The organism is Microcoleus sp. AT8-B5 (assembly GCF_036705565.1).
Lineage (GTDB): Bacteria > Cyanobacteriota > Cyanobacteriia > Cyanobacteriales > Microcoleaceae > Microcoleus.
The window spans coordinates 115,343-164,550 of record NZ_JAUBUY010000004.1 but is presented as its reverse complement, the minus strand read 5'-3'; the positions used below and the strand labels follow the sequence as shown (position 1 = coordinate 164,550).

Below are 49,208 nucleotides of genomic sequence, written 5' to 3'. Positions count from 1 at the left end.
ACAAGACATTAAGTTTTTTGTGGGGAGTAGGGGTTGGGCGTCCCGCCCGCCCTTGAAAAACTATTACACAGCACCGAATTCTCAAGAACAGGCTTTTCGGCCTGTTCCACAAGACATTAAGTTTTTTGTGGGGAGTAGGGGTTGGGCGTCCCGCCCGCCCTTGAAAAACTATTACACAGCACCGATTTATTTGCGCCAACCTCAAAATTCCACATCTTCGCGCTCATTTTCGTCGGTTCTGGGAGTATCCAAACCTTTCGCAGCCCAGCGCATTGTTTCAATGTATTTTGCCAGACTCGCCACAGTCGGAGCCTCAAACAAATTGCTGACCGATAACTCGACTTGCAAAGCGTCTCGGATGCGAGAAATCAACTGAGTTGCTAGCAGGGAATGCCCGCCTAGTTCAAAGAAATTATCGTAGATACTAACCTGCTGTTTTCCCAAAACTTTAGCCCAAATTTTCCCGATCGCCTTTTCGAGCTCAGTCCGAGGCCCTACATAATTTTCTGTTATATCCTCGCTGTCTGTATCTAGATCGGGCAAGGCGCGGCGGTCTACTTTGCCATTAGGCGTCAGTGGCATATTCTCCAACACTGCATAAGTTGCAGGAACCATATATCCTGGTAACTTTTCTTTCAGAAATTGGCGCAAGTCACTTGATTTTAGATTGTGATTTTCTGATTTTTTATCGATGCCGTCAGGAATAACATAAGCTACCAAATGTTTATCGCCTGGGATGTCTTCCCTCACAATTACTACTGCTTCGCGCACTTGTGGATGCTGGCACAAAGCCGCTTCAATTTCTCCCAACTCGATGCGGTAGCCGCGAATTTTTACTTGGTCGTCAACGCGGCCTAAAAACTCGATGTTGCCGTCAACCCAATAGCGGCCTAAATCACCGGTTTTATAAAGCCTAGAACCTGATTTATTGCTAAAAGGATTAGGAATGAATGCAGCAGCAGTTAACTCAGGCTGGTTGAGGTAGCCTTTCGCCAGTCCGTCACCGCCGACGTACAATTGACCAATAACACCGATCGCCACCGGCTGCAAATCCGCATCGAGGAGATAAATTTGCGTGTTGGCGATCGGGCGGCCGATGGGGATAGATGTTGCGGTTTCTGGTACGTCTTGCACGCAATAATAAGCCGAAAATGTGGTATTTTCTGTAGGCCCGTAAACGTGAATTAACTTAGTAGTTGGATTTTGTTTGAGAAGTTTTTTAACCCATCTCATATCGACCGCTTCTCCGCCAAACAGCAAGCAGCGCAGCGAATCAAAAGCTTGCGGTAAAACTCTAGCAATTTGTTGAAATAAGGCAGTTGTTAAAAACAAAACTGTGATGCCTTCTTGGCGCAGTTCTAAGGCTAAATCATGAGGCGAAAGGGTAATATTTGTGCTAATTCCCACGAGTTGAGCGCCGTTAAGCAAGGCTCCCCAAATCTCGAATGTGGCTGCATCGAATGAAGCGTTTGATGCTTGGGCAATTTTATCGCTAGGTTCTATTTTTATATAGTTGGTGTTGAGTACCAGCCGATTTACTGCTTTGTGGGTGACAGCAACTCCCTTCGGTTTTCCGGTTGAGCCAGATGTGTAAATAACGTAAGCTAGGTTGTCTGCTGTTGCGGTGTTGGCGGGATTTTCGGCGCTTTCTTTGGCTATGTCTTCCCAATCGCGATCGAAGTAAATCACTGAGTTTGAGAAGTCTCGGAAATTCTCAATCAATTTATCTTGAATTAGCAAGACTTTAACTTGAGCATCTTCCAGCATCAAGTTTAGCCGATCGCGCGGATAGCTCGGATCTAACGGTAGGTAAGCTCCTCCCGCTTTCAGTATAGCCAACATCCCGACAATTAGGTCGATCGATCGCTCTGCACAAAGCCCCACTAAAACCTCCGCCCCCACACCCCGTTTTTGTAGGTAACGCGCCAGTTGGTTGCTGCGACTGTTGAGTTCTCTGTAAGTCAGGTTTTGGCTGTCGAAAGTTAGGGCGACATCATCCAGATGCTGCTGGAGTTGCCCTTCAAATAACTGATGAATGCACTTATTTTGAGGATAATCTGTGCGAGTATCGTTCCATTCTTTGAATAATTGATTCACTTCATCCTCGCTCAATAAAGGTAAGTTAGCAATTCCTTGTTCTGGATTAGCCACAATGCTTTCCAGCAAAGTTTTAAAATGCCTCAGCATTCGGGCGATGGTAACTTCATCAAATAAATCTGTATTGTACACAGCCACGCCTCTGAGCCCTTCCGAATCTTCCCACTGTTCGCCGTATCTGTTCCTAAACTTATCGGAAGCTTCCCACAAATGCAGCTCTAAATCAAAGCGGGTTGTTTGAGTCTCTAAATGAAAAGAACTTAACTTTAATTCGGGCAATTCTAGCTCGTCCACAGGCCCATTTTGCAGCCCGAATACCACCTGAAACAGCGGGTGGCGATTCAACGATCGCTCTGGGTGCAATTCCTCAACTAGCTTCTCAAAAGGCAAATCTTGGTGAGCGTAAGCTCCCAGGGTTACTTCCCGCACCCGGCCCAAAAAATCTCGAAATGTCGGGTTTCCCGAACAGTCTGTTCGCAGCACTAAAGTATTGACAAAAAAACCGATTAGTGGTTCTATTTCGCTGCGGTTGCGATTGGCGATCGGCGAACCTACTACAATATCTTCTTGTTGCGAGTAGCGGTAAAGCAAAGTTTGAAATGCTGCGAGCACTGTCATAAATAAAGTCGCTCCTTCTCGCTGCGATAGCTCTACAAGTGCGTCCTTCAGCTTTTTAGGCAGTTCTAAATATTGAGTTTTCCCCCGATAATTTTGCCTAGCTGGTGCAGGGCGATCGGTAGGCAAATTTAACACAGAAATTCCGTGCAATTGCTGCCGCCAATAAGCTAGCTGAGTTTCTAATACTTCACCTTGCAGCCATTCGCGCTGCCACTCTGCAAAGTCGGCATATTGAAGGGATAATTCTGGTAGAGGAGATGGCTGTTGATTTATAAAGGCTGTATAGATAGCTTCTATTTCTCGAATTAGCACGCCGATCGACCAATCATCAGAGGCTATGTGGTGCATATTTACCAAGAGAATATGCTCGGTTTCTGTCAGCCGCAGGATGGTGACTCGCATCAGCGGCCCGGTGGATAAATTGAAAGGGCAAAGAGATTCTGCTGCAGAGAGTTTCTTTGCTTCTGTTGGCCGTTGTTCTGGCGGCAAATTTTGCAAGTCTAATACTTTTAAATTAGTTTGGAAAGCCGCTGAGATCATCTGCACTGGTTGGTCTGATACCGTTGCAAAAGTGGTTCGCAAAGTTTCGTGTCGCTGCACTATTTCGTTGAAGGTTTGCTCTAAGGCTGTTAAGTTGAGGGAACCAGTTAAGCGCAGTGCTGTTACTACATTATAGAAAGGGTTTTCCGGTGCGAATTGGTCGAGAAACCACAAGCGCTGCTGGGCAAATGATGCCGGAAAGACAAACACTTCGGCTTCTGAGGAAATATTCAGTTTTTCTATATCCTTTGTCAAGGAATTGTCATAAATTTCGGAGGCCATATCTGTTGCTCTTCGGGGATGGGATGTGTTAATTTTTTGATGGCGCGGGGGGGATTTTTGACCGACAGCATCCAGGATACAAGCTCGCGGATTCATTCCTTCGCAGACTCAGGACGGAGAAATAAAAAACCTGTATCCGAGAAACTGGCCCCCCGAATTTATCTCGCGCAAGTCAATGCTTCAATTCTTTAATCTAAAATCTAAAATCTAAAATCGATTGAGGGTGCGATCGCCTCTTAAAACTTTCGCGAGCAAAAGATCGGAACTGTTAAAATCATAAACCTGGGTGCAGGAGTGCGGGAGAGACGCGGGGAATAGAAACGGGGTTTCTGCCTGCAGGATCAAGTTATCCATTGAGGGGCTAGGAGTGCGACCCCCCAATCAAATTTAGTCACAGAACGGGATCTTAGGTTTGTGAGTCGGGTGCAATCGGGTGAGTTATATGCGAGAATTACCGGGAGCAATTCGTGGAGAGGTCAAGCTGTACAGCAATCCTCAATGATTTGTGTAATTCTTGTAGGGGCAAAACCCACGCCCGGTTGCCCCGATGCAGGCTGGGGTAGGCACTCTTAGCACTACCCCTACATATTTTTACTGATTTAGGATTGCTATAGTATGATTTCTAATTGCACAAAGTGTTCTTGGGGCGATTCCCGGCCGGATAGCTTTGCTTCACGCAATTTTCTCACATTTGTAGCTTAGCGACTACTATTGATTCAACAGTGTTCGCAATCTTTTAGATCAATTCACTAGAACTTGCGACCTAATTTGTCACAATACTTAAGAACACTGAACGTGCAGTTTAAATTAGAGGTTATAGGCTAATGGCGCAGCGGAACGTATACTCGTCAAAGGACGAGCCAGAGGATACACAATCAGCAGAAGAAGTCCTCCACTCAGTAATGCAAGAACTGGACGCTTTGCATCAAAATGTCAAAGGCCAGTTAAATCAAGACATTACTCGGCTGCAAACTGAAAAAAATCACCTGATTGAAGATATTGAAGACCTCCGGGAGCAATATCGCAAATTGCAGTCTCAGCAAATGGAATCTCTGTCTGGGCGATACATTCAGCAGCAGCAATTGTGGCTGAAGCAGTTGGCTCAAGTTTTGGCTCACAATTTGCAGGATTTGTTGGTGCAGCGGTTCAACGAACTCAGCGCTAATTCGGGAAATTCTCTCAGCAGCCCGATTCCCAGCGGCGAGTTTCCGATACCCTTGCCGCCGAGCAACTACGACGAACGGGCATCGCAGTTGCTGGCGGCGCTGGATGAAAGGATCGATCGCAGTTTCCAGATGCTGGAACAAGATTTAACCAGTTACGAAAGCGAGCTTTCTGTGCGGCTCAACAACATGAAAACCCTGGAACTGCAAGGGGAAGAGCTGCTACAAAATCTCGTAAACCGCATCAGGGAAGAACTCGAATCAGAAGAAGAATATCTTGAGAATCCTTTCGATGCTCAAGATTCCTATGTCGAGGAATCAACTAATTCTCTTAATTCTGTCCGCCCGCAATTTCTGCAGCCAACACCTGCGGCAACGCCGCGGGAACCCGCGCCCCAGCCTTCTTCAGCGCCTGCTGCAACTGTTAAAGCATCTTCTCAAGTACAGACAGGTTTGGTGCTGGCTTTGTCTTCGGCGGTGGTATTGTCGCTGTTTAATGTTTGTTTGAGAATTCTGATTAAAAGCAAAAATCCTCGGATGGTTTTTGGGTTGTTTGAATTTCCGGGGGTGGTGACTCCAGGTTTTGGAAATTCTTTGTTGATTTTGTTGATGCGGCTGATCGTGGTGATGGCTTTGATGCCGATATTGGCGACATTTCTGTATCCTTCTGTGTGGAAAGATATTAGGCGGTTGTTCCAGTCGGGCGATCGAGCTTTGTGGAGTAAGGTTTTAGGAAGCGCATTTTTTCTGTTTTTGTCTCAGGTTTTGATTTATTTGGCGATCGGCAATATTCCAGCGGGGATTGCGATTACGATTTTCTTTATTTACCCGATCGTCACCGTACTAGGTTCTTGGATCTTGTTTGGTTCTCGCCCTAGCAAAGTCGGCTTTTTCGCGATCGTCGGGATTACCGCAGGTCTGATTTTAGCTGGGTGGCCGAGTTTTGCGGCCCCAGCTCCGGGCGGCGGCAATGTGGGAGTGGGAGTCGCAGCAGCACTGGCTTCTGGCATTACCTTTGCAGGTTACGTATTGCTGACGCAAATGGCCGCGGGCAAGCTGCACCCAATTCCTTTTAGTTTAGTTAATTTCGCCGCGATTTTTGTATTTTCCTCCCTGAGTTTGTGGGTGCCGCTGTCGGACAATTTTGCTCCTAAAATCGACCCAAATGTTTGGCCGGGTTTGATTGTCGGAGGCGTTGTTTTAGGGGTGCTGACGCTGTTTAGCTATCTTTTGAATAATTTTGCCATCCGGTTCGCGGGGGCAGCCTTAGCATCAGTAATTGGCACTTTAGGGCCGGCAATGACCGCACTCTTCGGTTTTCTAATTATCAATGAGAAGTTGCAGCCTGTGGCAATTCTCGGCATGGCTGTGGTGACGTTGAGCGTGGCTGCTATGAGTGTGGAACGCATAATGGCTCCTCAGAAGAAGGCTAGTTAAGGCAAGAATTTGTCCTTCATAATAGATACCAGAACCCCGACTTTTAAACATTCGGGGTTCTGGTATCTATCCCATTTAAAATCTAAAATCTCAAATCTAAAATCGACTTAACCTATGACTGCAGTTATTAAAATATCGCCCAACTTAGAGGAGTTCCTAAAACTTCCAGAAACGGAGCCACCTTGCGAATATATCAACAAAGAAATCATTCAAAAAGCGATGCCTCAAGGTGAACATAGCAGATTGCAAGGTAAGCTTTGCAATGTCATCAATCAAATAGTCGAAACACCAAAGATTGCTTATGCTTTTCCCGAGTTGCGTTGCACTTTCGGCGGTGTATCACTCGTCCCAGATGTAGCAGTATTCCGGTGGGAAAGAATTCCCTTTCTACCATCGGGTAGAATTGCTAACCGCTTTGAAATTTATCCAGACTGGGCGATAGAAATTCTTTCTCCCGGACAAAGCCAAACAAAAGTGCTTGCTAAATTACTTGCTTGTTCGCAACAAGGCACTGAATTGGGCTGGTTAATGATTCCAGAAGAAGAAAGTATTTTAGCGGTATTTCCCGGGCAAAGGGTGGAGTTTTACGAAGGTGCAACTAATTTGCCAATACTTAATGGAATTGAGTTAGAATTGACTGTCGAAACAGTTTTTAGCTGGTTGAGTTTTAGTTAAGGATCGCGAATTAAATAACTTACAATTTTAATTGTTATTGTGGGATGGGCGTCCCGCCCGTCGCCCAATTTTAATTGTTATTGTGGGATGGGCGTCCCGCCCGTCGCCCAATTTTAATTGTTATTGTGGGATGGGCGTCCCGCCCGTCCACTCATGACGGGCTATAAGAGCCCATCCCACTTTCAAGAGTGGAAGTTATTTAATTCTCATTCCTAAGTTAAAAAGTGCGCGAAGCGGATGTATTCCGTAGGGAATCGCCATTCTTAAACAACAGAAACAACCACTCGAAAACCCACAATACTAGCCTTGCAATCCGGCTGATATCTGAGGCGACACGCGCTGCGACAATTCGGAGGATGATCGTTCCAAGAACCACCCCGCAACAACCTCAGCGAAGACTCCCCGTCAGACTCCCAAACGCTACCATCGGCAGGCGCACCGTTATAATTATTGTGCCAAGAATCCGCGCACCATTCCCAAACATTTCCGTGAAAATCGTACAATCCGAAAGCATTAGGTTTAAAACTGCCAACATCTGTCGTTTGAAAGCGATAAACTCCCTTGGGCGCGTCAGCGTAATTAGAATTTCCGTTGTAATTGGCTAACTCGCTGGTAATCGTTTCCCCAAAATGAAACGGCCCCGTAGTTTGCCCCCGGCAAGCATATTCCCATTGGGCTTCGCTAGGTAAGCGATAATTCTTACCTGTTTTGCGAGAAAGTCGATCGCAAAACTCCACAGCCTCGTACCAAGATACATTTTCTACAGGTCGATTTGCACCTTTAAAACGGGCAGCATCGGGATTGAGAAATATTTTAATTTCCGGCAGCGCCGCAACTGCTGTCCACTGGGCCTGAGTGACGGGAAATTTGCTAATATAGAAAGAGCCTAAAGTTACTGGGTGCTGAGGTTTTTCGTCGCTGTCACCCCGATCTTTTGGAGAACCCATGAGGAAAGTACCGCCAGGAACTGATACCATTTCCAGCGCTGTACTGCTACCAAGACGTTCTTCAAAAAAACGCGCTTGGCCGCTGTTAACATTAGTTGGCTTCCCGCGCTTGTCTACTGTCACCACCTGAAATTCAAAAGTGCTTTTGACAGCGGGAATTCTCTGTGCTGCTTTGTTCGGAGGCGGATTTGTGTTAGATTTTTCCCTCGGATTGACAGAGATATTGCTATTAATTTGCCCGCTTTGATTGAGCGGGGTATTGATGGCAAGTTGTCCTCCCTTTGTCCGAAAAGAATTTAGAGCAAGTTGTCCTCCATTGGCACAATGGGGTTGGGGAGGTAAAGAATAGAGATTTAAAGCTTTGATTACTTCATCAGCAGATTGATATCTATTTTTGAGATAATCTTGAATTAATTTGTCTAAAACATTTGCCAACTCGCTGCTAATTTTTGTGCCGGCTGGCAACCGTTCTCTCCAAATCCAGCCGCCGTTTATCGGGTCATAAAGGTCATCGGAACCGTCAATTTTTGGCAAACATTGAGTTAGTAGTCTCAGGCAAGTTATTCCCAAACTGTACAAATCGCTGCCGGGGAAAACTTGACCGCGCATTTGTTCTACAGGCGAATATCCGGGCGTTCCTACCGTCGTGCCTACTTTGCTCATCAGGGAGCCCGTCACTTGTTTGGAAATGCCGAAATCTATCAAAACTAACTCTCCCCGCCCTCCCCTTCGGAAAGCTGAATTCCGAAAATTTCCCGCCTTTGGTAGGGAGGAGTTAACAGAGGTGCGACGGCGCATGATATTCTCAAGTTTGATGTCTCTGTGAATGACATGGCGATCGTGCACAAATTTCAAAATCGGCAAAATATCTGCCAACAACTGCCAAATTTTTTCTTCGCTAAAAACACCCTGCTGAGTTAATTCTGCTAGTAAAGTTTGCCCCTCAATCAACTCTTGTACTAAATAAAGTCGCTTGTCTTGTTCAAAATAAGCAATTAATCGAGGAATTTGGGGATGTTCACCGAGTTCGTAAAGTCGTTTCGCTTCTTCCTTAAACAATTGTGAGGCTTTTTCAAGTGCTGAGGTTCCTTGAAATTGGGGTACAAACTGCTTAATTACGCAGGGATCGTCCATGCGATCCGTATCTACCGCTTCATAAGTTCTGCCAAATCCCCCTTCGCCCAACAGTCGAATCACGCGGTAGCGGTTTCTGAAGAGAGGGTTGAGGCCTTGAGCTCCGCAACTTTGACAAAATTTAGAGTTATCGGGATTGAAAGGATGAGAGCATTTTGGATTAGAACAGTAGAACATATCTGGGCAGAAATGATCCGGTTAAGGTTATCATATATCTTTTCGGGTTACTCAGGGAATACTAACAATTAGTAATTGGTTATTGACAATTGGCTGTAGGAAGGGCATTACCGCCGTTGGTGTACCCCAAGGCAGAAATTAGAAGGCAGAATTTAAAATCCGTATCAATCCAAAGAAAGAGATTTGAAGGCAAAAAATGGCAGCCCGATCGACCGATTTTAGCAACCCGCTTACCGCCGATATTCGTCTGGGGCTTGCGGGGAATTTTTTTACAGAGGGCAGTATGGTACAACTCGGCAGAATTTTACCAGATCGTCCTTAAAGGCGATCGGGGTAATTTCAACTTGAAATGTCATATTTATGCTGCATTTCACAAACTTTCCGCATCCTGTTAAATAAGTTTATTTCTAAATAATTTGACTGCTAAAATAACTGATAGAAACAGAACACAGCATGATACTGATACTATTGTTTCTTTGATATTTGGTGATATAAATACAATAAATCCCTCCTCTTTAATCAGGGCAGAGAAGCTTGAGACACAAAATGGCATGAGATATAACCTAAATGCCTGCCAACGATCTCTTTTGCCTTTACTAGAAGAAACACTTAGCATCAGACCCGTACCGATTACAGCACTTATACCAATTGAATTGATCCATATCTTAACCGAAGGGTCAAAATGAAAACAAACTACTATAACATACCAAATGAGATAGCACCAGAGAATAGCTTTATCTAATTGGATTTCGCAAAGATATTGAATCAACCATTTCATGGCTATAAAAATGCTTGGATTTTTTCAATCTAACTGATGAATACAACCCGGTGAATTGAAGAATTAGGGATGGAGAGCAAAAGAGTTTTCTAACGAGACAAGTTGATACCCCGCATCGGCTGGTGACACAACTGAGATAAAAACCAATGGCTCATCACCGTTGTTGAATACTCCATGTACACATCCGGTATGAGCGACTACAACATCCCCAGCAGCGATCGACTTCGTAGTGCCTGCTTTGTCCAAATAGTAGTCTCCCTTCCCGGTTAAAACAGTCCAAGTGTCTTGCCCGTTGGGATGGGTGTGCGCGGGGATTGCCTGACCTGGCTTGATATACCAGGCGACAACGACAGCCTCCTTAGATTCGGTAACGATCGAGCGAACAGGCTCTCCCTCAGTCGGTTGAAAGAATTTAGAACTGCTGAATATCCTAGTTGTACTCATCTTTGCATCACTCTTTGAAAGACTTCTAAGGTGATTGTCTCACCGATCGCCTACAAAGAACTGTCTCACCGATCACTTTACGGAAACTTAACTCAGAGCAATAAACCCGCTCAAATCACAACTTGTAAGGAGCGCGATCGTCTTTTCCCAAGAGCGCACCGAGTACAAGAATAACGCTAGAAACTAACGATCGCACGCTCATTGAAAAGCGATCGACAAATCAGGTAATTTTGAAGTATTGGGTATTGCGATCGCGACCTAACTCTTACCGTGACTTGTTCTGCCGCTGTCAACTACAAGCTCTGACAATCTTATTTCTGGGCGGATTTGTTAAACAGTTTGGACGCAGCACCTCTCAAAATGTGCGGTAGTAACTTTGGGCCCGGCAAGAAGACAATCCCTAACTGCTGCATTAATCCAAGTGCATCGCCCTGCCCCCAATGCTCCGCGATTTTGCCGTTCTCGACTCGATCGATGTGCATAATCGCCAAGCTGATTTGTTTGCCCGTTGGCGGCAGACCCTGAAATTCTCCGAGGTGTGTTGCTGTGAAGGTTCCCCACGTCACTACTTTATCGCCTGCAACCAGAACCTCATCAAAAACGTGTTTACCCTGACTGAAAGCTAGATAAAATGACATCCCGAACTGCTTGAACTCCTCCCCGTCCAATGGCTCCGGGATTCCCGCCATGCGAGCAATAAAATTCGGCGCTAGAAGTTCTAAGGCTTGTTCCATTTTGCGATCGTCGAAGGCTTTGTAGAACTGGAGAACGATTGCTTTGTTTTGGTCGCTCAGCATACAGAATTTTGTTTTGAACTAAATTGTAACGCAATGATTGCGAGAACCCGATCGAAATATCGAGCCGACTTCAACACGCTGCCTCGACACTCATCTTCAACATCAACTCACTTCACGCAATAATCGATCGCTTCATATCACGTCCGATCGACCAAATTCATCTTCAAAATAACCGATCGCTGGGAATTCTCTACAAACTGTTTGCCACATTCCTTACAGCGATAGCACTGCTTCCCCCGTCGATAACCGTTTTTGGACAACTGCTCCGATCGACAATGAGGACATTTCATTACTTTCATTACATGACTCGATCGACTTTCCCCCACATATGGCTCTAAATACGACACCAACAAATCCTCAATCTGCCCTACGAGTTGTTGGCGATACTGTCGATCGGGGTTCCGAAGTGCCGACAGAATGACAGCATTACTGCTGTGAACGCAAACCTCTGCTAACAGGCTGCATTGCGCCTCCCCCAAGCTGGGATTTCTCTGCTGCAAAAGACTTGCCATAAAGTCGATCGCTTCCTGAGTCATACTTTCATCGATCGACTGGAAAATCTCGCGCGCTATATAAAACTGCACGAACACCACCCGCGATACAGGCTGTTCAAACATCTCTGCAACAGCAGTGACCAGGGTATGGATCATTTCGCGCAGCGGTAACTGAACGATTTCCGACGTGTTCGCCTGCGCCCACATCGCCTTGACCCGATCGGCATGACGCAGTTCCATTGCATTAAAAATGGCAGCTTTATCAGGAAAAAACTGATACAGAGAACCGATGGCTGTCCCTGCTTTTGCTGCAATTAGATGGGTAGTCGCCTCCCAATAGCCCACCTCGTCAAACACTGCTGCTGCTGCATCCAAGATTTTTTCGACTCTTTCTTTACCCCGCTGCTGTTTCGGTTGACGGCGCAAACTGCTTGACGAATGCGAATCTTCTGTCATATTCTAGAAAAGCGACAAATCTCTCACAATTTTAGGTCTAAAGGAGAACACCATGCAGTCTATGCTTCCCGGTGCGCCTTGGTTGTTGGCACACAAATCGATGCTGACAGCGAACCAGCCTCGCAAAATTTCCTTGTACGGCACCGACTATGTGATGTGGAAAGATCCTGCCGGAACCATCCATGCCTTGCCCAATGCCTGTCCGCACATGGGAGCAATGCTGTCGGAAGGATGGTGCGAAACCGAAGGCGATCGCCCAAGCGGTGTTGTCTGCCCCTTCCATGCCCTGAAATTTGATGCGGGCGGCTGCACCGTATTGCCCGGATCGAATCAGAAAACTTTGCCCTTACTGAAACCGTTAGATTTGATTGTTCAAGATGACTTCATTTGGTCTTACGGGGAATACCAGCCGCAAGTCCCCATTCCCAACGTACTGAATGAAATCGCCGAAACTTACTACTTCATCGGGCATACCGCCGATCGCAGTATCGAGACAGATTTGCTGACAATGCTGCTGAATATGCACGACTACAACCATCAAAACGGCACCCACCGGGACTTGTTTAGAATTACCGATGTGGAATTTCATCAATTCATTGATGAGGGACATCAATCCCATGCGTTTTACGATATGCCGACGGCCCCTTACAGTTTGGCAGAAAAGCTCAGAAAGCCAGATTTGTGGTTGCTGCCGAGCACCATTAAAGCTCACTTAGAAAATCATTTCCCATCCCTAGTAATTTTTCATGGAGAAATGCCATTCGGCAAAGCTGCACAGTGTCATATATTCGTACCAGAAGCCGAGAATCGGACGCGGACTTATATTTTGCTGTTCGGTCAAGCAAAGCATCCTCTATTTAAGGTGTTGGGGGGAACGTATCTCAATTTTGGTAAAGTTGTCGTCGATCAAGATGCGGATATTTTAGGAAAAATTTATCCCGATACGCCTCAGAAAATTAAACTCAATAATGAAGTGGGGATGGATTGGGTGCGGCGCAATTTTGAAAGCTTCCCTAGTGTGAGGGAGCCTAATCTTTCCAGGTAGACAGTGAAGATGCCTTCAGCATCCTACTAGGTCGATACCTAAGAGCTCAATACGCAGGCTTATTTCCCCAGAGCGTTCAGAGCCTTGCGGAAAACGATCTTGTCCTCGCCCGCCTTGTAGAACTCGCGGATTCTTGCTTCCTCGTCGTAACCGCTCTTGCGATAGAACGATCGAACGTACTCGAAGCTCTCCAGTCCCGATGTTTCCACGAGCAGCACGCGCTCGCCCCGCTGGGCCAACATCTGTTCGACGTGGGTTAGCAGTGCCGTACCGCGTCCTTGCTGCTGACGATCTGGACAGACGGCAATTAGATATAGATTCCACGTCCCCTGGGTCATTCGTTCCGGCGCAACATACGCGACCCCCACCAGCCCGCCGTCATCGTCGGTGAGCCAGATGTCTTGGCTATTTTCGCCGTCGAAGTAGTCTGCCAGCATGAGGGCGAGTTCTTCGGTCTCGTGTGGCTCGAATCCAATTGCCTCAACTAAGGCGATTAATGCAGTCGTGTCATCGGGCGCGATCGGGCGAATCATAGCAAACTCCGTGGGTATGCAAAATAGGTCAGCCACTGAAGGTAATATTACAACAGTAGTCGATGGCATTGGCACTGGTGTGGTGATCTGTCCCGAGCAGTTCTGTGCAGAGCAACAACAATACCTCGTGCGGCGACATATAGCGGTTCGAGCGAAAGATGAGGTATGAATGACAGCTTATATAACCACTGAAACGTATAGGGCCGGGGCCCAACTACGTCCGCGAATCTTTCTGAGAAAGGCTATATCAATGCTTTACTAACATCATCTTGAATACCGAAGTCCTAGAAACTAAAAGGGCGATCCAATAGCTGCAAGCAACGATGGAGCACGCTCATTGAGCGCGCGATCGACCACAGTTAATTTTGAAGTATTGGGTATTGCGATCGAGTGTTGGAAACTACAATTCATCAAATGAATGATTAGATATTACTTTGTAGTTTGGGGCAACAATTGATTTAGTGCACCACACAAGTATCCCTTCACGGTGTCCCTACTTGCAGTCACGCCACTGGGAAGAGTAAAAATCATTTCGACATTTAATAGATTTCCGTCGGCTGAGGCAAAAACATCGATCGGCAAAGCCCGCTGAAATGCTGTTGCGGGATTTTCGGCTTTCATGACACCTAAGTTCAGATCCGTGCTGAGAGTCTTGATGCCCTCGCGCGCCAAAATTGGTCGTAATTGGGAAAATGCTCTCTCTATCGATAACCCCTCAACCTGAACACGTGCAGAAAAGGCGGAACCATTCAAAAAGTCCCCCTTTTTTTGAAAGCTTTCCTCGCAGGTTGTGGCAACAGCGGGGGTGGCTAAACATATGAGAGCTAGAGTTAGTACAAGCGATCGCATATTAGCTTAGTTATGAGAATGAAACGAAACAATCATCAAGATTATGATGAACCATCATAGGAGGGTTTGGCAAGCGATGCAAATACCTTCGATGGTTTTTAGCATGAGTTGCAGTCTGGTTAGTATTCGCTGCTATTATAGCAACTATAGAAACTAGAATAATTAAGGGTAAAGACTAAAAGAGCGATCGTACTTAGGATCGCGAATTAAATAAATTCCGCAAGGAAAGTGGGATGGGCGTCCCGCCCGTCCACTCATGACGGGCGGGACGCCCATCCCACAATAACAATTAAAATTGTAAGTTATTTAATTCGCGATCCTTAGTTATAATTTGTCCGCACCCAGCCCAACGCAGTGAAGGGAAGCAATCGCCACCATCTGAGATTGCGACACGAGCGTGAACAAAGACAAGTGATTAGCCGAACATGATAAAAAATGTCACTAAAATCATTGAGGAAACAGGGCTGGGGCAAGCCAATGTTTCCCAGCACCTCAAGATTTTGACCCCGGCAGGCATCGTTCAACAGCAACCGCAGGGAGTCAGTGTTTACTATCAAATCACTGACCCGATGATTTTGAATATATGCGAACTTGTGTGTCAGAAGCTCGAAACTCGATTGCAAGAACAGTCACAACAGTTAAAAAAGCTCGACAGATTGCGTCAACTCTAACCGCGCTCGCGTTGGCTGCAAGTGCTGTGTGCGATCGAGAGTCGTGCTAAAAATGTCACTATATCTAACTATCTGCACGCTTGTAATTCATCACCAAATCCAACCGCGATAAAGAACTTGTCGCTGATTCCCGCACATAAGAATCCACCGATTCATCATTCGCAAATGTGGTCAGAACTTCTACACAACGGCTATCGCCCACAGAAGCAAGAGCATTCACGATCGCCACTTGTACCGCCACATTATCCGTTGTATTCAGCGACTCCACCAAAATCTCAAAAGCAGACGAACCCATCTGCCCCAAGGCCATCACAGAAGCAATATTAACCACAGGATTCGGATCTTCGATCGCCTTTTTTAATCCCTGCAAGCCCGCTTCAGGAAACGGCAACTCTGGATAATTAATCGCAATTTGTGCCAATACCTTCGCCGCACTCCCTCGCACAGTCACATTATCACTGTTTAACAATGCGTCCACCACCGATGGCACGGCATCTTCACCAATCACGCCCAAGGCTTTTACCGCCGCCCGACGATAGGTGACATCTTCTTCATCTAAAATGCCCACCAGTCGAGAAATTGTATTTTCATCGCGGGAATCGGCAATTTCAAACATTGCCCGATCGCGCAGATGAGGGTTCGGGTGTTTTAGTTGTTCAAACAAAGCATCTGTTGTCATGGTTTTTGGGGTTTTAGGTGTTTTGATTAAGCTGAATTAACAATCCTGGGCGCATAAATATCAAAGAAACCGGGTTTTTTACCAGTATTAAAGGCAGGGATACAATATTGTCGTAAAAAAACCCGGTTTCTGCCTCCCGTCCTAAATTAAGATAGTTCGGATGTTACACAAGTATGAGCATCTACTTTAGCTCGAACCAACCAATCTTGGTCGGCCGCAGCAATTTCATAACCGCTGACATCACCAAGTTTTTCTAGTGCCATTAATGCAGCATACTTCAAATCCCAGATTTTAGTTTCCAGACAGATTTTCAATTCGGGAATAGCACGTTGTTCTCCCAGTTCCCCCAGGGCGATCGCCGCCGCTGCACGGGATTTCTGAAACTGGGGTTGGGAGTGATGCAAAGCTTCCAATAACAAATCGTAGGCGGGAGAATGTTTTAACCAACCAAACAATTTTACCACATGAAAATGCGCTCCATAGTCATTATTTGCTTCTTCAGCAAAGGTAGCAAACAGGGCGGCTGGTGCATCCTCTGAGTAATTTTCTAGTATAGTTTTAGCTGCTAGATAGCAACGTCCAAAATCTGTTTCGTATAATTGGCGAATCAAAAACGGTAAGTCGGGTAATTTTTCATAACTATGTATTAAATCTAAATCTGCTGGATAGTCTCTTAATGTTTGTTCCAAATGGGGTTTAATGTTAGCAAATGTCAGGATTTTCTCAGCAATTCCTGCTTCTGCTAACATCCTAATTCCTCTGAGTCTAAAGACTAAAGATACCGGACATCTGGCAATATTTGGAATTGCATCGTAGTAACGCGCATCTATCAAATCCTGAATAGATAATCTGCGCCCCAGGACATTTTTGTGTTGCAACATCGCGACAACTTTTCCCATTTGAGAAAAGTCTCTGGTTAAGCGACAAATTGCGGCGATCGCAGCACTAGCAGTCGGCGGGTCAATATCATCGACAAATCTGCGAATTCTGGCTACGGCTGGCTGATAATCTAATTTAGTTAGGGTGTGGATAATTACCCGGTAGGTTTGTCCCGGTTTGTCGAGCAATTGAGCAACTTCTGCTAAAATATCGGCATCTTGAGTGCCAATTTCGCCGATCGCCCAAACGGCATTTTCCACCGTGTAGCAGTCATCATCGGCCAGACAGGTGCGAATCACCGGCAATGCTTGCACAGCTTGCAATCTTCCTAATGTTTCCACCGATTTGCGGCGCACAATCCGGTTTTCCAGCACCGGATCGGTTTGTTGTACTGCTCGCATCAGTGCTGCGATCGATCGATCACTTGAGAAATTGATCAAGTGAGAAGCAGCTATGTAGCGGGAATCCTCTTCGCCGATTTCAGCTTGGGGCGTATCTAAAAGGGCGATCGCCTGGTCTTCCGTTAAATTAAAAAAACTAAAAAAGCGTTTATCCATAAAATTAGCAGTCTGCAATAACTATAATATGATATGCCTATTAAAACACAATAACAAGCCTAGGAATTCTTTACCCTTACCTCACCAAAATCGGTAAAGCAACGAGCCAAGAGTTCCTAGACTTGTCGGGTAAAAACTACCCAGTCACGACATTACAAACCTGTCAGTTAATTAGGACAGGGAGTTGATCGCGTAGTCAAGAAGAGCATTGTACTCAGTCAAAGCTTGAGCAGACAAATCGCGAGGAGCGCAACCGCGGTTGCGAGCAAAGCTCAATGCTTCAACGTAAGGAGCAGTAGGCAAGCCCAAAGCGCGATAAACTTCGCGTTGACCAGCAATACCCCATTCATCCAGAGGGCCTGTGCCGCCAACAACTAAGCAATATTGAACCAAGCGCAGGTAGTGCTTGATGTCGCGATGGCATTTTGCTTTGAAAGTATCGGTGGAGTTAGCTTGACCTGCTTCGTTCAAGTAAGGATACTTTTTGATGCAAGCATCATAAGCTTCTTTAGCAACTGCGTCGAGGTTGTTGCCTAGTTTTTCGGCAGCTTCTAAACGAGCAGCAGAGCGTTGGATAGAACCTTGAACTGATTCTAAATCTGAGGTGCTAGGGAAGCGGCCTGCTGCATCAGCAGAGGCAATAGCGGTGGTGAGAACTGATTTCATTTCCTAAAACTCCTAAAGTGATTTTGACGACAGTGAGCGTAGTTTCAATTTTGCTGAGCGACTTGCGATTAGCAACTGACTAGCTCAGTGCAGAAATGATGCGATCGAAGTAGCTGGAAGCTTCAGCAACGAGGCTAGCACAACGATCTTCTACTACAGGACTGCCCATTTTGCGGAGCTTAGCACCAGCAAATTTTTCGCTGGGATTGTCTTGGATGTGAGCGGCGGCTTGAGCCTTCATGATTTGAACGGCACGCACGGTGGAGGTAGTGGGCACGCCCAAAGCTGCGTAGGTTTCTTTCAAACCATTCAAGCAACGGTCATCAAGAACTGAAGCATCACCAGCCAACAAAGCATAGGTGACATAGCGCAAAATGATTTCTGCATCGCGCAAGCAAGCAGCCATGCGGCGGTTAGGATAGCAGTTACCACCAGCTTGAATCAAGCCTTGGTTTTCGCAGATCATACCGGCAACAGCATCAGAAACCATGCAGCTAGCGTTGCTGGCGATCGCGTTTACAGCATCCAAGCGTCTGTTGCCGCTGGCAACGAAAGCTCTCAGGGCACTGATATCACCGACGGTGGAGGTGCTGGCATCGGCTGAAACTACAGCTCTTGAAAAAGCGTCAAGCATTGAGTTCTCCTTAACTTAGAAAAATTATTTCTGATTTCAGTTGGTCAACTGGGTGACTAACTTAATGGTTTTGAATATATCTGTGGGGTGTTGCCTCTGTCTCATTCCTGAGAAACAAAGTAACAATTTGTTACTTTTGTGGCTAAAAGCACTTTTTTTCGTGGACAGGGGCGCCAAAAGCGGAGTTCTGAAGACAAGAATATTTTGGCTCTTGCCCCTGTACAATGTTTTCCATGAACAATATTAAGCAGTTTGTTGAAAATTCTCTAGGACGGTGGCGATCGCAGCGCAGCGCCCATCATTTGACTTTCAGACACTTTGAAGCTGTGCAGTCAGTCATTGATATCGTTGCTATCTCACCGGGCGATCGGGCAGTAATCGAACTCTGTCAATTGTATAGTGTTGACCCATCCCAAGCAGTCATGCCTTTTCAAATGAGTTGGGAGGGTGAGTCAGATTGGGATGAGAATTCTGAGGTTAAGGGAAGTTGTATTCTTGTACCAATCCCCGATCCAAATATACCTAATCGCGGTAAGTTATTACGAGATCAAGGTTATGCTGAAACTATTGCCGCAGCAGGTGACTATCATATCGCAGAGGATGGAACTTTTGTGCTTTTGACTAGCTACGAACACGCCGCAGCGGAAGAAAAAATCTGGTTTGCTAATCCTAATTTACGGTTTCGTGTTTCCCTAATTAAAACCAGTGGAGGAAGTGGAGTAGTAACGGCATCATTTTCCTCAGAGATTCGTTCGCTGTCAGGCAATTAGTGAATTGCTAATTGCTATTAATAAACTTTCTTCTACCTTCTCCTTAGCTTATGAATTCCGTTAAAAGCAATGATTTAATCACTTTAGCTCAGTGGATGGCTGGGGATTTTAGTAACTATCAGCAATCTTTTGATAACCCACAACAATTTGCCCATATTCGGATATTTTTTCGTCCCTTACCCTTTGAATTTTTCAATGCCATTGGCTTTTACTCTGAACAGGTTTACGACCACGATCTCTGGACTCCCTATCGTCAGGGAGTTCATCGCTTAATTGACCAGGGAGATCGGATTTATATTGAAAATTATAGCCTCCAAGACCCCATACAGTACGCCGGAGCCGCACGAGAATTAAGCATTCTCAAAACTATTAAACCAGATAGTCTGCAACGACGCTATAACTGTTCCATGATTTTTCAACGAGACGGCGAAATGTTTCGAGGCAGTGTGGAACCTGGAAACCTTTGTCTCATCGAAAAAAGAGGTTGTTCCACCTACCTAGTCAGTGATGTCGAAATTACAGAAAAAACTTGGAGTAGCCTCGATCGAGGTCTGGACGTGAATACCCATCAACAGGTTTGGGGGTCGGCTTTTGGTTCTCTACAGTTTGAAAAGCGTCAAAGTTTTGCCACTGAGTTACCTCACATCCCATAACTTATCGGCGTAATAATTTCAAGTCACATTCGGTATATATTACAACAATTAACGACGTATTACAGAAAAAACATTGTAGGAACAGAGTCAGAGCCAAAATATCAACCTCTTTGTGTAGTACAGATAAGCTCGCCCAGCGCAGTTTGTGTTAAGTTATGTAAAGTTTTCTAATAGAACGTCTAAGTATGGTAGTTTCTCATGTAATACAATTGTGGAGATTTTTTCAATGGTTTTTGGACCTGCATCTCGACTTGGAGTCAGTTTATTTGAAGAAACACCCCGTTTAGAACTAATTCCAGGACGTTCACAAGAAGAAGTAGAAACCATTATTCGTGCCGTTTACCGGCAAGTTTTGGGTAATGCTTACGTCATGGAAAGTGAACGGGCGACGATTCCTGAATCCCAATTCAAAAGTGGTGAATTCAGTGTGCGCGAATTTGTCCGCGCTCTGGCAAAATCAGACGCTTACCGCTCTCGCTTTTTCGATACTTGTCCTCGCTATCGGTTTATAGAACTCAATTTCAAACATCTTTTAGGTCGGGCTCCTGATGGCTTAGAAGAAATGAGAGGACATAGCACCATTCTAGATACTGAAGGCTTCGAGGCAGAAATTGATTCTTACCTCGACAGCGATGAATACCAAAATGCCTACGGGGAAAATATCGTTCCCTATTTCAGAGGCTACAAAACCCAGCCAGGACAAAATATGGTTGGGTTTACTCATATGTTTGCTCTCTTGCGGGGAGCTTCCAGTAGCGACCTCAAGGGCAGTCTTTCTGGAAAAACCCCTGTTCTGAATAAATTCGTGATTCAGCAAACCCCCCTACCCATAGTTCCCCCTTCAGGTGGTGCAGTTGGAGATGGTTGGGCATTCCAAGAATCTGGTATCAATTCCCGTACTCGTGCTGGATTAGGCGCCTCAGCAGAAGGCAAAGTTTATCGCATTACTGTGACTGGATATCGTTCTTCAGCAACGACTGTGATGAACCGAGTCTCTAAATTTCGCTCTAGCAATCAAGCCTATCTCGTACCATTTGATAGGCTCTCGCAAGAATATCAACGCATCCACAAACAAGGCGGCGTAATTTCCAGCATCACTGCTGTCAACTAACAACCGCTCAAACTTCTGCCTTAACGACTTGGGGAATTATCTCCCTGAGCGTGTCTTTCACAATCCCTAATTCTCTGTTTTGAAGCGTTATTTATTCTGAGGAGAAAGTCAATGAGTGTCGTTTTAGATGCGCCAGTAGAACTTTGGCCTACCAGCAGTTCCGATGATAAACAGGCGGTAATTCGCGCTGTTTACAAGCAAGTATTGGGCAATCCCCATGTCATGGAAAGTGAACGCCTGACCATTGCAGAATCCAAGTTGTGCGATGGCACGATAACGGTACGAGAATTTGTCCGCGCTGTGGCTAAATCTGACTTTTATCGCAGTCGGTATTTTGAATCCTGCGCTCCTTACCGCTTTGTCGAGCTAAACTTCAAACATTTGTTGGGTCGCGCTCCTTTAGCTCAAGAGGAACTTTCTGAGCATATTTGTCGGTGTACCCAAGAAGGCTACGAGGCAGAAATTGATTCTTATCTCGATAGTCCAGAATATCAGGAAAAATTTGGCGAGAATACCGTTCCTTATTATCAAGGAGCAAAAAGTCAAGTCGGACAAAAGCAAGTCGGCTACAATCGCACCCTTTCCCTGTATCAAGGTTATGCAGGAGTTGATAGTGCTTTTACCGCTTCTCGCTTAGTAGATTTTGTGGCTGGCAATAGCGGTAACAAGATTACTCTACCAACAACAGGCGGTCGGATCAGTGCTTACAAAGATGCCACCGAAAAGACATTCAAGATTTTAGCGAAGGGGTCTAAATTTGATAGTCCTCGCCGACTAAGTAACACTGAATATCTTGTATCCGGTGCGAATATGACTCCGCAAATTCAGCGCATTCATCGTGCAGGCGGCAAAATTGTCAGCATCACAGAAGTTGCTTGAAGCCTAAAGTGATTCGCGGGTAGAGAAGTAAAGATTTGCTTCTCTACCCTCTCGGAAACAATCGCAATTTTTATCTTATCAGCCTCGCAAATATGAAAGCGATAACGATAGGAACAGATAGTTTTTCTGTCCCTCAATAACAGATGTGTTCGCCTCATTCAAGTTATTTCAACCAACAGCAACTTTTTTTTACACTCTCAATCAAACTTTAATTAACGTTAGGAAAAAAAAATGTCCAGTTTAACAGCCTCTTTCGTCAGTGACCCCGTAGAACTTCGCTCCAATGCAACAGAAGACGATTTACAAGTCGTCATTCGTGCTGCTTACCGACAGGTGTTAGGAAATGCTCACATGATGGAAAGTCAGCGTCTCACCAGTGCTGAATCTTTGCTTCGCAATGGTGATATTACGGTGCGTGAATTTGTCAGACAAGTCGCAAAATCAGACCTTTATCAATCTCTCTTTTTTAACACCAATTCTGCCTATCGGTTCATCGAGTTAAACTGCAAGCATTTACTTGGTCGCGCTCCTTTAGAACAGAAGGAGATTTCGGAGCACGTCCAAATTTGTAACGGTCAAGGCTATGAAGCCGAAATCGATTCTTATATCGATAGTGACGATTACAGCCAGAACTTTGGCGAGAATATTGTGCCTTATCCTCGGAGCATTCGCAGCCAAGCTGGTATCAAGAATGTCGGGTTTAATCGGATGCTTTCTTTGCTGGGAGGAGCAGCTACTAGCGATAGCAGCAATCAAGCTCAATTAATTGCTACGGTTGCGAGCAATCTGCCTCAGAAAATCAAACTTTCTAGCGTTGGTAGCAGTGGAGCCTCTAGCACAACTGGTAAACGTTTTCGGATTACTGCTGCTAAGTCTGGTGGTGCTAAAGTCAGAGCGAGCAATCTCAGCTATGAAGTCAGCTATGCTCAAATGTCTAAGCAAATTAAAAATATTCAGAAAATGGGAGGCAAAATTCTCAGTATTACTGAAGTTGGCTAAATTTACCTAGACTTCACCTTTGTCTTCATTGAAGTTTGGTATCTCTTGCTTTCTATAGAGCGAGTTTATTATTCGCTCTTTTTCTTCTATTCAACACTTGAAAATAAAAATAAATCACTCAGTTTTCAAGCTGAGGATCTGAAAAATGCTACCCCCAATAGCTTGTAAAAAAATTCAGGCTTGGATCAGAAGTCGTCACCTAATTTTTTGCGGTCAATTGCTAGTTTTTGAAACTTTAGACTATCCAGCAGTTGAGCGATTTGAGGAATGTGTTAACAGCCTAGGAGGGTGCTTAATTTCTGTTGAACCAACCAAACGACTTTGGATGGGAAATCATCGACAAGTGATTCTCTATCAGGCTAAAGCCAGTTTGCATACACCTCATCATGAACTGCGGCAATATTGGTTCAAGTACGGCTGTTTTCAGACTCGATTCGATCAAAGAGCTTAGCTATAACAACCGCCCAGGTTAAGCTGTGGAGCATTTAAAATGGTATTGTATGGTGAGTCAGTTTTAAGGCGTTTTCCATGTAGAGTCAGTGTTATAGATGACGCACCCGGAGCGGCATCGTTAGTGATTTAAATGCTCCACAGCTTATTAATTATTAAAATATCTTTGATTATTTGCATAATTAGGAACTTTTTGGTTAAAATAAAGAAAAATTATACTTTGTTGTGGCTATGGATATTCACGAAATTGAAACGTCTCTGAACAATCCTGATTTTCAGTATCGACTCAAGGCCGTCGCGGCTCTCAAGGATTATCAACCAGAGATTGCTGTTCCCTTGCTCAAGGGCAAACTCGATGACCCGGAATTCTTAGTACGTTCCTTTGTCAGTCGGGCATTTGGGACACAACAAACCGCCGATTCCTTCGCCGCATTGCTCCAAATCATGAAATTTGATAATACGCCGAATGTGCGAGCTGAGGCTGCTAATTCTCTTTCGCTTTTTGGTCGATGTGCTGCATCTCATTTAGTCTCGACTTTTTTTCAGGATGACCACTGGTTAGTTCGTCGTAGTATTCTGGCTGTTTTGGTTGATATGAAGTGCGAAAGCGAACTCTTTGAGGTCTGTATGGAAGCCTTAGCTGGCGAAGATAGGAGCACCCAGGAAGCGGCTGTGGATGCACTTGGTACATTAGCCGGAACTAATCAGGAACAGGCTGCACTTTCTCAGTTATTAATGCTGGCTAATTCTGAGTATGAACGTATGCGTCAGCACGTCGCATCTGCTTTGCAGAATTTTGATGCTCCGCAGGCTAAGGAAATTTTAGGTCAACTTCGGCAAGACTCAAATCATCGAGTTGTTGCTGCTTTAGAAAATCTGCTTTAGACAATAAATAGTAAGGAAGTTGATTAAGCTGGACTAAAAGTTTTTAACCCACTGATTAAATGGTCAAAAGAGATACTTAATAAATCCCGGTCTTCAGAATTAAAATGCTGCAAGCTAACTTTTTTCAACTGTTCTAGTCCACAAAGCATCGCCGAAACAGGAACCCGCAATTCTTGATACAGTAGCTCCATATTTTTGAGTCCTTCTGGGCTAGTAAATTGAGGATTGTTACCTGCAATTCCATAGGTGATACACCGTAGGAACTGCCAAAAATCTCGCCAACAGGCTTCAGCACGTTCGGGAGGATAAAGGTCATTACCAGGCTCAGTGATATCGGGAAAGTCCGCTAATACCTTTTTCCTCGCATCAGCAACAATATCAGGAGCTCGATCTCGCAATAATCTGGCTTTTTCTAGCATTAAAGAGAGATGAGGGTGAATATTTTCAATGCGTTCTAAATCCTCATCTGTGAGATATCGACTTTGATTGTCAGCATCTTGAAAAATGGCAATTACTTCATCTGAATATAAATTTTTCCAAGTTGCAAAACTGACAATTCTCGCTTGAGGAATTAATTGTTTGGCTCTTTCACTTAATTGCATATTTATTAAATTACACTAACTTAATTTACTAGGATAGACTAAAATTATGAGCGAAGGAGTTAAGATTTATTACAAATGCAGCCGTTAAATGATGGTTGGTACAGGGCTTTTCTGGGAAATCCTGAGTGTACAACAGATTTTTGTAACGAAATATTACTTTGTTTGTCAAATACAGAGACAAGATTTAAGGTAATCCCTTATGATCTTGTTTTGAGGGAAAGATTGAAGGAGCTAGATTTTAATCTATGTTTAAGCCGTTTCAGGAATTCTTAGAAAAAGAACTGTTTGGACGTTTTGCTCTAGAGAGTCGTCCCATTCCCTCTGGGTTGGAATCGGTGGTGAGTGAAAGAGGCAAAAATCCTGCCACGATTCAAAGTTGGTGCTATCAATGTCCCGAATTGCGAAAGATTCGTTACACATACATTGATGCTGGAGAAACGGCACAAATTTTCAATAGTGTCATTTATCCGAATTATAATTACGATCTGCCTTTGCTGGGAATTGATTTTTTAGCCTTTGGACAGAAGAAAATCTTGGTTGTCTTGGATTTTCAACCTTTATTCCGCGATCGCGCCTACATAGACAAATATATCGGGCCAATGAGCGCAATTAAGGATAAATACAAAGATTTAACGCAAGACTTAGAAATGAAGTTTTACGATGCGAATCAGTATTTTTCTAATAACTTGCTATTTGCTAAAACAGATGCAGAAACAGTTGTAACTCGTTTGTTTCCAGCCTATCAAGAATATGTCCAGTTGTATTGGCAAATGCTAGAGCAAGCCTCCCCGCTTAACACTCCAGAAGAGATGCAGCAGATTGTGAAGGCACAGAAAGATTACGATCAGTATAGTGCGGAACGCGATCCAGCATCAGGGCTATTCGGCAGCTACTTTGGGCATGAATGGTCAGATAGATTTCTGTACGAGTTTTTGTTTGAAGATGCTGTTCCCTTAGCAGTTCCAGCGGGAGTAAGATAAGTTAAAAATGACTCTTTATCAGCCTTTCTTAGATTACGCTATCCCACTTCTAAAAGCACGACTTGACTTGGCTCCCTATCCCATTCCCGCAGGTTTTGAACGGAAGGAAGCTATAACTGGAAAGGGGAAAAAAGAGCAGTTGGTTGTGACGACAAGTCATGCTTTTAAATCCTCAAAATTACGGCAAATTCGGGCCGCCCATGTTGAGGGTGGTGATGCTCTCCAGGTACTTAATTTTGTGATTTTCCCCCAGTTAAATTATGATTTGCCTTTTTTTGGGGCGGACTTAGTAACTTTGCCGGGGGGACATTTAATTGCTTTAGATATGCAGCCTCTTTTTCACGATGCTGCTTATCAGAAGCAATACTCAGATCCAATTTTGCCGATTTTTAACAACTATCAAAAGGATTTGCCTTGGGGAGGAGATTTTCCTGACGAGGCAAAACCTTTCTTTTCACCTGCTTTTCTTTGGACTCGTCCGAAGGAAACAGAGGCTGTGCAAACTACGGTCTTTGAAGCTTTTAAGGATTATCTTCAAGCTTATCTCGATTTGGTTGAGCAAGCGCAACCTATAACTGATAGTGAAAGGTTGTCTGAGATTCTTCAGGCTCAACGGAATTATATCAATTATCGTGCTGCAAAAGATCCCGCTAGAGGAATGTTTATGCGGTTCTATGGTGAGGAGTGGACTGAGGAATATATTCACGGTTTTCTGTTCGATTTAGAACGCCAAATTCCCGACGTTCAACAATCAGTGTAAATTTATCCTAGCTGAGAGCGAAGACTCTGAGCCGTATTGTTACGAGTAAAAGCATTCCAAGTTCCTAATTCTTTGGGATCGCGAGTGCGAAGCATGGCTTTCATCTCTTGGGTGAGTCCTTGTGCTAGGGTAAAATCAGCGCCAGCAATACTCTTTAATTGCTCTAAATTTGCCCCGGTTAAGTCAGCCCCTCGTAAATCCGCTCCTTGTAATTCGACTCCAATTAAGATAGCATTTCGCAAATAAGCACCAGTCAGAAAGGCATTCTGAAGACTCGCCCCACTTAAGGCTGCTCCCTCTAAATTGGCCCCAGTTAAATCGGCTCCACTGAGATAAGCACCTCGCAGGTTACAACCGTGTAAATCTGCTCCTCTGAGGTAAGCTGTATTCAGAAAAGCTCCACTAAGATTGGCTTGGGGACCAATTGCTCCCGAATTTTTGTAATTAAAACCCTCTGGCCAAAGGGTATGAGCATCATATTGAGCTAGTTTTAATTTTGCCTCTTGTAGCTGGGCACCTACTAAATTACAGCCCTGTAAATCGGCACGAAAAAGATAGCTTTCTTGTAAATTCGCTCCACTCAAATTGGCATCTCTGAGATTGGCCCTTCGTAAATCAACCCCTTTGAGATTTGCCCCTTGCAGATTGGTTTGACTGAGGTTTGCCCCAATCAAGTTTGATCCGCTTAAATCAATACCAGATAAATCCATCTGGCTGAGGTTGATTCCCGCGATGTTGCTTTGAGCTAGACTTTTCCCTTGCTGAATGGTTGCCAAGATTTCAGTTGCAGAAAGGGGTTCGGAGAGGAAAGATGAGTGTTGACGAGGTGACATTATGTTTTTCTGAAAATTTATCGATCGAGTTGCTCAAAATTGTCCTGTGTCATTTATCCTAGAATTTGAAGGATTCCAGACTGACGTTTGTTTATTTTTCTTAACTAAAATCAGCTCTGATTCCCAGTTCGGCTAAGTTCAGGTCAAAGCCTAAATCCCCGTTTTTCATTGAGATTTGTCTCAATCCCTCTGATTACTCTCGCTAAGTTGACACAGAAATGCTGCTAACACCACCTATGACTATGATGGATTTCTTTCGCAAGAGTGAGGGCGTTTGGTTTACTCAGCGAACAGTCCATAATTTTGATACTGCTGCGGCTGATGAGTCGGGAGAGTCCAATGTCATCGTTGAAGTTTTGTCAATAGACGATCGCAGACTTTTAGATGTTTGTCAAGAGCAGAATGTCGATCCCGCTTTAGTTAGTGGGGGATGCAGTTTTATGTGGCAGGACAATTTAGATGATACAGTTCCGAACCAAAACTATGCTGCTATTCTTTTAGATGTGCCTAATCCTACTAATCCGAGAACGGGCAAGTTTCTGCGAAATCGAGGCTATGTTGAAGGTATTCCGGTCATCGGTGTTTACCATTTTGCGGATGATGGGGTGTTGACTATTGAGACGGAATATGAGACTAATCAAGGACAGGAACGCTGTTGGTTTATTAACGATCATTTTCGGGTACGGGTGATGACTGTGCAGATGGTAAATGGGGTTAAACAAATGGCATACTGTTCTGAGCGTCGTTGTATTTCTCACTCGGCTTTAGAAGAGATGATTGAACACAATCGCTTGAGATTTTCTGGGGTGGGTGTGCTGTCACCTTAAAGCACAAATATCCAGTCTATTGCAATCGCAGCTACACACACAGTCAAAATATACTGGTGAGTGAAATTGCGGTAACACAAACAAAAAATATCCCGACGACTGCAATCGCATCTACACACAAAGTTCGCAGACGCGGACTAATTATTGAACTATCAAAACTATGTCTGAAAACGAAGAATTGAATCCATCCGATAATGAGGAAACTGTTGCTACTTCACCAGAGACTAATGTTGAAGAATTGGCAGAAGTAATTGCTGAATTTGAGAAATATCGCGAACGTTTGGTTAATGAAACGATGACTGCGGCACAAAAGGCCAAATTACCTCCGAAGGCGGCGATGGCTAAAATTGAGCCGGAACTTGCTAAGATTGATGCTGGACTGGATAGTCTGCGCGCTCAATTGGCGGCTCTAACTACTAATAATTAGGTGATGGTGATGGTCAATTCTAATGCTCAAGCGGAGGCAGATCCAATTCTCTTGGCTCACGCTGAAACAGATGCTTTTCTTCAGGAAGTTACTGAACAAATAGATTTAGATAGTTTCGACGCTAACGATTCCAATCTGTTGAAGCGGTTGGTTGAATGTTTGGGAGATACGCGGGGGATGACTCGACTGCGTTTCGCGGAAACTTTGGCGGAAATTGGCGAAGCGGCGACTCCTTTTTTGTTGGATGGTTTGGCTAATCATGTTAATCCGGTTGTGCGGCGCGCTGCTGCGAAAACTCTGACTTTGATTGCCGATCCGACTGCGGTTCCTCATTTAATTCATGCTTTGTTGAACGATGAGGATACGGTGGTTAAGGGTTCGTCAATTGGGGCGTTGGCGAGGATTGGGGAACCGTCTGTGCAGGCTTTGTTGGATATTTTAGGGTCAACTGATTTGCCTGAGAGTACGATCGGTCATGCGGCTTGGGCGTTGGCTTTTATTGGGGCGGGGGCGAAGGAGTATTTGTATCGGGCGATCGCGTCTGATTCGCCTGTGGTGCGCGGTGCGGTGGTGGGTGCGATCGCCAAGGTTGCACAGGAAGAACCGAAGGATGAATTATTCGAGATTTTGGTTAAGTCTCTCACGGATGTTGATGTTGATGTGCGCTGTGAGGCGGCGGCGGCTTTAGGAAATCTGGCTTATAAACCGGCTATTCCTAATCTGATTGAGTTGCTGGATACTGGTGATGGGGAAACTCGCAGGGCGGCGGCTTTGTCTTTGATGAAAGTGGGCGATCGGGCTGCGATCGAACCGCTACAAGCTGCATTGGAAAAGGAATCAGAAGCGGCGATTCAAGGTGTGATTAAGTTGGCAATTTCTCAAATTAAGTAACTAAAAGTATGACTGAATCGGGAACGGGGCGGATGTTGCTTTCTCATAATTTTGATATGCCGGAGGGTATTTTTTCCACTTTAAGTAGGGAAGAATTAACTCTGGTATTTGCTGAGGGTTTAAGTCAACATCCTGAGATTAAGTGCCGTCAATTAAATCATGCTCATTGGATGGTAGAAGTTTTATTTTCTACTGATGCTTTTTCTCCGCCTCAAGTGGGAGAATTTTGTGCTCAAGCTTTGGTGGATAAGCGGATGAGTCAGGGGAAAGCCGATGATTCTTTTCCTGATATTTTGATTTTAGCGGGATTGAAGAAGACTCCTCCTTTGAGTAGCGATGCTGAGGCGTTGCAAACGGGAGAATGGGGGGTTGATGTGGTGGAAACTCCGTCTGCTGAGAGTTTTTTGATGGCGATGGGGTGGGAGGAGAAAACGGGGGGGAAAAGTATTGATGATGTTTTTAAGGTTGAAAGGAGAAAGGGGTAAAGGGTGAGTTAAGGTGCCAGGATATCTTTTTAATTGTTACTGTTTGTTATTCTTGAGACTCCGCCAATTTCTGGGGGGTGACAAAGAGGTCTACGAAATAGACTGTATAAGGGTTGCAGCCCGCATACCTTGTTGATAAAAGCGGCGTTGAGAAGGAGTTAACTTGCGTTTACTGTTCCACCTCCAAAGAATATTTTTCTAGATAATTAACCCACTTTTCTCCATCTAATCCAACACCAAATGTACTCCGTCTGCGATACTTTTTCTTGGGTTCTGTGTGACGAGATACATATTCTTGTACCTGCTTTTTTTCAGTTCATTATCTTGAAATATTGCCCAAGTGTACGCCAGTGTCATGAGCAGAATCATGTTAATAAGTCGGTTCCCTTTGAGGCTTGTTCCTTCAAGATCGTAGCCTCCTGTTTTACAGTATCGGAACATTTCTTCAATGCCCATCCGCTGCTTATAAGCATTGAGCGCTGCTCGCAATGAGCCTAAGTCCGTGAGAATAAACCAGGCTTCTTTAACTTGATATTTCCCATAGTTCCTTTTCCACTTACAAGCAAGCTCAAACCCGGTAGTAGGTAGAGTTTTCCTCAGTTTTTTTCCTTGAACATATAAAGACGTTCCTGGTACTATTCCTAATTCATCCAACCGTTGCCAAACTATATGTTGTGTTTCGATACAAAGATTCTTTTTCAGTCTTAAGCAAAAAGACACACCCTTTTCCTTAAGCCAGTTTGCCAAATCAACAGAACTTGCATTCACGGTATCCTAAAACGATGAGTTTATATTCTGAAAATAATGGTAAAACTTGCTGTAAATTGGTAGTCTGTGACTCGAAGCTACTGTTCCCCAATTTGGGCAACAGTGACCAGTATAATGGAATTGCTCTTCGCTCCCAGATCGGGCTAACCATAAAGAGATTTATGCACCCCCATTGACTGCGGTCGATGGCGATTGATAAACGAGTACCAATGGGGCAATAAGTGGTCAACCAATAAGTAATTAAGGGGAACCAAATTAATGAGATAGTTAAGTTTGGTAAATCCAGAAATATTTGTAGTTTTCTACGCCGACTTTCCGTTGTAATTGGGTAAGGAAATACCCGTGCCTGTCGTTATAATCTCACTTGTTTTTCTGATTGGATCGCCCTGGGCAAAGTTGTCATTACAAGAAACTGAGCTGATGTCAGTTGTTTTTTTAAATGAGTCTGGTAAAATGTTGGTATCATTATTTTTGGGATAGGCAAGCGTGTAACAATTATGCTGCCTATCTTTTTTGATCGGCGGATTGGCTCAATCCTCACCACCTCTGGGTTTCAGGCTGGTTGTCACCCCCCCAGGCGATCGCTAATAACCTCAACTGATTGCGCCTCAATCTTTCACCGCTACATTAGATCGATCGCACACTTTTTATCCCTAGAAGGAAACACTAGGTATTTGTTCTTTTTCTTGATTGTGGCAATTACACTTGGATCACAATAAGATTACTCCTATCTGTTTGTTATGGAAATAGATCGCGTTCCATTTCTGAATCGCCTCCGGCGCACCATGTCCTCTGCGGAAGCTTGGGGCTTTAGTGTGGTTGGATATCTGATGTGGTTTACCTTAGCGCCGTCGGTGCAAGCAGAAATTGGCTCCGCATCCCTGTTGGTCTGGATTCCTGGTGCGATGGTCGGAATTCTGTTTAACCTTCAAGTTCAGAGTTTGGGCGAGAAATATCCAGATGTATCTGGGGGAACACCCAATTACATCACGCGACTGCTGCATCGTTACCCTGCCCTTTCCCGTTACTTGGGGATTGCCTACTACTTGGGGTGGGTTTCTTTTCCGGCCATTAATGCGATCGTCATCACAGATTTGATCCAATTTCATTTAGAACCGATGGGGCTGAATGTTCCAGAAAAAGTGTTTGAGATCGGTTTTACTGCGATATCTTACTTTTTAGCATTCAGCGGCACCCGTGCCGTCGCCATTCTGCACCTCTTTTTTATCTTTCCTTCGATCGGCTTTTTACTCCTCTTCTGCGTTCAGGGTTTAGGCTGGCTTGCCTTGGATCCCCAAAGCCCCGGACTTTTGCCCAGCAGCATTGATGCCATCAGTGTCCATGACTGGCTGAAATGGTTCTTGTTTGCAGCTTATAGCTTCTATGGCTGTGACACAGCTTCATCCTTTGTAGCAGACAGTCTCCACCCAAAAGACACCCTCAAGGCCCTGTCTTGGGTTGCCTGGTTCATGCCTCTGGTGTTTGTGGGTGGCACTTTAGTGTTGGTGCAGTTGGCAACCGCTGCCGGTTTAGAAGGCAATTTGTACGGCAAATTCCTGGTTGCTGCCAAGCCTTTCTGGGGAGACGCTGCCCCTGTCATCGTCACATTGCTGGTTGCCGCTAGCTGTTTGTTGGGATCTGCGACTAGCGTTTGCAATACGCCCCGCATCCTTTTTCAACTCGCGCAGGATGGGCTGTTGTCTCCAGTGTTTGGCGCAGTATCCCGTCGGGGTGCCCTAGAACCCGCGCTGCTGCTAACCTTTATCTGTAGTTTAGGATTTTTAGTATGGGGCAACACCACTCGAATTGTCGTGGTGTCAGGGGTGAGTTTTTTCATTTCTATCATGGGGTTTCACTTGGGGCTGTGGATGCAGCGCAAGGATCCAGTCGTGCGTTGGGGGCGACTATCCTTAGCATTACTGGTGCTGGAGTTCATTTCCCTGGTGGTGGGTGGCGTTGCCTGGGGATGGATGGATTTTGGTATCGGGTTGCTGTTGCCGTTAGCACTGATAGCGCTCGACGCTGCAATTCGGCGGATTCCTTGGGAATCTTTGCATTTACCGTGGTGGAATCGACTCCATACCAAGCCAGTAACTCCTCCTAAAAATGAATACTTTGTGGTGCTTCAGGTCGCAATTTTGATTGCGCTGATTTGTGGTACAGCGACGATCAGTTGGCTGATTCGCTCCTGGCTGCGGGTAGAAGCCGGAACCAACAATCCCTATCTGCTAATTATTGTGTTGATGACGCTGGCATTTGTGGGAGTGGCAATTGCTTGCTGGACAAGTCTGCCCCAGGTTGCTGCGATCGAAGAACTAGCAATCTCCTCAACCGCGCAAGCTAAAGAACTGGAGACGACCCTAAACGAACTGAAAAAAGCTCAGATGCAAGTGATCCAAAGCGAAAAAATGTCTAGCTTGGGACAGTTGGTTGCGGGAATTGCCCATGAAATCAATAACCCGGTCAACTTCATCCACGGTAATCTTACTCACCTGGACGAATATACCCAAAATCTGCTGCAGATGATCGAACTCTATCAACAGCGCCATCCCAGCAACGATCCAGACGTGCAAGCAATGGCAGAGGAAATCGATTTGGAATTCCTCACTGAAGATATCCAAAAGATAATTTCATCTATCAGGGTAGGAACCGAGCGAATTCGCGGTATTGTCGTCTCGTTGCGAAACTTTTCTCGTATGGATGAAGCCGACTTCAAAGATGTTGATATTCACGAGGGAATTGAAAGTACATTGCTGATTTTGCAGCACCGGCTCAAAGATAAACCAGAGTGTCCAGGCGTGGTAACGATCAAAGACTATGGCACTTTGCCGAAGGTGGAATGTTACCCCGGACAACTCAATCAGGTATTCATGAATATATTGGTCAATGCCCTGGATGCCCTAGATGAGATGAATACTAAACGCTCCTATCAGGAGCTTAAAGACACCCCGAACCAGATTACGATTCGGACTTCTGCGATTGACAATCAATGGGTGGAGGTGGCGATCGCTGACAACGGAATCGGTATGCTAGACCCAGTGAAGCAGCGCATTTTTGATCCCTTTTTTACCACCAAAGCCATCGGTAAAGGTACTGGTTTGGGGATGTCGATTAGTTATCAAATCATTACTGAAAAACATCGCGGTAAAATCAAGTGTTTTTCTACACCTGGCTCAGGCACTAAGTTTGTGATTCAGATCCCCATTCGGCAACAGCCAATTTCACCATTCCCGATCGCTCCTCAATCTTAACCACTTCCCATTCAGTGCAGCCCTCAAACAAAGCATCGTACAGAATTGAAGAGCGATCGCTCTTCTGGTAATTTTAAATTAGGAATGAGAATTAAATAACTTCCACAAGATTGTGGGATGGGCGTCCCGCCCGTCCACTCATGACGGGCGGGACGCCCATCCCACAATAACAATTAAAATTGTAAGTTATTTAATTCGCGATCCTTATTGAGTATTGCGATCGCGACCTAACGACTCGGTTCAGTGGCAGACCGCCCCGCAAGACCCCAAACCTACACGCAGAAACAGGGTGGGCTTTCCGCTGCACCTTCATTGTTCGGCGACTGTTGATAACTTCTACCTCATTGGAACGAGGTTAATTAATTGTGCCAAAGTGCATAAGTGCTGCGCGGATCGCGATGAACCACACCGCGAGCGTGGCAAATAGATAGAGGTAGAACCGAAGTATGATGAGATTGAATGTGCAATGAACAGCACTATGCAATGTGCGAAACACGACGAATACCCACGCGGCGTTCACATACACTGTATCCACCTGCTTCGTGACGAACAGGTACAGGACAAGCGCATAAAAAAGTACCGGAATCTCGAACAGGTTTTTTAGGTTATCCGATGGATTGGATACGCTTGGTGGCGAAATTTGTGCCAGTGTTCCCGGTACAGCAAGTTCTTTCGGGCTGAGCTTTCTACTGGTGATAAAACTGATACGGCGGATGTACATATACACCCATACGATGAATGTGAGAAACACTGTTGCAAAGAAGGGACTGAAGATTGTATCTTGCGTCATTTCTACCTCTCAAATTTGATTGTTATGATAGTTTGTGGGCGATAAAGTGCGCCCTATGGAATGTACAAGGCTGGAAGAAACATAGAGTAACGTAAATCCAATTAGAGGATGGAGTATCTCTAGGTGAAGAGGACTTTTGAGATGAATGCTGGAAAATTGTAGTCCAAGCAGGATTGGCAAACTGGCGGCGAGATGTCGTATTCTGCGTGAGAATGGGGCGATTAACGACCATCCCAGTAATACTAATGACAGCCCACTGTACCCTCGCACGAACCAAAGATGAATATTCCACCATGCAGGATTATGGAAGTAGGCAACTCCAACCGTTAATAACTGAGCAATCAAGCAGACATTAAAGATGATTGAAGTCACATAAAAGCTGATGAGTATCCCACGTGTGGGAGTGCGATCGCGAGCGGTTTCCAAACTTGTTATCATGTCAAGTTGTTTTTGAGATTATAAGGGTAATATAAACTGAGTATTGCCATGCTTCCAGACCTCGATCGGGTACTCTTTTTGACACTCAAGCAATTTGGTTACAAGCCCCCAGATTCATCCGTGGAGAAATCAAAAACCTGTATCCGATAAAGGATCCCCCGAATTGATCCGTGGGGTCAATTCTAAAATCTAAAATCGATTGACACTCAAGCAATTTGGTTACAAGCCCCCAGATTCCTCCGTGGGGTCAATTCTAAAATCTAAAATCTAAAATCTAAAATCTAAAATCGGTTGACACCATGAGCATGACAAGTCCCTTGCAGCTTTTATTTGAAGCGATCGACCAGGTGAAGGATGAACAAGAGCTGCGATCGCAAATCCTGCCCAAAATCGGTGAGTATTTTGCAGCTAAAAGATCGGGAATCTTTTTCTTCGATGGACTTCCTTTAGCCGATAGCAATTTTCAGAAAACATTGAAAGTTGCGCTATCGATCGAACATAATCCTGTTGCACGTTATTTAGCGGAGCGCCATGCTCCTGTCCATGAAGCATTAGTGACATCATCTCCCAAGGTTTGGACAATGATTTGTCCCCGTCCCGATCATTGGCACGTGATGGCGGGGCCGATGGTCAGTCGCGGTCAATTAATGGGTGTAGTGGGTTGTACGCGCGATCGCTCCATGCCCGCTTTCGATACAGAGAATCTAGCCGATTTGAGTGCGATCTGTTTGCATTTGTCTGTTTGGGCTGCAACAGTACGCGCGGCGAAGCTATGCCGTAGGGAATCGCAGCACCAACCTTTCAAGACCTCACGCCTAACGCCTCGTGAATTGCAAATTGCCGAATTGGTTGCTTTGGGGCGAACCAACGCAGCAATCGGGAGGGAACTTTGGATTACTGAGAATTCAGTAAAGCAAGCTTTGAAGCGAATGTTCCGTAAGCTTGAGGTTTCGTCTCGTGCAGAAATGGTTGCACAGCTTTCGGCGACAAAATATAATTTGCCAACCGTAAAAATGTCTCCATCCAACTTGATGCAGAACACTCACCAATAAACTTAAGGCTAGAAACCCTAAGAGCGATCCTCTTCTGCAAGCTTCGCTAACGCATTGAATTGAAGGGCGATCGATCTAGTGGTAATTTTGAAGTATTGAATAGGGCGATCGCGATCTAAGGGCTAAGATGAGTGGTGGCAGATTACCTCGGCATCACAGCCGACATCTCCCGTCCGTTTGAAGAGAGTGCGTTGTGAGGTGGCTCGTCAGCAGATGACTTTTTGATTCCCTGTAAGCTATCACGATTTTGGACTAATACGAATGTGGCGACTACTAGCAGAAAGTAACCGAAGCCTTTTTGAAGTTGTTGCGCTGGAATAAACTGTGCAAGATAAGCCCCAATCACCGTTCCGCATCCAGCTAAAAAGGTGAATGAAACCGTGAGATTCCAGTCTAAGGAAATATGCCCTAAATAACCTAGCAAACCCGCGACCGAATTACACGCAATAATTAGCAGAGAAGTCCCTATCGCCTGTCGCATGGGTACGTTTCCCAATAAAACCAAGGCAGGGACGATCGCAAACCCGCCACCCACACCGACTAATCCTGTCAAAATCCCTACTGCAATCCCTTCAGTCATCAGCCATAGCCAGCAGTATTTGCAAACAGGTTTGACGTACTCGATAGCCTCTAGCTCATCCTTACTAGATACTACCGTCTTTGACAAGGTGGTGCGATAAATCATCAAGCCTGCGGCAATCAGCATCGACAATCCAAATAGGGTCATCTGGAATGCGCTGGTAATGAACGGCAGCGTCGCAATTCTTGCACCGAGGTAAGCCCCCAACATGGTTGCAGTTCCAAAAATTACTGCGGTTTTGAGATTAAGATTACCGCGCCGCCCATGGGGAATGCTGCCCAATAAGCTAACAGTCCCGACAATAATCAAAGTCATGGCGATCGCAGGTTTAGGCGCAACACCCATCACATAAACCAGCACAGGCAGTGCTAGCACAGAACCACCACCGCCCAATAAGCCTAAACTCACACCAATACCAACTGCCAGGAAATGTCCAATTATCCAGATCATCGTTTATTTCCGGCTTGTTGGTTGTAAGGTAACTTTGCCAGTAGCATTCCCATCGCACAGGTGTTAGTGATTCCAGCAAACACTAAGCCAGCACCCACAAATCCACTCAGAAGTAAAAAATTAGGTGAGACAAATACCCCTAAAACTGTTCCCACAAAAACCAATGAGCCTGCAACAATCTGCACTTGCCGAAACAAGCTAATCGGCGCATTTTGACTTTTTTCAATCGGATAGCCTGCATTTTTCCAAGTAGGAATTCCACCACGCAGATGAATCACAGAATTGAATCCTGCGTCTAAACATTGTCTGGCGGCTTTGGCAGAGCGATTTCCAGATTGACAGTAGAGAACGAGTTTTTGTCCCTCAGACGGTCGTACTTGAATTGGATCGAATTGTGACAGTGGATGCAATTTTGCGCCGGGAATACGTTCAGTTGCATATTCGGCAGATTCCCGAACATCCACTAAAGTTACGGCGTTTTCCTCAAGCAATTGTTTCAAGGTTTGAGCATCAATTTCTTGAAGTTGAGAATCGTTAGTCAGTGTCATAGTTGTACTCCAAATAAAATAGATCAAAGGTCTAGGCAGAAATTGAGGTGAGGTTGCCACACCGTTCATTAGCTGGCACGGCTTCCATCATTTTTTGAGGGTTGGGCAGATTCAGTGCATTCATAAATTGAATAAACTCATCCCGACTGCGCCCTGTAAACCTAGGGTTCCAGCGTTTTTCTTCCTCAATGGAAGAAACAGTTTGCCCGCGATAGTCGTGTCCTGGATAGATCGAGGTAGAATCAGGCAAGGTAAATAATCTTTGAGTAACTGAATCAAACAAGGTTCCGGCGTCCCCGCTTTGAAAATCCGTGCGTCCACAGCCACGGATCAATAACGCATCCCCGGTCAGCAAGTGACTTTCATTGACGAGGTATGCCATGTGGCTATCTGTGTGTCCTGGCGTGGCGATCGCCTGCACTTCCACAGTTCCAAGCTGTAGCGTTTCCCCTGGATGGATAAAACGGTCTGCACAGTTAACCTGTGCTTGGGCTGGAACCACACTCACACAGCCTGTTGCTTCCCGCAGTTGAGACGCACTGGTAATGTGATCGGCATGAACATGAGTTTCCAAGCAATAACGCAATGTCAAACCCAGTTCTTTCAGCAATTTGATATCTCGCTCCACCTGTTCCAACACTGAATCGACCAATAGGGCTTCTGCGGAAGCGCGATCGGCAATCAGATAAGTATAGGTACTGCTTTCCCGGTCAAAAAGTTGACGAAACAGCATAGGCATCAGCCTCTCATTACATCTTTAGTGATAATATTACTATATAGTAGTATTGTCTAAAAAACAAGTCTCGCTCAAAATCTATTCACTCCTGCTTATGTCTCAAATCCCAGTTTCCGCTCTCGCTCAGGTGGCTGACTACTTCAAAGTTTTATCAGAGCTTAGCCGCCTGCAATTGCTGTGCGCGCTTAAGAGTGGTGCTAAAAATGTCACTGAAATCATTGAAGAAACAGGGCTGGGGCAAGCCAATGTTTCCAAGCACCTCAAGATTTTGACCCAGGCAGGCATCGTTCAACGGCAGCAGCAGGGAGTCAGTGTTTACTATCAAATCACTGACCCAATGATTTTTGATTTATGCGAACTTGTGTGTCAGAAGCTCGAAACTCGATTGCAAGAACAGTCACAACAGTTAAAAAACCTCGACAGATTGCGTCAACTCTAACCGCCCCTGATTGCAGCGTCTAGACACGCTTAATTGTTTCTATCCCAGGAGCGATCGACCCACTGGTAATTTTGAAGTATTGGGTATTGAGTATTGCGATCGCTCTTTGCCGCGACTCGGTTCTGGGGCCTCCAGAAAACTTTGCAACCTCACACTTGGTTTTGGTCAGTCCACTTCACGAGATTTTTCAGCGGCTGTTGATAACTACACTTCTAGCGAGGTGGTGTTCGCCTAGCATACCAGGCATGAATCAGAAGGGTTTGTAAGAACAATACAGGTGTATCAAAGCCGCTGGATGCAATTATTAATCCGACTTCTTGTGGGGGTAGCACAGCAGTATTTCGACCATAAGAAGCACAAAACTTTTCAATCTCCTCAGCAGGCACTTCGGAATACCTCAGCATCCGCTGCCAAACCTCGGAAAGGCTTTGGTACGCTGAAGTAGACATATCGGAAGCCACATCCGCACTGACCAAATATCCGTTAGGGCAAAGTCGTGAAGCAATTTGACTAAAAAAGTTGCGCCGCTCATCTTGTTGCATAAAGAAGTGAGAAACTAGAAGGCAAGTCGCCGCATCGAAAGAGTCCGATGCGCGCAGTGAATCGAGATAGCCTTCGTGAAAAGTGCAACGTGACGCGATACCACACTCTTCGGCGCGTTGGCGACAGATGTCAAGCATCGGTGCCGCAGGCTCTACCGCAGTAAACTGCCACTGTGGAAACGCTTGAGCCAGATAAATCAATTCCAAGCCGGTTCCCGCACCGACACAGAGAATCCGTGCATCGGTAGGAAGTTCAGAAAGTACAAAGCGGATCAGTAAATGAAGTGCGTCGCGCATCGGAGCCAATTTAGCGAATCTTTTGTCGTAGGAAGAAGCGCGTTCTCGATCGAAAACAATAGGTGACTCTTGATTTTGCATTCTGGAAAGCCAATAAGCTTGCAATCTGTATTTTAATAGCTATCTGAATTGGATTTTAGCGCCTCGCTTCAACACTTACGGGGTTCCGGCAAAACAAAAGTAATAAGACTCCTAAAATCTCGATCGCCCAAAACACCATAGAAAAATCCAAAACCCGTTTAATCATCGATGTTTTGGGGTTTTCTTCCTGGCATCCGGTTCAAATTACAACTTGCGAGGGTGCGATCGCCCTTAACAAATATCGCACTCTTGGCAGAACAATAACGCTTTGCAGTTCGGTTAGTATTCCCTTTTATTCTAGCAAGTATAGAAATAAGAACAATTAAGAGTAAAGACTAAAAAAGATAGTGCATCAACCTAACTATTAATTTGGCTGCATAATTATACGACTACCAGCTCCGCAATCTGTTCCTTGGACTTTCCAGAAAACATCATTGCCTTCCCGTCAGCCTCCACCATAAAGTGATGCCCCTTATCGGTAATAAAGTGCCAAGCGAGTATTCTTTGGCCACCGTACTCATTCATAGTATCGCCTGCCGTAACGCGCTCAAGCTTATGGCCGGCTGCATGGCACAAGGCTCGTATCAGTTTAATGTATCTCGGCTCGGCAACACGGGCCTGGGCGAGCCGGGCCTCGCGATCGGAAATACTCAATGCTCGTCGAGTGACTTCCTGTTGGATTCGATCTTCTGCTACAACAATCAGGCCGGGGCGCGCTTTTAACCAGTTAGCATTTAATCGTTCGAGACTCTCCTCTTGTTCGATCGAATAAAAGTCCTCATTTATGCCATTTAGCCTGTCTCTCTCAGCATTTTCGCCGAATAACTCACTCGAAAAGAACGATGCTAACTTTGTCTTTCGTGCTGTAACCAGCGCCTCTCCTTTTGCAAAAAGATCGGTATGTTGTGTCGCGCCGATTTTCCCAAGGCCTTCTTTAACTAGCGCGATGACAGCAGGCTGCCACCTTGTGTTATAGACAAACTGAGCAAAACCGCCATTATTCACCTGCCCGAGGTAGTAATCAACGTAGTAACTGAGGAGTGCGTCGTGAGAAATTTCTGAGAGATTCAGAAGCTCTTGAAATAGTGCATTCACAAAGTCAATATTTGATTGGATCGTCGCGCGGATATCATCGCTATTCATGCTTTCCGCTGAGAGCACGACCGCATCTTTCGAGCCAAGTATGTCGTCACTCATTTTTCCGTCTCCCTCTTAGGCTAAAACTTTTTATCTTGCCCAACTATTAATTATATTGCAGTTGCAACATCGAATATAGCCTATCATGCTCTTTTATGCTTTTTGAGGAACGACAATACTGAAAATTACATCAGCGTTCATCTGTGTTTATCTGCTGAAATCTGCGGTTTAAAAATCCCAATCTAATCGATTTACTTCGAGCCGATATATACAAAACCCCCAAACCATTTTAAAAATTAAGTTTGGGGGTTTTATTCCTAAATCCAGTTCAAATCACAACTTACTCGGCTCGATCGCAGGTGCTCTCAAAGACACAGTTTTATCCGTAGCAGCCTTAGCCACCAAGGAAGGCACAGAATCGCGCAACTTTGCAGTCAACTGTACAGTAGTCGCATCATAAACCTGAGTCAGCATCTTAGGATACAAACCGATACCGATAATCGGCACTAACAGAGCCGCAATAATAAACACTTCTCGCGGTTCCGCATCCACCAATTCCTCGTGATCCGACAATTCCTTATTTTCAGGCCCGTAGAAGATTTCACGCAGCATCGACAGCAGATAAATCGGAGTCAAAATCACCCCGACAGCAGCGAGAAATACCACACAAACCTTAAACACAGGATTGTAAGCATCGCTCGTTGCAAAACCCACAAATACCATCAATTCTGCTACAAAACCGCTCATTCCCGGCAAAGCCAAAGAAGCCATAGAACAAGCAGTCCACATGGCAAAAACCTTACGCATTTTCTGCCCGACACCGCCCATTTCGTCCAGCATGAGCGTGTGAGTGCGATCGTAAGTGCAGCCCACCATAAAGAACAAACTCGCCCCAATTAAACCGTGGGAAACCATTTGCAGCATTGCACCGCTAATTCCCAAATCGGTAAACGAAGCTATCCCAATCAGCACAAACCCCATGTGCGAAATCGAAGAATAAGCAATTTTTCGCTTCAAATTGCGCTGAGCAAAAGAAGTTAAGGCGGCGTAAACAATGTTAACCACACCCAAAATTACCAAGATGGGTGCGAAGGTAGCGTGAGCATCCGGGAGCATTCCCGCATTCATCCGCAGTAAAGCGTAACCGCCCATTTTTAGCAGAATTCCTGCTAGCAACATATGGGCGGGTGCGGTTGCTTCCCCGTGAGCGTCAGGGAGCCAAGTGTGCAGCGGAAAAATCGGCAGTTTGACACCGTAAGCTATTAAGAAACCTGTGTAAAGGAGCAATTCTACATTGGGGGCGTAATCTTTAGCTGCGATCGCCCGCATATCGAAAGTCACCGTATCGCCGTAAAACGCCATCGTCAGCGCGCCCAGCAAAATAAACAGCGAACCGCCTGCGGTGTATAGGATAAACTTAGTTGCTGCATAGAGGCGCTTCTTGCCGCCCCAGATGGACAAAATCAGGTAAATCGGGACTAATTCCAGTTCCCAAACCAGGAAAAACAGCAACATATCCTGCACGGCAAAAACTGCGATTTGGCCGCCGTACATTGTCAGCATCAAAAAGTAAAAAAGCTTCGGTTTAAAGGTGACAGGCCAAGCAGCTAAAGTAGCCAGAGTAGTAATAAAACCAGTCAGCAAAATCAGCGGCATTGATAAACCGTCAGCACCCACCGACCAATTCAAATCGAGTTGCTGCACCCAAGTATAGCTTTCTACCAGTTGCAAATCTGGATTGCTGAAGTCGTACTGAGTGTAAAAAGCGTAAACAAGTAGGGCAAAATCGATCAAACCCACAATTAGGGCATACCACCGCACCGTCTTGCCATCCTTATCGGGAATTAAAGGAATCAGCAAGGACGCAGCAATGGGAAACAGAATTGTTGTTGTTAACCAGGGAAAGTTAGCTGTATCCATTGCGTTTTAAAATGATCCATCAGTTATTAGGTTTAAACACATTTTGCCAATTTTAGCCTAAATTTTATACTTTCTTTAGACGGAACATTTTTTTTTGCTATTATCTGGACAAATTATGCGATCGCAACAGTTAAGTTTAATGAAAGATTTATTTCTCTTTGCTAATTGTCAATTGTGAGTTATTGAGCTAATGCCCGTTCTTAAAATATCTTCTGGCGAGAAATGGCATTGCCCCTTGGTGTCAACTTCAGCCGCTCATCTGCAATTGGGCGAGTCCGCCAGGGAATGAATTCCCTGGCTAATAGCGAAAGTCCTCTCAAGAGGACTAATAGATATCTCCAAAAAAGCCAGTATTGAACAGGCAAGATGCCTGTTCCACAATAAGAGGTTTAAGGAGTTCTTCAGTCCTCATAGCGAAGACTTTAGCTTTGAGACAGGGAATTCATTCCCTGTCGGACTATCGGACTATCGGTTTTACCGGGAAAGTTGACACTAATGGACAATGCCGTATCTCTACAGATTTAACCGACTCCAGAAACGATCGCAAAACCCAGAACTGCGACAAACACAATCAGAGCATAAAATTGAGCGCGACCGCTCTCAAAGTATTTCAAACCTTCGCCGCTAACCAGGGTGATAAACCCTGTTAAGTTGACGACACCATCGACGACTCGCAAATCAACTTCCATGACTTGCCGCGCTAAACGGCGGCTGCCTTTGACAAAGAGAAAATCGTTGATATCGTCGAGATACCACTTGTTCAGGGAGAACTCGTAAAGCGGTTTGATTTTTTGGGCGATCGCACTTGGGTCAATTTTACGGCTCAAATACATCAGAGAAGCCAAAGTAATGCCCAGCAAAGCAATACCTACAGAGCTTCCGCCCATAATCAAAAATTCCGTCAAATTGAACTCAGCAGCGTGTTCCAAAACTTCTTCGAGAGACTCCCCAGGCGCGCGAACAAACTGCTCGAAATAATTGGCAAACGGCGTACCGAGAAAACCGATAAACACAGAAGGTACTGCCAGCAACACTAACGGCAGAGCCATTGTCAGAGGAGATTCGTGAGGCAAATGGTCGTGCTCATCGTGACTGTCGTCAGTTGATGCCAATTCCTTAACGTTCATCGCCCCAGGGCCGAAAACCAAACCCGGTTGCAGAAGTTGCTGTTTGATAGCGTTGTTATTGCCCCGGAATTCGCCCTCAAAGGTGCTGAAATACATCCGAAACATATAAAACGCGGTCATCCCGGCCGTCAGCCAACTAACAGCCCACAAAGCGGGATTTGCGGAGAAGGCGCTGGCGAGGATTTCGTCTTTTGACCAAAAACCAGCAAACGGCGGAATTCCGCAGATTGCCAAATTTCCGATTAAAAAGCAAGAAGCGGTAATCGGCATATATTTCCGCAAGCCGCCCATGACTCGCATATCTTGAGCGAGTGCGGGGTTGTGGCCTACAACTGCTTCCATCCCGTGAATCACTGAACCTGAACACAGGAACAGCATTGCTTTGAAATAAGCGTGAGTCATCAAGTGGAAAAGTCCGGCACTGTAAGCGCCGACGCCCATTGCCATCACCATGTAGCCGAGTTGGGAGATGGTGGAGTAGGCGAGGCCTTTTTTGATGTCATTTTGGGTAATCGCGATCGAAGCACCCATAAATGCCGTAAAACAGCCGGTGCAGGCGATCAAATTCATGACGGCCGGCAGCCCTTCAAACACCGGGTACATCCGAGCGATCAGGAATACGCCGGCGGCTACCATTGTCGCCGCGTGGATTAAGGCCGAAATCGGTGTCGGGCCTTCCATTGCGTCTGGAAGCCAGACGTGGAGGGGGAATTGAGCAGATTTGGCTGCTGGCCCCAAAAATATGAGGACGCCGAAGATTGTCGCCAGAGTCGCCGAAAGAGCACCGGATTCTACTAAGGAGTGCAGGCGTTCGCCCATCACTTCAAATTCAAAGCTGCCGGTGGCCCAGTAAATGCCGAGGATGCCCAGCAGCAGGCCGAAGTCGCCGACGCGGTTGGTGACAAAAGCTTTTTGGCAAGCGTCAGCAGCGGGTTTGCGATCGTACCAAAATCCGACTAGCAGGTACGAACACATACCTACGAGTTCCCAGAAAATGTAAATCTGAACGATGTTCGGGCTGACTACGAGACCCAACATTGAGGCGCTGAAGATGCTCAGGTAGGCGTAAAAGCGCACGTAGCCGTCATCGTGAGCCATGTAGCCGTCGGTGTAAATCATCACCAAAAAGGCGACCGTAGTGACGATCGCCAGCATCACCGCCGTCAGCGGGTCGATGATATAGCCCATATTCAGCGAGAAGTTGCCAGCAGAAGCCCACTGAATACTGCGGGTGTAGGGTGCGTGGCCCTGTAATTGACTCCACAGCAATGCGAAGGAGAGTACCATTGACCCTCCGAGTGCGGACACGATTAATATCGCATTCGCTTGTCGGAGTTTGTTGGTTGCCTGGTTAAAGGTGATTAAGCCTAGACCTACTAGCATTGCGCCTGCCAGTGGCAGGACAGGAATCAGCCAAGCGTATTGATAAAGCAGTTCCATGACTGATAGGTAGTTTAAAGTTTCTACTAGATATGGCCAAAACTGTAAACAATTGTGACACACGCCTGCGCGACCCGGCAGAAATACTTGTTGTAATTCTCAAGCGTTGTCGATCGACAACGCTTGAGACCTACTGCCTATTTTCCGATCGAGCCGATCGATCTAGTTCGCCTTAAATCTATGCCCAAATATAGACTGACAAATCGAGCTTGGACGGAAAGAAATCAAGAAACCTGGTTTTTTAACCGATACCCTGGCGCTTCACACTATATTTTTGTAAAAAACACTGTTTCGGGGTTCAGGAATGCGACATTTGGCGCTCAGGTGGCCGATCGACAAATGAGGAATTGCTTCTGATTTCTACCTAAAAGCCGAATAACTTGCAGCCGTTACCTGTTGGCTACTTCCTGAAGTTGCAGCCGTTGAGATGGGGAAACTACGTGAGCGGCCAGCATCCAGGCATCCAGAGTCCGCCGCAGTTCCTCGCGTCCTTGGTAGTCTTCCAATCTAAATCGAACTTGATCGCCCTCAAACAAAATCAGCGTGGGCAGACTTGTCAGCCGATAAGTGTGGGCCAACTTGAAACATTGATCGGCATTCACCCCTACGAGCTTGACTTTTCCTGCCCACTGTGCTTCAAAAGTCTTAAGCGTGGGGTCGATCGCGCGGCACAAACCGCACCAAGGAGCCGAAAAGTGAACTAAAACGGGGGTAGAGGCTTGAAAAACCTCTTGTGCAAAAGTGCGTTCGCTAACCGACAACACCATGAGCCCTCAAAATTTAATAATTTTTTTCTATCCTAGGGATCATGCTACCAGTATATGTTCCTAGTGACACGCATCAAAAAAGGATGAATTTCCCACAGCAAACCAGTAAAAATGACTACACCTACGTAGGAAGGGCGCAGAAACTCAAGCAAATCAAGGGTTTGACGCTTTTGTATGATTGCCAAAAAAGGCATGATTGAGGTTCGAGATTTGATGGTTTCAAAGGATTCTCCAAAACGAGCCTGAAGTCGTCTGTCGCCGTGCCACACTCCGAACAGGTGGTGAAGTACCAAACCGATGGAAGTGACGAGGGTAAAGCTAGTGCCAATCCACAGGGTGTGGGCCACGCACCAAATCACTTGTCCCACCATTTGCGGGTGACGAGTGATGCGAATGATGCCAGTCTCGTAGAGGTGAACTTGGGGCTTTTGGACGGCGGCAATTTCTAGGAGGTTGAAAGTTGCTGGGTACAGAAACAGAAAGGAAATTGCCGAAAGTATCCAAACTGCAGGTTTAACTCCGGGTAATCCCTGTACTTGCCAAAGCTGTACGCCGTCGTAACGGTGGTTGAAAAAGTAGACAATCAGAATGACGGCTAGCGGCAAACTGACAAGGGCAAACAAAACGCGGTAAAGTCTCGGCCCGATCAGCTTTTCACCTTTGGGCCGGAGGGCTGCTAAACCGCTGTGGGCGATCGCAAAAACCAGTAATAAGCCCAGAATAACTAAGTGGGAGTCGAGCGCCAAGTCGATCGTCATTGCAAATATTAAGAAAAGTTATTGATTCTCGGCCAATTTGTGTCACAAAGTATCTATGGGAGCATTCAGCGGTTATCAGTCATCACTCATCAGTCATCAGTCATTAGTGACCCAATAGCAACTAAAGACCGCAGACAGAGGACGAGTACAACTGACTTTAAGGTTGCGTGTGTTGCAGCCAAATGACTGGCATCGAAGTCAACTCCGACTGTTGCACACCAAATCGAACCAGCTTGTCGATTGACCGCAGAGATTGACAGAAGACCCGCCCCTACACCTACTGACAATTTAGATATATGTCTGACCTTCCTTTCACTTTAGACCAGTTACGCATTCTCAAGGCGATCGCCTCTGAAGGAAGCTTCAAACGCGCCGCGGACAGCCTCTATGTATCCCAGCCAGCAGTTAGCTTGCAGGTGCAAAACTTAGAGAGACAATTGGACGTGCCACTGTTTGACCGGGGGGGGCGGCGGGCGCAACTAACCGAAGCCGGACACCTGCTGCTGAGTTACGGCGAGAAAATTTTATCGCTTTGCCAGGAAACTTGTCGAGCTCTGGAAGACTTGCAAAATCTCCAAGGCGGTACTTTGATCGTCGGCGCTTCTCAAACAACGGGAACCTATTTGCTGCCCCGGATGATTGGGATGTTTCGCCAAAAGTACCCAGATGTAGCAGTACAGCTTCACGTTCACTCGACCCGCCGCACGGCGTGGAGTGTGGCCAACGGGCAAATCGATTTGGCAATTGTTGGCGGAGAAATTCCTACCGAACTTGTAGAAGCTTTAGAAATTGTTCCTTACGCTGAGGACGAACTGGCTCTGATTCTTCCTCCATCTCACCCGATGGTACAACAAGAAACTATCCAAAAAGAAGACCTTTACAAATTGCAGTTTATATCCCTCGATTCGCAGTCTACGATCCGCAAAGTAATCGATCAGGTACTGACTCGCTGCGGCATTGACACGCGCCGCTTGAAAATAGAGATGGAACTAAATTCGATCGAAGCCATTAAAAATGCCGTTCAGTCGGGGCTGGGAGCTGCTTTTGTCTCGGTTTCGGCGATCGAAAAAGAGTTGCTCATGGGCGTCTTGCACAAATCTCAAATGGACGAAGTTTTGGTAACTCGCATTTTGTCGCTGATTTACAACCCCAACCGCTACCGTTCTAAAGCAGCAGAGGCTTTCAGCAATGAAATTTTGCCCCAGTTTGCTACTTATTCGACCATCCTGGAGAAGAAAGAACCCCCTGCCCTCGATTTGGGATTCATAGAAATAGCAACTCCCAATTCGGCGGGAAGTTAATCTCTTAGGTCGCTGGCAGTTAGCAGTTCGCGGTGAGTTGAGAAATCGAAATCTGGTTTAACCATCACTTTTTCTTCGTTCTTCCCTTTTCCTTCTTTCCTCTTCCTTCTTCCCTCTTCTTAGCAAACAAAAATGGAAGTTTACTGCACCCGCCCGGGCTGCCCGCGCCCTCAAAACTCTTTTCCCGACCTCGATGACAGTTCGCGGCTGAAAACGGTGCAGCAAAAGTTTTGCACCGCTTGCGGGATGCCCATGATTTTGAGGGGCCGCTATTTGCCCGTGAGGTTGTTGGGTCAAGGCGGTTTTGGGGCGGCGTTTTTGGCCAGAGACCGGGATACTCCGGCGATGCGGCAGTGCGTTGCTAAACTTTTGCAGCCGTCGGTAAGTCTGACTCCGCCCCAGCTAAAAATCGCTCAAACTCTGTTTGAACGGGAAGCGGCGGTGCTGGAAGAACTGGGAAACGAACATTCCCAAATTCCGAGTTTGCTGGCGTTTTTTGAGCTGACTGTTACGAGTTTGCAGCCGGGAAAAAACGATCAGTTTTTCTATCTGGTTCAAGAATTTATTGACGGTAAAAATTTGGAGGATGAACAGGCTGTTAAAGGCCGATTTTCGGAGGCGGAAACGGTGGAGGTGCTGCGGGAAATTTTGAAGGTTCTCGATTTTGTACACTCTCGCGGTT

The 49,208-nt window shown here is 45.6% G+C and carries 50 protein-coding genes (1 of these 50 cut by a window edge); 24 read left to right on the top strand and 26 right to left on the bottom strand.

The genetic code is table 11. The annotated features are described in order from the left end of the window. Positions 1-201: 201 nt before the first annotated feature. Positions 202-3,633: an amino acid adenylation domain-containing protein gene (locus QUB39_RS04755; RefSeq protein ID WP_333207956.1), complete on the bottom strand. Its 3,432-nt coding sequence runs from the start codon at positions 3,631-3,633 to the stop codon at positions 202-204. A gap of 728 nt (positions 3,634-4,361) precedes the next feature. On the opposite strand from QUB39_RS04755, the gene QUB39_RS04750 reads away from it, so the two are divergent. Both QUB39_RS04750 and QUB39_RS04745 read left to right on the top strand, forming a co-directional pair. After that, a complete protein-coding gene (locus QUB39_RS04750) occupies positions 4,362-6,137 on the top strand; it encodes a DMT family transporter (RefSeq protein ID WP_333207957.1) in 1,776 nt (591 codons plus the stop codon). A gap of 114 nt (positions 6,138-6,251) precedes the next feature. Then, positions 6,252-6,812 (top strand): Uma2 family endonuclease, encoded by a 561-nt coding sequence (locus QUB39_RS04745; RefSeq protein WP_333054376.1) that lies wholly within the window; start codon positions 6,252-6,254, stop codon positions 6,810-6,812. Between the two features lie 263 nt (positions 6,813-7,075). Here the strand turns inward: QUB39_RS04745 and QUB39_RS04740 are convergent, their stop codons facing one another. Beyond that, entirely contained in the window at positions 7,076-9,070 is a 1,995-nt protein-coding gene (locus QUB39_RS04740) for an SUMF1/EgtB/PvdO family nonheme iron enzyme (RefSeq protein ID WP_333207959.1), read from the bottom strand. A gap of 196 nt (positions 9,071-9,266) precedes the next feature. Between QUB39_RS04740 and QUB39_RS04735 the strand changes: the two genes are divergently transcribed. Then, on the top strand, positions 9,267-9,392 hold the full coding sequence (locus QUB39_RS04735) for a hypothetical protein (protein ID WP_333485016.1): 126 nt from the start codon (positions 9,267-9,269) through the stop codon (positions 9,390-9,392). Between the two features lie 69 nt (positions 9,393-9,461). Here QUB39_RS04735 and QUB39_RS04730 read toward each other — a convergent pair whose 3' ends face one another. The 4 genes from QUB39_RS04730 to QUB39_RS04710 form a co-directional block, all read right to left on the bottom strand. Further along, complete coding sequence (locus QUB39_RS04730) at positions 9,462-9,848, bottom strand: hypothetical protein (protein WP_333207962.1); 387 nt, start codon at positions 9,846-9,848, stop codon at positions 9,462-9,464. A gap of 63 nt (positions 9,849-9,911) precedes the next feature. Continuing rightward, on the bottom strand, positions 9,912-10,292 hold the full coding sequence (locus QUB39_RS04725; protein ID WP_333207964.1) for a cupin domain-containing protein: 381 nt from the start codon (positions 10,290-10,292) through the stop codon (positions 9,912-9,914). A 311-nt stretch (positions 10,293-10,603) separates the two neighbouring features. Then, positions 10,604-11,089, bottom strand: coding sequence for an ester cyclase (locus tag QUB39_RS04720; protein ID WP_333207965.1), 486 nt, complete (start codon positions 11,087-11,089; stop codon positions 10,604-10,606). A gap of 137 nt (positions 11,090-11,226) precedes the next feature. Next, complete coding sequence (locus tag QUB39_RS04710) at positions 11,227-12,039, bottom strand: TetR family transcriptional regulator (protein WP_445243096.1); 813 nt, start codon at positions 12,037-12,039, stop codon at positions 11,227-11,229. A 52-nt stretch (positions 12,040-12,091) separates the two neighbouring features. Between QUB39_RS04710 and QUB39_RS04705 the strand changes: the two genes are divergently transcribed. Beyond that, the gene (locus tag QUB39_RS04705) at positions 12,092-13,084 is read left to right on the top strand and encodes a Rieske 2Fe-2S domain-containing protein (protein WP_333207966.1); all 993 of its coding nucleotides are present in this window, start codon (positions 12,092-12,094) and stop codon (positions 13,082-13,084) included. A gap of 59 nt (positions 13,085-13,143) precedes the next feature. Here QUB39_RS04705 and QUB39_RS04700 read toward each other — a convergent pair whose 3' ends face one another. After that, positions 13,144-13,617, bottom strand: coding sequence for a GNAT family N-acetyltransferase (locus QUB39_RS04700; protein ID WP_333207968.1), 474 nt, complete (start codon positions 13,615-13,617; stop codon positions 13,144-13,146). 16 nt (positions 13,618-13,633) lie between these two features. Here QUB39_RS04700 and QUB39_RS04695 point away from each other — a divergent pair, with 16 nt between their 5' ends. Further along, positions 13,634-13,786 (top strand): hypothetical protein, encoded by a 153-nt coding sequence (locus QUB39_RS04695; protein WP_333207970.1) that lies wholly within the window; start codon positions 13,634-13,636, stop codon positions 13,784-13,786. 260 nt (positions 13,787-14,046) lie between these two features. Here QUB39_RS04695 and QUB39_RS04690 read toward each other — a convergent pair whose 3' ends face one another. Continuing rightward, positions 14,047-14,466: a hypothetical protein gene (locus QUB39_RS04690; RefSeq protein ID WP_333207971.1), complete on the bottom strand. Its 420-nt coding sequence runs from the start codon at positions 14,464-14,466 to the stop codon at positions 14,047-14,049. 425 nt (positions 14,467-14,891) lie between these two features. Here QUB39_RS04690 and QUB39_RS04685 point away from each other — a divergent pair, with 425 nt between their 5' ends. After that, positions 14,892-15,137 (top strand): ArsR family transcriptional regulator, encoded by a 246-nt coding sequence (locus QUB39_RS04685; protein ID WP_333207972.1) that lies wholly within the window; start codon positions 14,892-14,894, stop codon positions 15,135-15,137. A 64-nt stretch (positions 15,138-15,201) separates the two neighbouring features. Here QUB39_RS04685 and QUB39_RS04680 read toward each other — a convergent pair whose 3' ends face one another. The 4 genes from QUB39_RS04680 to cpeB all read right to left on the bottom strand — a co-directional run bounded on the left by QUB39_RS04680 (position 15,202) and on the right by cpeB (position 18,552). Beyond that, positions 15,202-15,816, bottom strand: coding sequence for a HEAT repeat domain-containing protein (locus QUB39_RS04680; protein WP_333207974.1), 615 nt, complete (start codon positions 15,814-15,816; stop codon positions 15,202-15,204). A gap of 146 nt (positions 15,817-15,962) precedes the next feature. Continuing rightward, positions 15,963-17,252, bottom strand: coding sequence for a HEAT repeat domain-containing protein (locus tag QUB39_RS04675; RefSeq protein WP_333207976.1), 1,290 nt, complete (start codon positions 17,250-17,252; stop codon positions 15,963-15,965). A gap of 171 nt (positions 17,253-17,423) precedes the next feature. Next, entirely contained in the window at positions 17,424-17,918 is a 495-nt protein-coding gene (locus QUB39_RS04670; protein WP_333207978.1) for a bleomycin hydrolase, read from the bottom strand. A gap of 79 nt (positions 17,919-17,997) precedes the next feature. Continuing rightward, positions 17,998-18,552: a C-phycoerythrin subunit beta gene (gene cpeB, locus QUB39_RS04665; RefSeq protein WP_015174916.1), complete on the bottom strand. Its 555-nt coding sequence runs from the start codon at positions 18,550-18,552 to the stop codon at positions 17,998-18,000. Positions 18,553-18,785: 233 nt separating this feature from the next. On the opposite strand from cpeB, the gene QUB39_RS04660 reads away from it, so the two are divergent. The 7 genes from QUB39_RS04660 to QUB39_RS04630 all read left to right on the top strand — a co-directional run bounded on the left by QUB39_RS04660 (position 18,786) and on the right by QUB39_RS04630 (position 24,299). Beyond that, the gene (locus QUB39_RS04660; protein WP_333207979.1) at positions 18,786-19,322 is read left to right on the top strand and encodes a phycobiliprotein lyase; all 537 of its coding nucleotides are present in this window, start codon (positions 18,786-18,788) and stop codon (positions 19,320-19,322) included. A gap of 50 nt (positions 19,323-19,372) precedes the next feature. Next, complete coding sequence (locus tag QUB39_RS04655; RefSeq protein ID WP_333207981.1) at positions 19,373-19,975, top strand: chromophore lyase CpcT/CpeT; 603 nt, start codon at positions 19,373-19,375, stop codon at positions 19,973-19,975. Positions 19,976-20,201: 226 nt separating this feature from the next. Then, complete coding sequence (locus QUB39_RS04650; protein ID WP_333207983.1) at positions 20,202-21,086, top strand: phycobilisome linker polypeptide; 885 nt, start codon at positions 20,202-20,204, stop codon at positions 21,084-21,086. Positions 21,087-21,197: 111 nt separating this feature from the next. Beyond that, positions 21,198-21,965 carry a phycobilisome rod-core linker polypeptide gene (locus QUB39_RS04645; protein WP_333207985.1) on the top strand — a complete coding sequence of 256 codons (768 nt, stop codon included), beginning with the start codon at positions 21,198-21,200 and terminating at the stop codon, positions 21,963-21,965. Between the two features lie 231 nt (positions 21,966-22,196). Continuing rightward, positions 22,197-22,964, top strand: coding sequence for a phycobilisome rod-core linker polypeptide (locus tag QUB39_RS04640; RefSeq protein WP_333207986.1), 768 nt, complete (start codon positions 22,197-22,199; stop codon positions 22,962-22,964). A 145-nt stretch (positions 22,965-23,109) separates the two neighbouring features. Then, positions 23,110-23,415, top strand: coding sequence for a CpeR family transcriptional regulator (locus QUB39_RS04635; RefSeq protein WP_333207987.1), 306 nt, complete (start codon positions 23,110-23,112; stop codon positions 23,413-23,415). Positions 23,416-23,645: 230 nt separating this feature from the next. Continuing rightward, a complete protein-coding gene (locus QUB39_RS04630; protein WP_333207988.1) occupies positions 23,646-24,299 on the top strand; it encodes a HEAT repeat domain-containing protein in 654 nt (217 codons plus the stop codon). A 23-nt stretch (positions 24,300-24,322) separates the two neighbouring features. Here the strand turns inward: QUB39_RS04630 and QUB39_RS04625 are convergent, their stop codons facing one another. Further along, complete coding sequence (locus QUB39_RS04625; protein ID WP_333207990.1) at positions 24,323-24,901, bottom strand: phycobilisome protein; 579 nt, start codon at positions 24,899-24,901, stop codon at positions 24,323-24,325. 245 nt (positions 24,902-25,146) lie between these two features. Here QUB39_RS04625 and QUB39_RS04620 point away from each other — a divergent pair, with 245 nt between their 5' ends. Further along, complete coding sequence (locus tag QUB39_RS04620; RefSeq protein ID WP_333207991.1) at positions 25,147-25,881, top strand: 15,16-dihydrobiliverdin:ferredoxin oxidoreductase; 735 nt, start codon at positions 25,147-25,149, stop codon at positions 25,879-25,881. Positions 25,882-25,888: 7 nt separating this feature from the next. Then, on the top strand, positions 25,889-26,641 hold the full coding sequence (locus QUB39_RS04615; RefSeq protein ID WP_333207993.1) for a phycoerythrobilin:ferredoxin oxidoreductase: 753 nt from the start codon (positions 25,889-25,891) through the stop codon (positions 26,639-26,641). Between the two features lie 2 nt (positions 26,642-26,643). On the opposite strand, the gene QUB39_RS04610 is transcribed toward QUB39_RS04615, so the two are convergent. After that, on the bottom strand, positions 26,644-27,474 hold the full coding sequence (locus QUB39_RS04610; protein WP_333207995.1) for a pentapeptide repeat-containing protein: 831 nt from the start codon (positions 27,472-27,474) through the stop codon (positions 26,644-26,646). A 242-nt stretch (positions 27,475-27,716) separates the two neighbouring features. On the opposite strand from QUB39_RS04610, the gene QUB39_RS04605 reads away from it, so the two are divergent. The 4 genes from QUB39_RS04605 (at position 27,717) to QUB39_RS04590 (ending at position 30,104) form a co-directional block, all read left to right on the top strand. Next, entirely contained in the window at positions 27,717-28,301 is a 585-nt protein-coding gene (locus QUB39_RS04605; protein ID WP_333207996.1) for a phycobiliprotein lyase, read from the top strand. Between the two features lie 160 nt (positions 28,302-28,461). Then, a complete protein-coding gene (locus QUB39_RS04600) occupies positions 28,462-28,728 on the top strand; it encodes a hypothetical protein (RefSeq protein WP_333207998.1) in 267 nt (88 codons plus the stop codon). A 9-nt stretch (positions 28,729-28,737) separates the two neighbouring features. Then, positions 28,738-29,619, top strand: coding sequence for a HEAT repeat domain-containing protein (locus QUB39_RS04595; RefSeq protein WP_333208000.1), 882 nt, complete (start codon positions 28,738-28,740; stop codon positions 29,617-29,619). Positions 29,620-29,627: 8 nt separating this feature from the next. After that, positions 29,628-30,104, top strand: a complete 477-nt coding sequence (locus tag QUB39_RS04590) for a DUF2656 domain-containing protein (RefSeq protein ID WP_333208001.1) — start codon at positions 29,628-29,630, stop codon at positions 30,102-30,104. Positions 30,105-30,329: 225 nt separating this feature from the next. On the opposite strand, the gene QUB39_RS04585 is transcribed toward QUB39_RS04590, so the two are convergent. Then, the gene (locus tag QUB39_RS04585; RefSeq protein ID WP_333208003.1) at positions 30,330-30,872 is read right to left on the bottom strand and encodes a transposase; all 543 of its coding nucleotides are present in this window, start codon (positions 30,870-30,872) and stop codon (positions 30,330-30,332) included. Between the two features lie 740 nt (positions 30,873-31,612). On the opposite strand from QUB39_RS04585, the gene QUB39_RS04580 reads away from it, so the two are divergent. After that, positions 31,613-34,123, top strand: a complete 2,511-nt coding sequence (locus QUB39_RS04580; RefSeq protein ID WP_333208005.1) for an ATP-binding protein — start codon at positions 31,613-31,615, stop codon at positions 34,121-34,123. Between the two features lie 355 nt (positions 34,124-34,478). On the opposite strand, the gene QUB39_RS04575 is transcribed toward QUB39_RS04580, so the two are convergent. Together QUB39_RS04575 and QUB39_RS04570 are read right to left on the bottom strand one after the other, a co-directional pair. After that, positions 34,479-34,913: an MAPEG family protein gene (locus QUB39_RS04575; RefSeq protein WP_333209215.1), complete on the bottom strand. Its 435-nt coding sequence runs from the start codon at positions 34,911-34,913 to the stop codon at positions 34,479-34,481. A 9-nt stretch (positions 34,914-34,922) separates the two neighbouring features. Beyond that, the gene (locus QUB39_RS04570) at positions 34,923-35,351 is read right to left on the bottom strand and encodes a DUF6220 domain-containing protein (protein ID WP_333054384.1); all 429 of its coding nucleotides are present in this window, start codon (positions 35,349-35,351) and stop codon (positions 34,923-34,925) included. 299 nt (positions 35,352-35,650) lie between these two features. Between QUB39_RS04570 and QUB39_RS04565 the strand changes: the two genes are divergently transcribed. Continuing rightward, positions 35,651-36,403 carry a LuxR C-terminal-related transcriptional regulator gene (locus tag QUB39_RS04565; protein WP_333209217.1) on the top strand — a complete coding sequence of 251 codons (753 nt, stop codon included), beginning with the start codon at positions 35,651-35,653 and terminating at the stop codon, positions 36,401-36,403. A gap of 142 nt (positions 36,404-36,545) precedes the next feature. On the opposite strand, the gene QUB39_RS04560 is transcribed toward QUB39_RS04565, so the two are convergent. From QUB39_RS04560 to QUB39_RS04550, 3 genes are read right to left on the bottom strand one after another with little or no spacing between them, the layout of a single operon-like run. Further along, a complete protein-coding gene (locus QUB39_RS04560) occupies positions 36,546-37,433 on the bottom strand; it encodes a sulfite exporter TauE/SafE family protein (RefSeq protein WP_333054388.1) in 888 nt (295 codons plus the stop codon). Further along, positions 37,430-37,981, bottom strand: coding sequence for a rhodanese-like domain-containing protein (locus QUB39_RS04555; protein WP_333054390.1), 552 nt, complete (start codon positions 37,979-37,981; stop codon positions 37,430-37,432). Before QUB39_RS04555 ends, QUB39_RS04560 begins: the two co-directional genes overlap by 4 nt. Positions 37,982-38,012: 31 nt before the next feature. Beyond that, positions 38,013-38,714: an MBL fold metallo-hydrolase gene (locus QUB39_RS04550; RefSeq protein ID WP_333209220.1), complete on the bottom strand. Its 702-nt coding sequence runs from the start codon at positions 38,712-38,714 to the stop codon at positions 38,013-38,015. 97 nt (positions 38,715-38,811) lie between these two features. On the opposite strand from QUB39_RS04550, the gene QUB39_RS04545 reads away from it, so the two are divergent. Further along, positions 38,812-39,156, top strand: coding sequence for a metalloregulator ArsR/SmtB family transcription factor (locus tag QUB39_RS04545; protein WP_333054392.1), 345 nt, complete (start codon positions 38,812-38,814; stop codon positions 39,154-39,156). A 212-nt stretch (positions 39,157-39,368) separates the two neighbouring features. Here the strand turns inward: QUB39_RS04545 and QUB39_RS04540 are convergent, their stop codons facing one another. From QUB39_RS04540 to QUB39_RS04515, 6 genes are all read right to left on the bottom strand, one after another. After that, a complete protein-coding gene (locus tag QUB39_RS04540) occupies positions 39,369-40,076 on the bottom strand; it encodes a methyltransferase domain-containing protein (RefSeq protein ID WP_333054393.1) in 708 nt (235 codons plus the stop codon). Positions 40,077-40,457: 381 nt separating this feature from the next. Beyond that, on the bottom strand, positions 40,458-41,273 hold the full coding sequence (locus QUB39_RS04535) for a DMP19 family protein (RefSeq protein ID WP_333054394.1): 816 nt from the start codon (positions 41,271-41,273) through the stop codon (positions 40,458-40,460). A gap of 273 nt (positions 41,274-41,546) precedes the next feature. Further along, entirely contained in the window at positions 41,547-43,133 is a 1,587-nt protein-coding gene (locus QUB39_RS04530; RefSeq protein WP_445243124.1) for an NAD(P)H-quinone oxidoreductase subunit 4, read from the bottom strand. Positions 43,134-43,654: 521 nt separating this feature from the next. Then, positions 43,655-45,700: an NAD(P)H-quinone oxidoreductase subunit 5 gene (locus QUB39_RS04525; RefSeq protein ID WP_333209223.1), complete on the bottom strand. Its 2,046-nt coding sequence runs from the start codon at positions 45,698-45,700 to the stop codon at positions 43,655-43,657. A gap of 389 nt (positions 45,701-46,089) precedes the next feature. After that, the gene (locus QUB39_RS04520; RefSeq protein ID WP_333054396.1) at positions 46,090-46,467 is read right to left on the bottom strand and encodes a thioredoxin family protein; all 378 of its coding nucleotides are present in this window, start codon (positions 46,465-46,467) and stop codon (positions 46,090-46,092) included. Between the two features lie 44 nt (positions 46,468-46,511). Beyond that, positions 46,512-47,225: an NnrU family protein gene (locus QUB39_RS04515; RefSeq protein WP_333054397.1), complete on the bottom strand. Its 714-nt coding sequence runs from the start codon at positions 47,223-47,225 to the stop codon at positions 46,512-46,514. Between the two features lie 296 nt (positions 47,226-47,521). On the opposite strand from QUB39_RS04515, the gene QUB39_RS04510 reads away from it, so the two are divergent. Beyond that, positions 47,522-48,526 (top strand): LysR family transcriptional regulator, encoded by a 1,005-nt coding sequence (locus QUB39_RS04510; protein WP_015174889.1) that lies wholly within the window; start codon positions 47,522-47,524, stop codon positions 48,524-48,526. Between the two features lie 132 nt (positions 48,527-48,658). Beyond that, positions 48,659-49,208: the beginning of a serine/threonine-protein kinase gene (locus QUB39_RS04505; protein WP_333209225.1), read on the top strand. It continues 899 nt past the right edge of the window; only the first 550 of its 1,449 coding nucleotides appear in the window; it begins with the start codon at positions 48,659-48,661; its stop codon lies off the right edge, out of view.

Bases quoted from the DNA above. Each gene is read 5' to 3' on its own strand.
- QUB39_RS04550 (WP_333209220.1), bottom strand. From the start codon at position 38,714: ATGCTGTTTCGTCAACTTTTTGACCGGGAAAGCAGTACCTATACTTAT.
- QUB39_RS04735 (WP_333485016.1), top strand. From the start codon at position 9,267: ATGGCAGCCCGATCGACCGATTTTAGCAACCCGCTTACCGCCGATATT.
- QUB39_RS04565 (WP_333209217.1), top strand. From the start codon at position 35,651: ATGAGCATGACAAGTCCCTTGCAGCTTTTATTTGAAGCGATCGACCAG.
- QUB39_RS04740 (WP_333207959.1), bottom strand. From the start codon at position 9,070: ATGTTCTACTGTTCTAATCCAAAATGCTCTCATCCTTTCAATCCCGAT.
- QUB39_RS04660 (WP_333207979.1), top strand. From the start codon at position 18,786: ATGAACAATATTAAGCAGTTTGTTGAAAATTCTCTAGGACGGTGGCGA.
- QUB39_RS04555 (WP_333054390.1), bottom strand. From the start codon at position 37,981: ATGACACTGACTAACGATTCTCAACTTCAAGAAATTGATGCTCAAACC.
- QUB39_RS04685 (WP_333207972.1), top strand. From the start codon at position 14,892: ATGATAAAAAATGTCACTAAAATCATTGAGGAAACAGGGCTGGGGCAA.
- QUB39_RS04600 (WP_333207998.1), top strand. From the start codon at position 28,462: ATGTCTGAAAACGAAGAATTGAATCCATCCGATAATGAGGAAACTGTT.
- QUB39_RS04630 (WP_333207988.1), top strand. From the start codon at position 23,646: ATGGATATTCACGAAATTGAAACGTCTCTGAACAATCCTGATTTTCAG.
- QUB39_RS04695 (WP_333207970.1), top strand. From the start codon at position 13,634: ATGCAAAATAGGTCAGCCACTGAAGGTAATATTACAACAGTAGTCGAT.
- QUB39_RS04615 (WP_333207993.1), top strand. From the start codon at position 25,889: ATGACTCTTTATCAGCCTTTCTTAGATTACGCTATCCCACTTCTAAAA.
- QUB39_RS04575 (WP_333209215.1), bottom strand. From the start codon at position 34,913: ATGACGCAAGATACAATCTTCAGTCCCTTCTTTGCAACAGTGTTTCTC.
- QUB39_RS04525 (WP_333209223.1), bottom strand. From the start codon at position 45,700: ATGGAACTGCTTTATCAATACGCTTGGCTGATTCCTGTCCTGCCACTG.
- QUB39_RS04560 (WP_333054388.1), bottom strand. From the start codon at position 37,433: ATGATCTGGATAATTGGACATTTCCTGGCAGTTGGTATTGGTGTGAGT.
- QUB39_RS04645 (WP_333207985.1), top strand. From the start codon at position 21,198: ATGAGTGTCGTTTTAGATGCGCCAGTAGAACTTTGGCCTACCAGCAGT.
- QUB39_RS04680 (WP_333207974.1), bottom strand. From the start codon at position 15,816: ATGACAACAGATGCTTTGTTTGAACAACTAAAACACCCGAACCCTCAT.
- QUB39_RS04720 (WP_333207965.1), bottom strand. From the start codon at position 11,089: ATGCTGAGCGACCAAAACAAAGCAATCGTTCTCCAGTTCTACAAAGCC.
- QUB39_RS04535 (WP_333054394.1), bottom strand. From the start codon at position 41,273: ATGAGTGACGACATACTTGGCTCGAAAGATGCGGTCGTGCTCTCAGCG.
- QUB39_RS04730 (WP_333207962.1), bottom strand. From the start codon at position 9,848: ATGAAATGGTTGATTCAATATCTTTGCGAAATCCAATTAGATAAAGCT.
- QUB39_RS04570 (WP_333054384.1), bottom strand. From the start codon at position 35,351: ATGATAACAAGTTTGGAAACCGCTCGCGATCGCACTCCCACACGTGGG.
- QUB39_RS04605 (WP_333207996.1), top strand. From the start codon at position 27,717: ATGATGGATTTCTTTCGCAAGAGTGAGGGCGTTTGGTTTACTCAGCGA.
- QUB39_RS04620 (WP_333207991.1), top strand. From the start codon at position 25,147: ATGTTTAAGCCGTTTCAGGAATTCTTAGAAAAAGAACTGTTTGGACGT.
- QUB39_RS04745 (WP_333054376.1), top strand. From the start codon at position 6,252: ATGACTGCAGTTATTAAAATATCGCCCAACTTAGAGGAGTTCCTAAAA.
- QUB39_RS04540 (WP_333054393.1), bottom strand. From the start codon at position 40,076: ATGCAAAATCAAGAGTCACCTATTGTTTTCGATCGAGAACGCGCTTCT.
- QUB39_RS04530 (WP_445243124.1), bottom strand. From the start codon at position 43,133: ATGGATACAGCTAACTTTCCCTGGTTAACAACAACAATTCTGTTTCCC.
- QUB39_RS04510 (WP_015174889.1), top strand. From the start codon at position 47,522: ATGTCTGACCTTCCTTTCACTTTAGACCAGTTACGCATTCTCAAGGCG.
- QUB39_RS04590 (WP_333208001.1), top strand. From the start codon at position 29,628: ATGACTGAATCGGGAACGGGGCGGATGTTGCTTTCTCATAATTTTGAT.
- QUB39_RS04625 (WP_333207990.1), bottom strand. From the start codon at position 24,901: ATGCAATTAAGTGAAAGAGCCAAACAATTAATTCCTCAAGCGAGAATT.
- QUB39_RS04640 (WP_333207986.1), top strand. From the start codon at position 22,197: ATGTCCAGTTTAACAGCCTCTTTCGTCAGTGACCCCGTAGAACTTCGC.
- QUB39_RS04610 (WP_333207995.1), bottom strand. From the start codon at position 27,474: ATGTCACCTCGTCAACACTCATCTTTCCTCTCCGAACCCCTTTCTGCA.
- QUB39_RS04750 (WP_333207957.1), top strand. From the start codon at position 4,362: ATGGCGCAGCGGAACGTATACTCGTCAAAGGACGAGCCAGAGGATACA.
- QUB39_RS04515 (WP_333054397.1), bottom strand. From the start codon at position 47,225: ATGACGATCGACTTGGCGCTCGACTCCCACTTAGTTATTCTGGGCTTA.
- QUB39_RS04725 (WP_333207964.1), bottom strand. From the start codon at position 10,292: ATGAGTACAACTAGGATATTCAGCAGTTCTAAATTCTTTCAACCGACT.
- QUB39_RS04705 (WP_333207966.1), top strand. From the start codon at position 12,092: ATGCAGTCTATGCTTCCCGGTGCGCCTTGGTTGTTGGCACACAAATCG.
- QUB39_RS04755 (WP_333207956.1), bottom strand. From the start codon at position 3,633: ATGAATCCGCGAGCTTGTATCCTGGATGCTGTCGGTCAAAAATCCCCC.
- QUB39_RS04690 (WP_333207971.1), bottom strand. From the start codon at position 14,466: ATGCGATCGCTTGTACTAACTCTAGCTCTCATATGTTTAGCCACCCCC.
- QUB39_RS04710 (WP_445243096.1), bottom strand. From the start codon at position 12,039: ATGACAGAAGATTCGCATTCGTCAAGCAGTTTGCGCCGTCAACCGAAA.
- QUB39_RS04655 (WP_333207981.1), top strand. From the start codon at position 19,373: ATGAATTCCGTTAAAAGCAATGATTTAATCACTTTAGCTCAGTGGATG.
- QUB39_RS04520 (WP_333054396.1), bottom strand. From the start codon at position 46,467: ATGGTGTTGTCGGTTAGCGAACGCACTTTTGCACAAGAGGTTTTTCAA.
- QUB39_RS04700 (WP_333207968.1), bottom strand. From the start codon at position 13,617: ATGATTCGCCCGATCGCGCCCGATGACACGACTGCATTAATCGCCTTA.
- QUB39_RS04650 (WP_333207983.1), top strand. From the start codon at position 20,202: ATGGTTTTTGGACCTGCATCTCGACTTGGAGTCAGTTTATTTGAAGAA.
- QUB39_RS04670 (WP_333207978.1), bottom strand. From the start codon at position 17,918: ATGAAATCAGTTCTCACCACCGCTATTGCCTCTGCTGATGCAGCAGGC.
- QUB39_RS04545 (WP_333054392.1), top strand. From the start codon at position 38,812: ATGTCTCAAATCCCAGTTTCCGCTCTCGCTCAGGTGGCTGACTACTTC.
- QUB39_RS04635 (WP_333207987.1), top strand. From the start codon at position 23,110: ATGCTACCCCCAATAGCTTGTAAAAAAATTCAGGCTTGGATCAGAAGT.
- QUB39_RS04675 (WP_333207976.1), bottom strand. From the start codon at position 17,252: ATGGATAAACGCTTTTTTAGTTTTTTTAATTTAACGGAAGACCAGGCG.
- QUB39_RS04580 (WP_333208005.1), top strand. From the start codon at position 31,613: ATGGAAATAGATCGCGTTCCATTTCTGAATCGCCTCCGGCGCACCATG.
- QUB39_RS04595 (WP_333208000.1), top strand. From the start codon at position 28,738: ATGGTCAATTCTAATGCTCAAGCGGAGGCAGATCCAATTCTCTTGGCT.
- cpeB (WP_015174916.1), bottom strand. From the start codon at position 18,552: ATGCTTGACGCTTTTTCAAGAGCTGTAGTTTCAGCCGATGCCAGCACC.